We start from the raw sequence: 57,671 nt of genomic DNA on the forward strand, positions 1-57,671 counted from the left end.
GCGCGACGGCCAGCAGGATGCCCTGCTCGACGCCGACCGTCACGACGGCGGCGGCCGTGACCAGCGCGAGCGTGAATTCCCCGGGGCTCTCCCGACGGATCGCGGCGAGACTGCGCACGTTGATCAGCCCGAGCGCGATCGTGAACACGATGCCGGCCAGCACCGCATGCGGCAGATACTGCAGATACGGGCTGAAGAACAGCAGCACGATAGCGACGACCGCAGCGAACGCGAGATGCCCGATCTGGCTGCGCACGCCCGCGCCGTCGGCCATCGCCGTCTGCGTCGGGCTGCCGTTGACGACGAACGCGCCGCCGAGCGCCGCCGCCGCGTTCGCGGCCGCGAGGCCGAGGATGTCGGCATTGGTGTCGACGTCCTCGCCGTACTGCTGCGCGAACACCCGCGCGGCGGCCGCGCTCTGAGCGATGATCATCACGAAGCACGAAGCGGCGACCGGCACGAGATCGAGGAACTGCTGCCACGTGACGGACGGCCAGCGCAGCGGCGGCAGCCCGCCCGCCACGGGCCCGAGCACCGCGATGCCGTGCGCGGCGAAACCGAACGTTGCGCTCGCGGCGATGCTGCCCGCGACCGCGATCATCGGCATCGGCACGCGCGGCAGGAACCGCTTGCACGCGAGAATTGCGACGACGACGAGCGCCGCGAGCGCGAGCGTCGGCCGGTGCGCGTCAACCAGGTGCATGACGACGTAGTCGAGTTGCGCGAGGCTGCGCGACGCCGGGTACGGCACGGCCACGCCGAGCATGTCGCCGAGCATCGCGATCGACACCTGCACGCCGACGCCAGCGAGGAAACCGACCAGCACCGTGCGCGACAGGAAATCGGCGAGGAAACCCAGCTTGAAGATGCGCGCGAGCAGCAGCATCGCGGCGGTCAGCAACGCGACCATGCCGGCGAGCGCCGCATAGTCGGCGCTGCCGGCCGGCGCCATCGACGACAGCCGGCTCGCGAAAATCGTCGCGGTCGCGGAATCGGCGGCGACCACGAGATGGCGCGACGCGCCGAAGCATGCGAACGCAACGAGCGGCAGGAACACCGTGTAGAGCCCCGTGACGGCCGGCATGCCGGCGATGCGTGCGTAGCCGAGCACCTGCGGGATGTCCATCGACGCGAGCGACATGCCCGCGAAGATGTCGCGGATGGCACCCGCGCGACGGATCGGGAGGAGGCCTTTCAGCAGCCGCACGCGCGACGGACGGCTTTCATTGGAATCTTGCATGCGTGAAATGCGTGAAGTCGAAATGACGGGCCACGAACGGGTGCGCAACGGTGTCGCGTGTCGCTCACCGTTGCCGGAGGAGCCGCACGCCAACGCGCGCGGCACACCGACGACGCCTGCGACGTCCGCATGATTGCATGGATCGCCGACCGCGCGCATCGAAACGCGACGGCCTGCCGTCATGGCTTCGGGCCGATCGCGTTCCTGTAGACGCCGCATCCGGCAACCGGCTCGCACGCCGGCTTGCGGTGATGCGGGTTCACCGGCGACCTTCACCTCGATGCAGAGGATACCTTCACAAAGGTGAGCCGATTCGGGAGCCGATCGACCTGCGTTCACGGCACGCATTCCGCTCGAACTACCCTGCTTCACCGATACGACGACGTGAGTCGACTACGAGGCCATCCAGGCCGACCTGTTCGACCACCTGATCGCCGTGCTGCCGGCGTTCCCGCTGCGCATGTACCCGCATCCGCCGGCCGGCAGCGCTCACCGCGCCGCGCACTCCGACGCGAGCCGCCCCAGCACCTTCAGCGCATCCTCGATCTGCCGCGACCACGGGTAGCTGTAGTTGAGCCGGATGAAATGCCGGTAATCGGTGCCGGCCGAGAACATATGCCCGGGCCCGAGCGTGATCCGCTGCGCGAGCGCGAGCGTATACAGCTTCATCGCATCGACCCGCGGCGGCAGTTCGACCCACAGCACATACCCGCCCTGCGGCTGCGACAGCCGCGTGCCTTCCGGGAAGAAACGCCGCACCATTGCACTCATCAGGCTCGCCTGCTGCGCATACAGCTTGCGCATGCGCCGCAGATGAAAATCGTAGCCGTCGTGTTTCAGGTATTCGGCGATCGCGAGTTGTTCGATCGCGGGCGTCGCGAGCGTGTTCAGGAATTTCAGCTTCTCGACCTGGTCGCGGTAACGGCCCGGCATCGCCCAGCCGATCCGATAGCGCGGCGACAGGCTCTTCGTGAACGACGCGCAATGCAGCACCAGCCCGTCGCGATCGAACGACTTCAGCGCGCTCGGCGCCGTGTCGCCGAAGTGCAGCTCGTGATAAACGTCGCTCTCGATCGCCGGCACGCCGTGCTTCGAGAGCAGTTCGACCAGCGCGCGCTTGCGCGCATCGGGCATCTGGAAGCCGAGCGGATTCTGGAAATTCGGCATCACCATGCATGCGGCGATGCGCTCGCGCGCGAGGATCCGCTCGAGCGCGTCGAGATCGATGCCGTCGCCCGGGTGCGTCGCGACTTCCAGTGCACGCATGCCCATCCGCTCGATCGCGTGCAGCATCGCGTAAAACGTCGGCGACTCCACCGCGATCGTGTCGCCGGGTTTCGCGACGGCCTGCAGGCACAGGTTGATCGCCTCGGTCGCGCCGATCGTCATCACGATCTCGCCCGGCTCGACCGCGACCCCGCGCTCCGCATAGCGCCGCGCGATCTGGCGGATCAGCTCCTGGTTGCCGGGCGGCAGGTCGTCGATCACGCCCCAGCGCGTGCGCCGCCGCCCGATCGCCTGCGCATAGCGCGCAAGACGCTGCACCGGAAACTGCGACGCGTCGGGATACGGCGAGCCGAGCGGCACCGCGTCGTCGCGCGCGATCGAACGCAGCGTCGACAGCACGAGCCGGCTCACGTCCACGGCCGACGGCTCGGCGGCCGGCGCGGAAATATGCAGCTCGGCCTCGGCCGGCACTGCCGCACGCGCCCGCACGAAGTAGCCTGACTGCGGCCGGCTTTCGATCAGGCCGCGGCTTTCCAGCACGAGGTATGCGCGCAGCACGGTCGTGACGCTGAGCTGCTGTTGCCGGCTCGCGTGCCGCACCGACGGGATCCGCTCGCCGGGCCGGTACACGCCCCGCTCGATCTGCGCCTGGAGATCGTCGGCCAGTTGTTCGTAACGCTTCACGCGCTTCCCCTTTCAACTTCCCTTCAGCAACACAGTTGCGATCCGCATGGGATGAATGGCCGGAACTGTACTCTTTTTTGAAGTGAACAGGTGTACACACAGCCGCACGGGTGCCGCGCGTACTCTGCACGCATCGACCCCGACACCTGCATCATGAAAAAGAAATCCGCGACCGCGCGCATCGAACCGTACACCCACCCGGCCGCCGGCTGGGGCGCGCTGAAAGCCGTCACGATCAACCTGATCAAGGAAAAGGTCGCCGGCGGCAACTACCGTACGCTGCTGCGCCAGAACCAGCCGGACGGCTTCGACTGCCCGGGCTGTGCATGGCCGGACCGACAGCACGCGTCGACGTTCGAATTCTGCGAGAACGGCGTGAAGGCCGTGGCCGCGGAAGCGACGAGCAAGCGCGTGACGCCCGAATTCTTCGCCGCGCACACGGTGACCGAACTGCTCGAACAATCGGATTTCGAGCTCGAACAGCACGGCCGGCTCACCGACCCGATGGCGTACGACGCACAGACCGACCGCTACGTGCCGATCGCGTGGGACGATGCTTTCGCGCTGATCGCGCGCCACCTGCGCGCGCTGCCCGACCCGAACCAGGCCGCGTTCTACACGTCCGGCCGCGCGAGCAACGAAGCGGCGTTCCTCTATCAACTGTTCGTGCGCCTGTACGGCACCAACAACTTCCCCGATTGCTCGAACATGTGCCACGAGGCGACGAGCCGCGGGCTGCCGGCGTCGGTCGGCGTCGGCAAGGGCACGGTCACGCTCGACGATTTCGAGCATGCGGACATGCTGCTGATCTTCGGCCAGAACCCCGCGACCAATCACCCGCGGATGATGGGCGAGCTGCGCGAGTGCGCGAAGCGCGGCGCGACGATCGTGTCGATCAACCCGCTGAAGGAGCGCGGCCTCGAGCGCTTCGCCGATCCGCAAAGCCCGCTCGAGATGCTGACGATGTCGGGCACGAAGATCGCATCGACGTTCATCCAGCCGACCATCGGCGGCGATTTCGCGCTGATCAAGGGGATGGCCAAGCGCGTGCTCGAACTCGACGACGCCGCGCGCGCCGCCGGTGCGCCGCGTGTGCTCGACACTGCGTTCATCGACGAGCACACGGCCGGCTTCGATGCGTTCGCCGACGATCTGCGCGCCGAAAGCTGGTCCGCGCTGACGGCCGAAAGCGGCGTGCCGTACGAGCAGATCGACGCGCTTGCGCAGCGCTATGCGCGCAGCGAACGCGTGATCGCGACGTGGGGGATGGGCATCACGCAGCACAAGCATTCGGTCGCCACGGTGCAGATGCTGACCAACCTGATGCTGATGCGCGGCAACATCGGCCGCCCCGGCGCCGGCCTGTGCCCGGTGCGCGGCCATTCGAACGTGCAGGGCAACCGCACGGTCGGCATCGAGGAAAAACCGTCGCAGGCGTTCCTCGACCGGCTCGGCCACGTGTTCGATTTCGAACCGCCGCGCCACCACGGCTACGACGTCGTCGAAACGATCGAAGGGATGCTCGACGGCCGCGTGAAGGTGCTGATCGGTCTCGGCGGCAACTTCGCGATGGCGACGCCGGACACGCCGCGCACGTGGGAAGGGATGCGCCGCTGCGCGCTTTCCGTGCACATCACGACGAAGCTGAACCGCAGCCACCTGATCCACGGCCGCGACGCGCTGATCCTGCCGACGCTCGGCCGCACCGAGATCGACCTGCAGGACAACGTCGCGCAAGGCGTGACGGTCGAGGATTCAATGAGCATGGTCCACGTGTCGTACGGGATGAACAAGCCGGCGTCGCCGAACCTGATGTCGGAGCCCGCGATCGTCGCGCACATGGCGCACGCGCTGTTCGGCAGCGGCAAGATCGACTGGCTCGCGTACAAGGACGACTACGCGAAGATCCGCGATGCGATCGAGGCGACGCTCGACGGCTTCTACGACTACAACACGCGCATCGCGCGGCCCGGCGGCTTCCACCTGCGCGTCGCGTCGCGCGACCGCGAATGGCTGACGCCGACGGGCAAGGCGAACTTCATCGCGCACGCGCTGCCGACCGACACGCCGATCCAGCGCGCCCGCGCGCTGCACGGCGAACGGCTGATGACGCTGATGACGACGCGCTCGCACGACCAGTACAACACGACCGTGTACGGGCTCGACGACCGCTATCGCGGCGTGTTCGGCCAGCGCCGCGTGGTGTTCGTCAACCGCGACGATCTCGCGATGCTCGGCCTCGCGGCCGGCGAATGGGTCGACATGGAAACGGTGTGGCACGACGGCATCGAGCGGCGCGCGAACGGCTTCCTGCTCGTCGAATACGACATCCCGCGCGGCTGCATCGGCGCGTACTACCCGGAAACCAACCCGCTCGTGCCGCTCGACAGCGTCGGCGACGTGTGCAACACGCCGACGTCGAAGTCGGTGCCCGTGCTGCTGCATCGCGCGGCCGCGCCGGCGTCGATCGCTGCCTGACGGAGCACGACGATGATCGTTCGTCCGCGCGAGCACTGGCTGCGGATGCTCGATGCGCATCTCGACAAACTCGTCGCGATGGTGAGCGGCTGCGAGCGCATCGCGTCGACGCCGATTCCGTTTTCCTACGACGTGCTGCTGCCGTTCGGTCTCGTCGATTCGATCGGCGCGGCGACACTCTTCGTCACGGTGTTCGTCGCCTATACGCTGATCGCGCTCGATGCGATGACGCGACAGATCGAGCGCACGCTGCTCGAACTGAACCGCGAGCCGCTGCCGGCCGAAGTGACGCCCGGCCCGTCGTACCGACTCACCTGACCCGCTTCGCCTGACTCGCGCCGCTCAATCGCGGCGGCCGCGCAGGAAGCCGCCATGTTCGGCGGCCGCGTCCGCGATCCGTCGCAGCAGGACAATGCCGCTCAGCAATGCATGCGCGGCGTCGCCGTCGCGCGCGGCCACGCGACGGCGCAACAGGCGGGCCGCCGCGGCACACGTCTGCTCGAGCCGCGCGAAATCGGCCTGCGCGATGCGCCCACGCACCACCGCTGCCGCGCGGCGCGCGGCCGGCTCGCGCGTGGCCAGTTCGGCAAGCGACAGCAGGCTGTCGCCGAGCCCCCAGATCGCGAGCAGGTCACGCATGTCGCGCTCGATCAGCGTCTGCGGCAGGCTGCCCGCGAAACCGAGCTCGCGCCCGAGACGGTCGGCCGTGCGGCTCAGCCATGCGCTTGCGGACCATGCACGCGGATCGCGTGCGATGCCGGCCAGATCGCGACGCACCGCGCGGTGCAGACGCCGTCGGCTCGTGCCCGGATCGCCGGGAAACACCAGCGCGAATACCAGCGCGCCGAACGCGATGCCGAGCAGCGTCGCGAGCGCGCTGTTCAGAAACGCGGCGTCGCCGATGCGCGTCGTGTTGTCCGGCGACGTGAAATTCCAGAAGAAGATCGAGAACGCGCTGCCCATCGCGGCCGTGCGCGGATGACGCATCGCGACCCCGGTGCCGATCAGGAACATGCCGAGAATGTAGGCGAGCATCTCGAAGCCCGACACCGCCGGCAGCAGGATGAAGTTGCAGACGGCGCCCGCGACCGCCGCGCATGTCGTGCCTTTCATGAAACCGACGATCGCACGCACCGAATTGGGGCGTGTCGAGAACAGTGCGCTCACCACGGCCGTGATCGCAACGAAGCCGCCGCCTGACGGCCACGCGGTGAAGATCCAGATCGCCGACGCGGCCAGCACCGCGATGAACGCGCGAATGCCGTTGTGGCACGCGAGCACCGGATCGCGGTGGAACGCGTAACGCACGCGTGCAGAGGGAGGCACCGGCCGGTCGAACAATGCCAGGCTCGCGAATGCGCGGTCGAACCCGCCGAGCAGTGCCGACAGCCGGTCGAGCATGAGCAGGCGCGACGTGTCCGGGCCGGCCGGCACGGCGGCTTCGACACGCAGTGCATCGTCCACGCGTGCGCGCAGCGCCGCCATCTCGTGCGCCGCATCGCCCGACACGGCGACCCGGTCGAGCACGCTTGCCGCCTCGTCGACGAGCGGTTCCGGCGCATCGCCGCCGCGCGCCGCGTGTTCGCGAATCGCTTGCCCCGCGGCCTGCGCGGTGAGCACGCCGAGCGCCGCCGCGCGCACATGGCCGATCATGTTGCGCACCGGCGGTGCGCCGGCGGCCGCATATTCGGCCGCCGTGTCGAGTTCGAGTGCCTCCGCGAACAGCCGGTGCACGGCCGCGCCGTTCGGCTCGCGGCGCAGCGCGCCGGCGCCGAGCGCCACCGCGCGCTCGAGATAGCGCGCGAGCCGCGTCCGGACATCCTCCAGCGGTGTGCCCGGCGCGAACACCGTTTCGAACAGCGCACCGCACAGGATGCCGACCACCACGTACAGGAACCGCGCGACCGCGATATCGAACGCGTGCAGCGGCGCCGATACCGCGTCCATCGCGACGATCGCGGCCGTATAGCCTGCGAGGACCGCCGCATACGCGCGGAAATTCCGCTGGAACGTCGCGATACCCGCGCACAAGCCGATCCACGCGGCGAGCGCGGGCAGGAACAATTCGGGTGTCTGCGCGAACGCGCCGGTCAGCGCGAGCGCGACGGCCGCACCGATCGCGGTGCCGAGAATCCGGTACTGGCTCTTCGACAGCCCCATCCCGCGGCTGCCCTGCGCGACGATCCAGACGGTCGACGCGGCCCACATCGGATCGTCGAGATTCATCCGGAACGCGATATAGAGCGCGAGCAGCGACGCGGCCGTATTGCGGAGTGCGAAGGCAAGCGCGCCGGGCGGCAGCGTCGGCCGCGCATCGCGCAGCGCGGCCCGGACGGCCGCGAGCGGCGGCATGCTGGGGAAGGCGAATTTCATGCGGCGAGCATACGGTCGCGCGCCGGCCGCCACTACGGGGCAGCGGCGGGATGCGTTATTGCGCCGGGCGGGATAATCGGCTCGACCCGCGGCGATCCGGCCCGCGACGGTAAGATGCGCGCATGTCGAACACTGAAACGAATCGCATGGACCTCGAGAGCATCCGGATATTCCTGCGCGTGGTGGAGCGCGGCAGCTTCACGGCCGCCGCCACGCAACTCGACATGCCGCTCAGCCGCGTGAGCCGCAAGATCCGGCAGCTCGAGGACGACCTCGGCGTCCAGCTGCTGTACCGCACGACGCGTCGCGTGTCCGTCACCGAAGCCGGACGCGACTATTACGAACGCTGCCTGCGCGCCGAGGAGATCCTGCTCGATGCGGACCGTCAGGTGCGCGCGCTGCGCACGGAGCCCGAAGGCACGCTGCGCGTGCTGGTGCCCTACGCGATCGGCCTGTTCGAACTGGAACCGGCGCTCGCCGAATTTCGCCGGCGCTACCCGCTGGTCCAGCTCGTGCTGATCTACGACAACAGCGCGCTCGATCTCGTCGAACACGGCTTCGACGTCGCGCTGCGCACCGGCGTGCTGACGGATTCAGGCTATGTCGCGCGCTCGCTCGGCTGGTCGCACGCGAAGTTCGCGGCCAGCCCGCACTATCTCGACCGCGCCGGCCGGCCGCAGACGCCGCAGGATCTCGCCGATCACGACATCCTGTTCGTCGGCCGCGACACGCCCGGCCTGACGCTGCGCCTGACCAACGCGGCCGGCGACGTCGCCGACGTGCCGGTGCGGCCTGTGCTGATCTCGAACGAATCGGTCACGGTGCTGCGCCAGGCCGCGAGCGGCGGCGGCATCGCGCTGATTTCGACCCACTTCACCACACGGCGGCTCGCGAGCAACGAACTCGAAATCGTGCTGCCCGACTGGCACCGCACCGACGACGTCGAGCTGCACGCGCTGTACCCGAAGCGCGCGACACTCGACAGCAAGGTGCGTGCGTTCGTCGAATTCCTGACGGAAGTCTTTACTGCGTGGCGGGCCGCGTCGTAGTCGACTCGGCACGACCGGCAATCGATGCACGTCCGCTGCATTATTGCAGCGCAGGAAAGGAATTAATGAGCGCGCAAGCGTTGATCGCCGTTCGCCGCATCGTTAGCCTGTGCCGATGAAAAATGACCACACACGCGACGGCAGCCACCTGAGCGCTGCCCGCCGACGCGTCACGCGCGTCGCGCCGTCCTGACCGGCCTGCCTGCTTGCCGAAGCCGTCACGGCTTCGCCGATCCGATCGAACGCCTGAACCGCACGCCGCGCGCGAGCGGCCCTCCGCTTGGCCGGCCGCGCGCACGTCGCGCGTGTCCGCACGCGCGGCCGCCGCACGCCCGTGCGCGGTCGCCATCGGCGCATGCGCCCCGCGGGCCACTTTCCATCACGCAGGAACACCATGTCATCTCCGTCACCCCAGGCGCCGCTGTCGGGCGGCAAGCTCGCGATCGGCACGATCGCGGTATCGCTCGCGATGTTCATGAACGTGCTCGATTCGTCGATCGCGAACGTCGCGATCCCGACGATCTCGGGCGACCTCGGCGTGTCGGTCGACGAAGGCACGTGGGTGATCACGATCTTCGCGGCCGCGAACGCGGTGTCGATTCCGCTGACCGGCTGGCTCACGCAGCGCTTCGGCCAGGTGCGCCTGTTCGTCACGTCGATCCTGCTGTTCGTGTTCGCGTCGTGGCTGTGCGGGATCGCGCCGAACCTGCCGACGCTGCTCGCCGCGCGAATTCTGCAAGGGGCCGTGGCGGGACCGCTCGCGCCGCTGTCGCAGGCGCTGCTGCTCGGCGCGTGGCCGCGGCAGAAGTCGTCGACGGCGCTCGCGCTGTGGTCGATGACCGCGCTCGTCGGTCCGATCGCGGGGCCGTCGCTCGGCGGCTGGATCACGTACGACTACAACTGGTCGTGGATCTTCTACATCAACATTCCGGTCGGCTTCTTCGCGGCGGCCGTCACGTGGTTCGTGTTCCGCGATCGCGAATCGGCCACGCGCCGCCTGCCGATCGATACGGTCGGACTGCTGCTGCTCGTGCTGTGGGTCGCCTCGCTACAGATCATGCTCGACAAGGGCAAGGATCTCGACTGGTTCAATTCGCCCGTGATCGTCGCGCTGGGCATCGTCGCGCTGATCGGCTTCGCATTCTTCCTCATCTGGGAGCTGAACGAGGCCAACCCGATCGTCGACCTGCGGCTCTTCACGCAACGCAACTTCGCGGGCGGCACGATCGCGATCTCCGTCGCGTACGGGATGTTCTTCGGCACGCTCGTGCTGCTGCCGCAATGGATGCAGGGCTATCTCGGCTACCGCGCGGTCGATTCGGGGCTCGCCACGGCGCCGCTCGGCGTGTTCGCGATCCTGCTCACGCCGGTCATGGGGCGCCTGCTGCCGCGCACCGATCCGCGTTATATCGCGACGCTCGCGTTCGTCGGCTTCGCGGTCGTGTTCATGATGCGCACGACGTTCTACACCGACGTGTCGCGCTGGGATCTCGTGCTGCCGACGCTGCTGCAAGGCATTCCGATGGCGATGTTCTTCGTGCCGCTGACGTCGATCATCCTGTCCGGGCTGCCGCCCGACAAGATTCCGGCCGCGGCCGGCCTGTCGAATTTCGGTCGCACGTTCTGCGGCGCGGTGGGGACGTCGCTGATCAGCAATGCGTGGAACGACCGCACGATCCTGCATCACGTGCGGCTCACCGAACAGGCGAGCGTCACCAATCCGGTCTTCACGCAACAGCTCGACACGTCCCGTTCGCTGCTGCACCTGAGCCCCGATTCGGCGCTCGCGTTCTTCAATGCGTCGGTCGATTCGCAAGCGGCCGTGATGGGATTGAACGACATCTTCTACGTGTCGGCGATCATCTTCGTCGCGATCATCCCGCTCATCTGGATCACGAAACCGGTGCGCTCGGGCGGCGGCGATGCCGATGCGGCGGCGGCCGGCGCGCATTGATCCGCATGCGCGGCAGCGGCGCGCCTCGCGCCGACAGCGCGACGACCGGGCGATCCGCCGGTCGCGACGACAACCGAAGCGAGCGCCCGTCCGACAGCGGGCGCCGGTTGTATCGAATCGTTTCAACGCGCCAACGGCGTCAAATGCTGCGGGTATACTCCGTCGTCAGCCGCCTGCCGTGTCGTCGTCCGTCAAAAAGGCCCGATTCCAGGCGGTTTCGTCGCGAAGCTTCGCGTTTCGCTCCCCCGCGCCCCAGCCTCGATACGAGACACCCGACGACCGATCATGAAACGATTCCTGCTGCTTCTTCCCGCCGCCCTGCTCGCCGCCTGCGGCTCCGCACCCTCGTCCGATTCGGCCGGCTCGGGCGCCGCGCCGATGATCTACGTGTCGTCGCAACGTCCAGCCTACGCGGTCGCGAACTGCCTCGACAGCCGCCTGTCGGGCACCGAACAATCGCAGCACAACGGCGTCACCGACATCGCGGTCGGCTCGAATTCGTACTTCGTCACGCTGACGCCGTCGGGCAACGGCTCGGTGATCAAGGTCGTGCGCGGCTCGGGCAACGAACCGGCCGAGGAAGCGATGCGCTTCGCGGTCGCGCGCTGCGCGATCTGACGCCCTCCGGCGCCGGGCGCCCGCCCGGCCCTCCCGCCTGCCTGCCGCTGCGCGCCACCCGGCGCGCCTGCCGAATATTTTCATCCAGGTGCCCGTCGATGAGAGAATCGCACCACGATTCCCTTTCGAAGGAGCCCGCATGAAGCACCTGCTGTCCCGGCTGTTCGTCAGCGCCGCGCTCGTCGCGCTTGTTCCGGCGCTGCCGGCACAGGCTGCCACGCCGCCCGGCATCTTCGTCGTCGCCACGCAGCTCGGCGAATTCACGACCCTCGACCCGAGCGGGATCTACGAGCTGGTGCCGTCCGAATACGTCGCGAACACCTACGAACGGCTGGTGCGCGTCGACCTGAAGGACCCGACGCGCTTCGACGGACAAATCGCGCAATCGTGGACGGTCGGCGCCGACGGCGTGACCTACACGTTCAAGCTGCGCCCGGGCCTCACGTTCCATTCCGGCAACCCGGTCACCGCCGACGACGTCGCGTGGTCGTTGCAGCGGACCATCCTGCTCGACAAGGGGCCGGCCGGCGTGCTCGCCGATCTCGGCCTCACGAAGGCGAACGTGACGCAGAAGGTGCGCGTGGTCGATCCGCAAACCGTCGTGCTCGAAACCGACCGCAAGTACGCGCCGAGCTTCGTGCTCAACGTGCTGAGCGCGTGCCCGGCCTCGGTCTTCGACAAGAAGCTGCTGCTGTCGCACCAGCAAGGCAACGATTTCGGCAGCGGCTGGCTGCGCACCAACGACGCGGGCTCGGGCCCGTACCAGCTCGTCAAGTGGACGCCGAACGAGAGCATCGTGCTGCAGCGCTTCGACAAATACCGCACGCCGTACCCGATGAAGCGCGTGGTGCTGCGCCACGTGCCCGAAGCATCCGCGCAACGGCTGCTGCTGGAGAACGGCGACGCCGACGCCGCGCGCAACCTGAGCCCCGACAGCCTCGCCGCGCTGTCGAAGGCCGGCAAGATCAAGATCGCGTCGTGGCCGGTGTCGGCGCTGCTGTACCTGAGCCTGAACACGAAGAACCCGAACCTCGCGAAGCCCGAGGTGCAGCAGGCGATGAAGTGGCTCGTCGATTACGACGGCATCCAGCGCAACATCGTCAGCACGACCTACAAGGTGCATCAGACCTTCCTGCCCGAAGGCTTCCTCGGCGCGTCGAACGCGCGGCCGTACAAGCAGGACGTCGCGAAGGCGAAGGCGCTGCTCGCGAAGGCCGGCTTGCCGAACGGTTTCGACGTGACGATGGACATGCCGAACGACTATCCGTACCTCGAGATCGCGCAGGCGCTGCAGGCGAACTTCGCGCAGGGCGGCATCCGCGTGAAGCTGATTCCGGGCGACGCGAAGCAGGCGATCGGCAAGTACCGTGCGCGCCAGCACGACATCTTCGTCGGCGAATGGTCGCCCGACTACATGGACCCGAACAGCAACGCGCGCGGTTTCGCGTGGAATCCGGACAACTCGGACCAGTCGCCGACCAAGATGCTCGCGTGGCGCAACAGCTGGGACATTCCGCAACTGACGAAGGACACCGAGGCCGCGCTCGTCGAGCCGTCGCCCGCGAAGCGCGCGCAGCGTTACGAAGCGCTGCAGAAGGCCGTGCTCGCGAACTCGCCGTTCATCATCATGTTCGAGAAGGTCGTGCAGGTCGCCACGCGCCCCGGCGCGACCGGACCGGAAATCGGGCCGATCAACGACCTCGTGTCATACCGCACGCTCGCGAAGTAATCGCGGCTGCCCGCGCGTGCGGCCACGCCGCCGTGCGGGTAATCGCCGCGCGCCGCGGCGCTGGCGCCGGGCCGTGCGCGATCGACAATGACCGCCATCGGTCGGATACCGTGCCGCGCACACGTCACGGGACGAGAACGCGCATACCCGTTCAATTGAATGCCGCCCATACCAGGTACGCATTCAGCCCGACGATCACGACCGTCGCCGCGCCGGCGACGATCCGCAGCGGCATCCGCATCGCGTAAGCGCCCATCACGTCCTTGCGCGCCGACAGCATCAGCAGCGCGATCATCGGCATCGGCAGCACGAAGCTCAGCACGACCTGGCTGGCCACCATCGCCCGCGTGACGTCGCAGCCGAGCGCGACCACCACGAACGCGGGCGCGATCGTCACCGCGCGCCGCACCCAGATCGACATGCGGCGGCGGATGAAGCCCTGCATCACGACCTGCCCCGCCATCGTGCCGACCACCGAACTCGACACGCCGGAGGTCAGCAGCGCGACGAGAAACAGCGCGCCGGCCGCCGGCCCGAGCACCGGGATCAGCGTGTGATAGGCGTCGCCGATGTCGGTCATGCCGGGCGCGGCCGCGTGAAACGCCGACGACGCCATCATCACCATCGCGAGATTCACGAATCCGGCGAGCCCCAGCGCGATCACGACCTCGCGGTTCGAGAAACGCACGAGCCGCCGCCGCTCTCCGTCGTCGCGCGGCGCGGTGCGATCCTGCGTGAGGCCCGAATGCAGATACAGCGTATGCGGCATGATCGTCGCGCCGATGATGCCGACTGCGATCGTCAGCGCCGCATGATCCGGAATCTGCGGAACCACCAGATGGAACGCGGCCGCATGCCAGTCCTGCGGCGCGATCAGCAGTTCGCCGAGATAGCACGCGCCGATCACGCCGACCAGCGCCGCGATCGCCGCTTCCAGCGGCCGGAAGCCGCGTTTTTCGAGCGCGAGGATCGCGCAGGTCGCGAACGCGGTCGCGATCATCCCCGCGAGCAGCGACAGGTGGCACAACAACCCGAACGCAAGCGCGCCGCCGAGGAATTCGGCGAGATCGGTGGCCATCGCGGCGATCTCCGACGCGATCCACATGCCCCACACGACCGGCGCGGGGAAACGGTCGCGGCACAGCTCGGCGAGATTGCGGCCGGTCACGATGCCGAGCTTCGCCGACATCGCCTGGAACAGCATCGCGATCGCGTTCGCGGCCAGCACGACCCATAGCAGCCGGTACCCGTACGCGGCGCCGGCCTGGATGTTGGTCGCGAAGTTGCCGGGATCCATGTAGCCGATCGACGCGATCACGGCCGGGCCGACGAACGGCAGCAGCGCGGCGACGCCGGTGCGGCGCCCTTCCAGCGCGGCGCGCGCCGCGCCGTCGATAGGCTCGATGGACCGGCCCGGCAGCGCGAAGCCACCGGCAGGTTTGCTCGGGACGGGGATCATGTGAGTATTCCGTTCGAATAAGGACGGCTGATTGCGGATCGCGCCCGCCGTGGCCGGCATGCCGCGTGCCGGCCACGGCAAGACGCCGGCGACATTACAGCGGCACGACGTCGGGACGATTGCGCGGAAACTGCGCGATCACGTCCGGCGCGATGTTCAGGTGCGCTTCGACGAGCTTCGGCGGCGTGTGCGCGAGCCAGTCGGACAACGACACCTCCGCATAGCGGTCGGTCTTGAAGATCTCGAGGAACACGAGGTCGGTCTGCCCGGTGTTCTGCACGTAGTGGCCGAGGCTCTTCTTCACATAGCCGACGTCGCCCGCGCGGAAGTCGGCCGTCTGCGCCTTCGGCCCCGTGTCGAACACGGTCATCCGCGCCTCGCCCTGCAGGTAGTACTGCCATTCGTCGGCGTTCGGATGCCAGTGCAGCTCGCGCATGCCGCCCGGGTGCACGGTGACGAGCGCCGCCGCGACGGTCGTCGACACGTTGAAGTTGGTGCTGTCGGCGATCCGCACCTCGCCGCCGCGCGTCTTCCTGACCGGCTTCATGTCGCCGAGCGAAAACACGAACGGATGCGGCGGCGCACCGGCCGACGCGGCCGACGCGCGCTGCGCGTCCGCGAGCGGGCCCGGTTCGTCGCCCTGGAAGATCCACAGGTTGTCGAGCGGCACGTTCCTGAACGCGTCGGCCGGCACGCCGAAGTTGAGCGCGAGCACGTCGGGCGGCGTATGCGCGATCCAGTCGGTCAGCAACAGCGTGTTGAATTCCGATGCGCGGCCGTTATCGAATGCGAGCAGGAATTCGGCGCCGTCGCTGCCGAGGCCCTGCAGCGAATGCGGCAGGCCGGGCGGGAAATACCAGAGATCGCCGGTCTTGACGTCCTGCACCGACGGCCGCCCGAGTTCGTCGAGCACCGTGATCCGGCAGCGGCCGTCGAGCATGATCGCCCACTCGGCCTGCTGGTGCCAGTGCATCTCGCGAATGCCGCCGCGCGTCAGCCGCATATTGACGCCGGAGATGGTTTCGGAAATCGCGAAATCATCCTGCGTGACTTCGCGCGCCCATCCGCCATTCTGAATGCGCTTATGCGCATTATTGAAAGACGCCCAGAATAACGGCATCCCGTTGATATCGGTAGCCGGCGGATCCTGAAAGGACGGGAATTGATTGGCGATGGCCGGATTTTTAGGCCCCGGGTCGGTCAGGCTCTGACGGTTGCGCGCATTCACCGCGCCTTCCGGCGGGCTGTCCGGGTTACCGAACGAAGCGGCCTTCGCCGTTACCGCAATACCCGCCGCGGCAATGGCGCCGGCCGTACTCGTCAACATCCTGCGTCGAGAAAGATTCGTCATGATTTCCTCTTCATTTCTGCAATCGAGAGAATTTCCACTACGGAACACTTGCCGTTTTTCGAATTACCGAAAATCGAACATCCCGTGACGCAAGTTAAATCCATATTCATCTAAAAATTAAATGAATTATTAACCTGAATTAATGACTAAAACTGATCGATTTTAATTTTTTGTAATTATTGCGATGCAGCAATGGATGAATGGCGACGAGAAGAGATCGATAGGCGCGCCGCACGATGGCGACTCAATGCGATCGACGGGAACAGGAAAATGCGGATGCGCGTGCTTTCACCTGCCCGGCCCGGACCTGGACCGGGTCACTCCCGCGGCATGTCGGCAAGCCGTTGCGCAGCGAAGCGCAATCCGCCGAGAATGCGTTCGGCGATCCTTGCCGGAAACCCGGCCGGCAGCGCCGCGCCGACCGATTCGATCACGTGCGGCGTCATCGCAATCAGTCGTTCGACAATCGGCGTAGCGATATCGCCAAGCAGGCAATACTCCGCCATCGCAGTGAAGTGCCGGCGCGTGATGTCGCGCATCGCGTAGTGCTTGCGCTTGCCGTGCACGGCCATCGCGAGCTTCGCCTTGTGCCACGACCACTGGTTCGCGCCATCTCCCTCGACCGGCCAGATCGACATCACGTCGTAGAGCGGCGTCAGGTGGAAGCGGCCGCCGGGCAGCAGGCGCAGGCTGAAGTTCTTCGCATGCCCGTCCGGTGCGGCGAGCATCCAGAACACCACCAATGCGGCGAACAGCGTGTCGAGGTCGGCCTGCGCCGTTTCCGACCGGCGCAGGATGCCGGCCAGATCGGGCACGCCGGGGCCGCCCTGCGATTCGTATTTCAGATGCGGCGGCACGCCGAGCGCCTGGCAAAAATCCTCTTGCGGCAAGCGCAACAGCCATCCGCCATCACGATGCAGCGCGCGATCGAAGCGCGCGACCGACAGCACCTTGTGTTCGCCGAAACGCAGGATGTCGGCATCCGCCGTCGGCAAGCCGAACGCGCGCAGGACCGCGAGGCACAGCCACTCGTTTTCGACGGATGTCGTCAGATCCGCACGCTTGTTGCCGACCAGCCCGAGCGGCAACTTGAGGATATGCGTGGTCGGCGTCGCGCCATGCGGACGCATCCATCGCCCGTCGTGAAACAGCAACGCGGTCTTTTCCTGCGCGCCGGCCAGCGACAGGCGGAAGTCGTCGTCGTCCTGCGCACTGCCCGCCGCCCCGCTCGCCTGATCGAGTACGCGCGCCACGTCGTCGTCGGACAACGGCGTACCGTCGATCCGGTCATGGCCGGTCGGGGCTTCATCCTCGCCGAGCAACTGCACCGCACCGACGCAGTCCCGGCCGAGCGCGGCGAGCAGATCGAACGGCTCGGTCGTCGCCGTGCCGAATCGCGACGCAAGCCGGCGCCGAATCGCGTCGCTGTCGGGCAGCAGATTGTCGAAGTAGTGGTTCACGCGCTCGCCGCGCAACGGCGCAGGGCCGATGCCGAACGGCAGCGACAGCGACAGCGGGCGGCCGGCATCCGACTGTTTCCAGCCGATGTCGTACAGCAACTCCATGTCGCCGCGCGCGGGAATCCGCCAGATGCCGACCCGCACGCCGTTGGCCCAGATCGATAGCGCGCGGCTGTGCGATTTGCGTCCCATCGATTACCACTCGACGTTGGCAGCGTCGCGCCCGTCCTTCGTGCGAATGCTGAGCTCGAGACCGTACAGCGCGGTCAGTTCGAGCAACTGCTTGAGCGACAGGCTTTCGGTGCGGATCGTTTCCAGCGACGACAGCCGCGATTGGCCGACGCCGATGCGTGCCGCCGCCTCGGCTTGCGTCAGCCCCTTGGCCTGACGCGCGGACGACAGGATTTCGCCCAGTTGAGCAGGGGTATTGACGATGAGATTCACGGCGCGGGTCCTCTATGCAATCCATGCAGTATATCTCTGACAGGCATAAACGCAAATTATCTCTGATACAAATAAACGCGAAATATCCCTGTCAGGAATATTTTCACACTACAGGGCGTGGCGGCCCAGTCGTTGCGCGCACGCACCGCCCTATCGACTCCTACCACCCCATAGTTTTTATTCGCTGGCGCCGATGATTTTGACTTTGTCAGATAGATGACATCGAATCATCAAATGACAACGATCTAACAGCCCGATGACCTGCGCATTCGCCCACACCGTCGAATCCCGCTTTGCCGAGCTGACGCCGACCGCGAAACGCATCGCCAGCTACATGCTCGCGAATCTCGATCGGCTCGGCCTCGAAACCGCCGACCAGATCGCGCAGCAGACCGGCACCAGCGGCATTTCGGTCGGGCGTTTCCTGCGCAGCGTCGGTTACCGGAATCTCGACGACCTGAAACGCGAACTGCGCGGCGGCGGCGACCGCCCGTGGATGATCACCGACCGCCTCGACGAGTACCGCCGCGCCGCCGCCATGCCAACGACCGCCGACGCGCGCGACAGCGAGCGCAGCGCCGGCACGCTCGCCGCATCGCTCGACCGCGAACTCGACGCGATCCGCCACGTGTACCGGCTCGCCGAGGAACCGGTGTTCGCGCAGGTCGCGGACCGGATCGCGCATGCCGATGCCGTCTTCATCCTCGGCATCCAGTCGACGCGCGGCATCAGCAATGCGTTCAGCAGCTACCTCGAATACCTGCGCCCGCGCGTGTTCTATTCCGACGGCCAGTCGGGCTCGTACGTCGATTCGCTGAATTCCGAGTTCGAACGGCCGTACTGCATCGTCACCGATACGCGCGCCTATTCGCGCAGCGCGCGCCGCTATTGCCAGGCCGCCGCCGAGCGCGGCCAGCCGTTCGCGCTGGTCACCGATCTGTATTGCCCATGGGCGCGCGAATGGCCAGCGGATCTGCTGCAGGTGAAGACCGACGTCGGCCAGTTCTGGGATTCGCTCGCGCCGCTCACCTGCCTGTTCAACCTGCTGATCACCGCCGTGGTCGACCGCCTCGGTCCCGCGATCGACCGGCGCGTCGCGCGCAACCGCGAACTGCAGCGCACGTTCGACCAATTCGAATCCTGAGCGAACCGGACCGCCGATGAACCCGCACCGCCTCGTCGAAATCACGCCCGCCACGCATCGCGTCGAGATCGATCTCGTCTACGCGACCGAGCGCAACCTGACCGGCAAGCCGATCTACCGCCACGCGCACTGTCTGCTGCTCGAGCCGGCCGAAGCCGCGCTGCGCCGCGCGGTCGACGTCGCCGCGCAAGCCGGCTTCACGCTGCGCCTCTACGACGCATACCGGCCGCCGCAGGCGCAGCAGGTGCTGTGGGATTTCCTGCCCGACCCGAACTTCGTCGCCGATCTCGGCCGCGGGTCGAACCACAGCCGCGGCACCGCCATCGACCTGACGCTCGTCGACCCGAGCGGCGCGCCGCTCGACATGGGCACCGGCTTCGACGAGATGGTGGCCGCATCGGGCCACTTTCACGCGGGGTTGCCCGAGCCCGTGCAACGCAACCGTCTGCTGCTGCTCGGCGTGATGCACGCGGCCGGCTTCGCGCACATCGACAGCGAATGGTGGCACTACGAGCTGCCGGGTTCGCACGCGCTGCCGCCGATCGACAATGCGGCGAGCGGCCCGTGGCGCCTGATGTGACGACGCCGCACGCCCCCTTTTTCATGCACGTTCACGTTCAACGACTCAAACGACAGATGGAGAAGCGCCCATGAAATTCCCGACCTCCCCGCTCGTCGCGGCGCTGGCCGCCGCGTCCCTGCTCGCCGCCGTTCCGTTTTCCGCCGCCCGCGCGGAAACGCCGAAAGACATGTTCGTGATGGCCACGCTGCTCGACGAATTCACGACGCTCGACCCCGGCGAGATCTACGAGCTGGTGCCGGAGGAATACGTCGCGAACACGTACGACCGGCTCGTGCGCGTCGACCTGCGCGATCCGTCGAAATTCAACGGCGACGTCGCGCAGTCGTGGACGGTGAGCCCGGACGGGCTGACCTATACGTTCAAGCTGCGCGCGGGCCTCAAGTTCCACTCGGGCAACCCGCTGACGGCCGACGACGTCGCGTGGTCGATCCAGCGCACGGTGCTGCTCGACAAGGGCCCGGCCGCGGTGCTGACCGGCATCGGGCTCACGAAGGCCAACGTCGCGGCGAACGTGAAGAAGCTGGACGACCAGACGGTGTCGATCACGACCGACCACAAATACGCGCCGACCTTCGTGCTCAACGTGCTCGGCTCGTGGCCCGCGTCGGTGCTCGACAAGAAGCTGCTGCTGTCGCACCAGCAGGGCAACGATTTCGGCAACGCGTGGCTGAAGACAAATGAGGCCGGCTCCGGCGGCTACAAGCTCGTCAAGTGGGCGGCCGGCGACAGCATCGTGCTGCAGCGCTTCGACGGCTACCGGCTGCCGCTCGCGATGAAGCGCATCGTGCTGCGTCACGTGCCCGAAGCCGCGAGCCAGCGCCTGCTGCTCGAAAACGGCGACGTCGACGCGGCGCGCGACCTGAGCCCCGACGATCTCGCGTCGGTCGTGAAATCCGGCAAGGCGAAAGTATCGGCCTCGCCGCAGGCGACGCTGCTGTATCTCGGCCTGAACACGAAGAACCCGACGCTCGCGAAGCCCGACGTGCAGGAAGCGCTGAAGTGGCTGGTCGACTATGCGGGCATCCAGTCCAACGTCGTGAAGACGACCTACAAGGTGCACCAGACCTTCCTGCCCGAAGGCTTCCTCGGCACGCTGAATTCGAACCCGTACAAGCTCGACGTCGCGAAGGCGAAGGCGCTGCTCGCGAAGGCCGGCGTGCCGAACGGTTTCTCGGTGACGATGGACGTGCGCAACGACTATCCGTACACCGAGATCGCGCAGGCCGTGCAGGCGAACTTCGCGCAGGCGGGCGTCAAGGTGCAGTTGATCCCCGGCGACAACAAGCAGACGCTCGCGAAATACCGCGCACGCCAGCACGACATCTACATCGGCGAATGGTCGGCCGACTACATCGATCCGCACAGCAACGCACAGGGTTTTGCATGGAATCCGGACAACGGCGACAAATCGAGCTATAAGATGCTGGCCTGGCGCAACAGCTGGGACATTCCGCAACTGACGAAGGAGACCGACGCCGCGCTCGCCGAGCCGACCGCCGCGCAACGCGCGCAGCGGTACCAGGCGATGCAGAAGGCGATGCTCGCGCGCTCGCCGTTCGTGATCATGTTCGAGAAAGTCGCGCAGGTCGCCACGCGGCCCGGCGTGAGCGGGCTCGAAGTCGGGCCGATCAACGATCTCGTGTCGTACCGCAACCTGAAGAAGCAATAAGAATCGCCGCATGTCGACTCCCGCCTCCTCCCTCGAAGCACTGCGCACGCTGCCCGCGCGGCGCCCGGCCGTACGCTGGGCGCTGCGCGTGGTGCGCTGGGCGCTCACGCTCGCCGTCACGTTCGCGGGGTTGCTCGCGCTGACGTTCGTGATCGGCCGCAAGGTGCCGATCGATCCCGTGCTCGCGATTCTCGGCGATCGCGCGTCCGCCGAAGCGTACGCGGCCGAGCGCATCGCACTCGGCCTCGACAAGCCGCTCGTCACGCAGTTCCTGATCTACGCGCGCGACGTGCTGCACGGCAATCTCGGCATGTCGCTGCTGACCGCGAACCCGGTGCTCGACGACATCAGGCGCGTGTTTCCGGCCACGCTCGAACTCGCGACGATCGCGACGTTGATCGGCATCGCGATCGGCGTGCCGCTCGGCGTCGCGGCCGCGGTGAAGCACAACCGCCCGATCGATCACATCGCGCGCTTCGTCGGGCTGATCGGCAATTCGGTGCCGGTGTTCTGGCTCGGGCTGATGGGGCTGCTGCTGTTCTATGCGCGGCTGCACTGGGTCGGCGGGCCCGGCCGGCTCGATCCCGTGTACGACGGAATGGTCGACCCGCGCACGGGCAGCCTGTTGCTCGACGCGGCGCTCGCCGGCGAGTGGGACGTGTTCCGCAACGCGGTGTCGCACATCGCGCTGCCGGCCGCGATCCTCGGCTACTACTCGGTCGCATACCTGAGCCGGATGACGCGCTCGTTCATGCTCGACCAGTTGAGCCAGGAATACATCGTCACCGCGCGCGCGAAGGGCCTCTCGGAGCGGCGCGTGATCTGGCGGCATGCGTTCGGCAACATCGCGGTGCCGCTGCTGACCGTGATCGCGCTCACGTACAGCAACCTGCTCGAAGGCTCGGTGCTGACCGAGATCGTGTTTGCGTGGCCGGGGCTCGGCTCATACCTGACCAGCGCGCTGCTGAACGCCGACATGAACGCGGTGCTCGGCGCGACGCTCGTGATCGGCGCGATGTTCATCACCGTCAACCTGCTGACCGATGCGCTGTACCGCGTGTTCGATCCGCGTGCACGCTAAAGGACCGCCCCGACATGACCGCTTTCACCCCGCTTTTTTCATCGCCGATGCCGAAGGTCGTCCAATCATGAATGCCGAGCGTCTCACATTGCGCGCGTGGCTGCTGTCCGATGCGCCCGCGTCGCGCTCGCAAGCCGCGTTCGGCCTCGCGTACCGCCGCTGGCGCCGGTTCGCCACGAATCCGCTCAACCTGTTCGGGCTCGCGATCCTGGTCGCGCTGATCGTCGTCGCTATCGTCGGCCCGCTGATCATGCCGCACGATCCGCTGCGCCAGGTGCTGTCCGACCGGCTGCTGCCGCCCGGCTCCGCATCGCACTGGCTCGGCACCGACCAGCTCGGCCGGGACATCCTGTCGCGGCTGATCGCCGGGTCGCGCCTGACGCTCGGCATCGCGCTGCTCGTCGTCGTGATCGTCGTGCCGATCGGCCTGTTGATCGGCACGACGGCCGGCTATTGCGGCGGCTTCGTCGACAGCGTGCTGATGCGCATCACCGACATCGCGCTCGCGTTCCCGAAGATCGTGCTCGCGCTCGCGTTCGCGGCCGCCCTCGGGCCCGGCGTGATCAACGCGGTCGTCGCGATCTCGATCACCGCGTGGCCGGCCTACGCGCGGCTCGCGCGCGCGGAGACGATCCGCATCGCGCAGGCCGACTACATCCACGCGGCGCGACTGCAAGGCGCGTCGGGCCCGCGCATCCTGCTGCGCTACATCATGCCGCTGTGCATGTCGTCGGTGATCGTGCGCGCGACGCTCGACATGGCCGGCATCATCCTGACCGTCGCGGGCCTCGGCTTTCTCGGCCTCGGCGCGCAGCCGCCGAGCCCCGAGTGGGGCTTCATGGTCGCGTCGGGCCGCAACGTGCTGCTCGACGCATGGTGGGTCGCGACGCTGCCCGGCATCGCGATCCTGCTCGTGAGCCTCGCGTTCAACCTGCTCGGCGACGGGCTGCGCGACGTCTTCGATCCGCGTCATGGAGCGTGACATGCCAATGAATTCCACCGCCGCGCCGGCCGCACCGCTCTGCGAGATCGACGGCCTGAAGATCGGCTTTCGCGGCCACGACGGCGTCGTCACCGACGCGGTGCGCGACCTGTCGCTGACGCTTGCGCCCGGCGAACGGCTCGGCATCGTCGGTGAATCGGGCTCCGGCAAGTCGCTGACCGGCCGCGCGCTGCTCGGCCTGCTGCCCGACGCCGCACGCTGCTCGGCCCGCACGATGCGCTTCGCGGGCCACGACCTGCTCGCGATGTCGCCGCGCGAACGCCGGCGCCTGTGCGGCAGCCAGATGGGGATGATCCTGCAGGATCCGAAGTATTCGCTGAACCCGGTGATGACGGTCGCGAAGCAGATGGGCGAAGCGTTCCGGCGGCACGAGCCGAACCTGCGCGGCCGCGCGCTGCGCGAGCGGATCGTCGACGCGCTCGCGGCCGTGCAGATCCGCGACCCGGCGCGCGTCGCCGATGCGTATCCGCACGAGCTGTCCGGCGGCATGGGCCAGCGCGTGATGATCGCGATGATGGTGTCGACCGGCCCGCGCCTGCTGATCGCCGACGAGCCGACCTCCGCACTCGACGTCGCGGTGTCGATGCAGGTGCTCGCGGTGCTCGACGCGATGATCGCGCGGCACGGCACGGGCCTGATGTTCATCAGCCACGACCTGCCGCTCGTGATGTCGTTCTGCGATCGCGTCGCGGTGATGTATGCCGGCCGCGTGGTCGAGACCTGCGCCGCGCGCGACCTGCGCGACGCATCTCATCCCTATACGCGCGGGCTGCTCGCGGCGAACCCGCCGCTCGCGAACCCGCCCGATGAATTGCCGGTGTTGCAGCGCGATCCGGCGTGGCTCGACGCCGCTGCACCCGCGCCGACCGCTCATGTACCGCAAGAGGCCGCACGATGATCGACGTCGATCACGCATCGATCCGTTTTCCGACCCGCACGGGCCATGTCGACGCCGTGCGCGACGCGAGCTTCGCGGTGCGCGACGGCGAAGTGTTCGGGCTCGTCGGCGAATCGGGTTCCGGCAAGTCGACGCTGCTGCGCGCGCTGACGGGTCTCGTGCCGCTCGCGTCCGGCAGCCTGTCGATCGACGGACGGCCGGTGGGCGGCACGCCCGATCGTGCGTTTCGCCGTTACGTGCAGATGGTGTTCCAGGATCCGTACGCGTCGCTGCATCCGCGCTTCACGGTCGACCAGACGCTGCGCGAGCCGCTGTCGATCCACGGCATCGACGAACCCGACGCACGCATCGCCCGCGCATTGTCCGAAGTCGGGCTCGGCCCGGCGTTCCGCTTCCGCTATCCGCACCAGTTGTCGGGCGGCCAGCGCCAGCGTGTCGCGATCGCGCGCGCGCTGATCGTCGAGCCGCGCGTGCTGCTGCTCGACGAACCGACCTCCGCGCTCGACGTGTCGGTACAGGCCGAGATCCTGAACCTGCTGCGCCGCCTGCATCGCGAGCGCAACCTGACGATGATCCTCGTGAGCCACAACCTCGCGGTGATCGGCTTCCTGTGCCAGCGGGTCGCGGTGATGCAGCATGGCGAGATCGTCGAGCAGCTCCGGATCGAGGACGTGCGCGCCGGGCAGGTGGCGCGCGACTACACGCGCACGCTGCTGAACGCGACCGAAGGCTACCGCCGTCTGGACCCGGCGATCGACGCGCCGGCGGCCTGACGCGCGGCGCTCGGCGAAAGTACGACCCTGCGCGCGTCGCATGACATGACCCGAACGCGACGCGACAGGCCGGCCGCCGTCATGCTCCGTCGGCCGGTCATTCCAGTTCCAGCCCGCTTCGAATAGCGCGACCACCGAAATCGGCCCCTCGACCGATTTCCGGCATCGGCATGCCCGCCCACGCGAGCCCCTCCTGCCGGCTTCGTCAAAAATTAGTACGTGTACTAGAAGAAATCCTAATCCATTCGTACCAGTCAAATTACAAAATCCTTACGCAAATCGCATAATTTCATCCGAAACGCGCCATTCTGAGATTTAAATTCAACCCGCGCTTTCGAAAACCGAAGTTTATTTGGAGATTAAAATATGCGAATCATCAAGCGCAGCGCAATCCCGTTCCTGCTCGCCGTCGCGAGCGCAGCCGGTTCGTCCGCGGCCTACGCGGCGGACGGCACCGTCAACTTCTACGGCAACGTCATCGCGTCGACATGCAGCGTCGAGGGCGGTTCGGATCTCTCCGTCCCGCTGCCGCCGGTCAGCACCACCGCGCTCGCCGATGTCGGCTCCGTCGCCGGTCGCAGCGCGTTCTCGCTGGCGCTCAAGGGCTGCGCGGTCGGCGATGGCAACCCGGTGAAGGTCGGCGTCATGTTCGAAAACGGCACGAACGTCGATCAGTCGAGCGGCCGACTGACGATCGACACGGGCGCCAAGGCCGCCGAAGGCGTCCAGATCAACGTGCTGGATTCGCAGCAGAAGCTGATTCCGGTCGGCGCGCAAACCGGCGCGAGCACCGAGATGGCCACCATCGATGCCGACGGCAAGGCGAAGCTGAACTACTTCGCCGAATACTACGCCTCGGGCGCCGTGAAGGCCGGCGACGTCAAGTCGCGTGTCGAGTACTCGCTGATCTACCAGTAAGGACGAGACCTGGAGGTCGCCGCCCCGGCGATCTCCAAGCGTCACGCCGTGCGGCGCGGAAACCGCCGCATCCGTCTGCTCCCTGCCCCAACGATCCGAGTCCGCACGCCCATGAAACTGTCGAAGCTCCTCCGTACGCTGGCCCTCGCCGTCACCGCATTCGCGTCGCAAGCCGATGCGAGCGTCGTGATCGCCGGCACGCGCGTCATCTTCCCGTCCAGCGAGCGCGAAGTCACGATCCAGCTCACGAACGACAGCAAGCGTCCGGCGCTGGTGCAGGCGTGGCTCGACGACGGCGACAGCCGCGCGCTGCCCGAGAACATCGACGTGCCGTTCACGCTGACGCCGTCGATCTTCCGGATGGAAGCCGGCAACGGCCAGGCGCTGCGTCTCGTGCATACCGGCGAACCGCTTCCTGCCGATCGGGAATCGCTGTTCTGGCTGAACGTGCTCGAAGTGCCGCCGAAGGCGTCCGCGGCAGAGGATCGCAACCGCATCCAACTGGCGTTCCGCTCACGCATCAAGATCATGTATCGCCCCGCCGGGCTGGCCGGCAATGTGGACGACGCACCGATGCAGCTCGACTGGCGCGTGGTTCGCATCGACGGAGGCTATGCGCTCGAGGCAAGCAATCCGACACCGTTCGTCGTCAATTTCGGCAACGTGCTGCTGAAGTCGGCCGGACGCAAACACGACGCCGGCATGGGTTACGTGCTGCCGCGCAGCACGCAACGGTTCCCGATCAAGGAACTCGCCGGCGCGCCCGCCGCGGGCGCAACGGTCGAATTCGGCAGCATCAACGACTGGGGCCGGGCAACCGACATCGAACGTCCGGTCGGCATCGCACCGTAACTCGACCGAGGCCCTCGACACGCACCAACGGCACGTGCCGGCCGCTTCACCACTTTTCTTCCACCGTCGTTTCGGCCGTCCCGACGACCGGCACGCCCCCCCCGAACTTGCCATGCGCCGCCGCAGCGCTGTGTCGCGCAACGCGCACGCCTGTGCGCCTGCACCCGCCGAACGCGCCCGCTCGATCCGAAACTTTGTGGAGTACTACGCATGACCCCGACTCGACCGCCGTGCCACGGCGCGGCCGACATGCCACGCGTCAAGCCGATCCATCTGCTGGTGGCGGCCTGCGTCGCCGCGTGGTCCGCCGATGGCCGCGCGACGACACCGGCTGCCGCGGAAGGCACGCTCGCGCAAGTCGAGTTCGACGGCGCGTTCATGCAGAATCGCCTGGGCAGGGATTTCGACGTGTCGCGCTTCGCCCGGCGCAACGTGACGGCCCCCGGGGTGTATACCGCCGACGTGCATGTCGGTCCCGACTGGATCGGCCGCTACGACGTGCGCTTCGTGGCCGCGCCGGATTCGGGCGACGCGCGTCCGTGCTTCGACCGCACGCTGCTCGAGCGCGTCGGCGTCGATTTCGGCAAGCTCGCGCCGGACGTCGTCGCGCGACTGGACGGCGACGACGCCTGCCTGCGACTCGACGAAGTCGTGCCGGGCGCCAGTACGGCATTCGACTTCACGCGACAGACGCTGCGGCTGTCGATCCCGCAGGCATCGCTCGCGCGCAAGGCACGCGGCTACGTGAGCCCCGATCAATGGACCTCCGGCGAAACCGTCGGCCTGCTCGGCTACAACTTCAACCTCTACACGTCGAAGGCCAGCGGCCACACCGCGCAAACGCAAGGCTATCTCGGCCTGAACGGCGGCGTGAACATCGGCACCTGGCGCTTTCGCCACGAAGGGTCCTATTCCTGGTCGTCGCGCGGCGAGAGCCGGTACCAGGGCCTCGCGACCTATCTGCAACGCGACTTGCCGTCGCTGTCGTCGCAGCTCGTCATCGGCGAAAGCTACACGTCGGGCGAGCTGTTCGACTCGACGCAATTCCGCGGCGTGCGCCTGTCGACCGACGACCGGATGCTGCCCGACTCGCTGCGCGGCTACGCGCCGGTGGTGCGCGGCATCGCGAACAGCAACGCGAAGGTGACGATCCGCCAGAACGACGTGACGATCTACGAGACGACGGTCGCGCCCGGCAATTTCGAAATCGACGACCTGTACCCGACCGGATATGGCGGCGACCTGCAGGTATCGGTCGAGGAGGCCGACGGCTCCGTGCACTCGTTCTCGGTGCCTTATGCCGCCGTGCCGATGTCGCTGCGGCCGGGCATCGGCCGCTACAGCTTCGTCGCCGGCACGCTGCGCAATCCTCATGGCTCGAGCCAGCCGCTGTTCACGCAGGTCACGTACCAGCGCGGCCTGACCAACCTGCTGACCGCCTATGGCGGCGTCACACTCGCCGGCGGCTACGTGTCGGCGATGCTGGGCGGTGCGTTCAACACGACGTTCGGCGCGTTCGGCGCGGACGTCACGCATGCGCTCACCACGATCCCCGGCGCGAAGCGCTACAGCGGTTCGAGCGTGCGCGTCAGCTATGCGAAGTCGGTCGACTCGACCGGCACCGACATCGCGCTCGCCGCGTATCGCTATTCGACGGACGGCTATTTCGGCCTCAATGACGCGATGCAGGCGCGCGATGCCGCGCGCGACGGCCGTTCGGCCCAGTCGGTCTGGCGCCAGCGCCATCGCGCGTCGCTGGCGCTCACGCAGCGTCTCGGCACGACCGGTGGACGCATCAATGCGACGGCATCGGCCGTCAACTACTGGAACCGCCCCGGCTCGGACGTCAATTATTCGGTCGGCTATACGAACCAGTTCCGCAACGTGTCCTACAGCCTGACGGCCACGCGGCAGCGCAATGCCGGCGGCGACATGAGCACGCTCTATTACGCCAGCGTCACGATCCCGTTCGGTCGCGAGCGCCCGATGACCGTCTCGGGCAACGTGTCGCGCGACACGCTCGGCCGCACCCGGCTGCAGTCGACGCTGTCCGGATCGGTCGGCGAAGATCATGCGCTGTCGTACAGCGTCAGCGCGAACCACGCGTCCGGAACGAATTCGACCACGGACGGCAGCGCCAACGTCACGTACCGCACGCGCCTGGCGGAAGTCAGCGCCAGCGCGGGCGCGAGCACGGAGTTCCAGCAAGGCTCGCTCGGCGTACGCGGCGCGCTCGTCGCGCACCGCGGCGGCATCACGTTCTCGCAGCCGGTATCCGAGACGTTCGCGATCGTCGAGGCGCCGGGTGCGGCCGGCGCGCGCATCACGAACGCGGCGGGCGTCAAGGTCGACGGCAACGGCTACGCGGTCGTGCCGTACCTGACGCCATACAGCCTCAATACGGTCGCGCTCGATCCGAAGGGCATCTCGATGGATGTCGAGTTGAAGGAAACCAGCCGGCAGATCGCACCGCGCGCCGGCGCGGTGCCGCTCATCCGGTTTGCAACCGACACCGGCCGCGCCGCGCTCGTTCAGGCGCGCCAGGCCGACGGCACGCCGCTGCCGTTCGGCGCCGCCGTGCACGACGAGACCGGCAAGGAAGTCGGCGTCGTCGGCCAGGCGAGCAAGATCTTCGCGCGCGGACTCAACGACAGCGGCTCGCTGACCGTGCGGTGGGGCGCCGATTCCGGCTCGATCTGCCGGATCGCGTACGACCTGCCGGTCGCAAAACACCACCGGCAAGCGCCGGGCATCCAGACCGTGACGAGCATGTGCCGCCCCGATTCGACGACCGCCGACACTCAGTAAGGAATCCCTATGTCCCACTTTCGCCAATCGCCCGCGTTGACCCGAGTCACGATCCCGGCAGGCATGGCGCGCACGCGCGACGCGCGCGCCGACATTACCCGACGCGCATCCCGCATGGTCGCGGCCGCCGCGACGCTTCTCCTTGCATGCGCGGCATTCGCGACCGACGCGGCCGCCCTCAATGCGTTCGGGCAGGCAACCCTTTCCAGCCCCGGGAACGCCACGCCCGGCACCGTCGTCGCCCGTCATTACTTCACGCCGCAGGACGTTTGCGGCAAGAGCACCTGCCAGATCACGAGCATCGCGATGTATCCCAAAGGAAGCGTGTGGGCGTCCGACGGCCCCGACCTGGAAACCAACGTGTCAGGCCTGTCGACACGCATGATCGTCGATGGTAACGTCGCCGTCGCGTCGACGAAGACGACACTGCGCAACACGCTCGAAATCACGCTGTTTCGCGACAGCCGGCCGCCGCAGGACGGGTCGCTCAATTCGGGCTTGGCCAGCGCCTATTACACGATCTACTACAAGTCCGGCCTCCTCGGCGGGTCGAACCCGGTCAACCTGGCCGCCAAGGTCAGCTTCATCAACGGAACGTGCTCGATTCCCGACCAGACCGTCACGCTACCGCCCGTGCAGCATCGCGAATTCAACGGCGTCGGTTCGACCGCCGGCGCGACGGATTTTCAGGTGCAGTTGAACAACTGCCCGGCCGGTTACAACCGGATCGGCTACCAGTTGGCCCCGCTGGACGACGTGGTCGCCGACACACCCGGCGGGATGCAGTTGCGCCCGGATGCCACGGCCATCGGCATCGGGATCCAGATCGCCGACGCCACGACGGGCCAGCCGCTGGTGCTGCGAAAATCGCACACCGTGACGAACTACAACCAGGCCACCGGCGGATCGCCTTCGATTCGGCTCCGCGCGTCCTACCTGCAAACGGGTGCGAAAGTCGGCGGCGGTTCGGTTCATGCCGCGGCGCAGGTTCTGCTCGACTATCAATGAATGACGCGCAATGAACGACGCGCGGCCGCGGCGGCCCTGACATCCGCGCGACGCGGCGACGTGCGATACTCGGCACGCCGCGCGCCGGTTCGCCGCCGCAGGGAACCCCGGCGCGCCGCGCGAGTCCATTTCCTTTCGTCAACAGCTCAACAGCAATAGGGAGGCGTTCATGCTGCAATTCATCGAAACCCTGGTCGTCGGGCTCATCGTCGGCCTCCTCGCCCGCGCACTGAAGCCCGGCGACGACAAGATGGGCATCCTGATGACGGTCGTGCTCGGCGTCGTCGGCTCGCTCGTCGCCGGCTACATCGGCCGCGCCGCGGGCTGGTATGCGCCGGGCCAGGGCGCAGGCTGGATCGCATCGATCATCGGCGCGATCGTGCTGCTCGTCGTCGTGGGTGCGGTGCGCAAACGCGCAAGCTGACCTCAGCGTCGTTCACTCCGACGCAAACGGCCGCTCGTCACACACGAGCGGCCGTTTTCCTTTGGCGAATCGTCATCCTGGGGATTGGACGAATCGTTGAGCCCTCAACGATTTATCTGCAAATCCCGCATCCATTGGCACGCTTCCCCCGAGCCTACGTCATCGGCAATACCCCGACTTGCGGCCGCTCAATTTTGAGATAAATTGATTGAAGGAACACGGCGTCGTTTGCTCGTCGTCGTTATTTCCGGTTTCTCACTCAAGAGGTTCGATGAAATTGCCGTTTACGCATACAGCACCGCAGCGTTGACGGACTGCCATTCGAGCGGCCTCGCTGCGACGCGCTTCCTCTCTGGAGCCTGTCATGAAGCATCGTTCGTTTGCCGCCTCGTTTGCCCTGGCTGCCTCGCTTCTGGCCTCGTCCTCGTCATTTGCCGCCGGCACGGGCGGCATCATCCACTTCACCGGCATGATCGTCGAGCCGCCCTGCTCGTTCGCGCTCGACACGGCCAACGCCGCGCATGCGCAGGTGCGGCCCGACTGCCCGCGCCCGGCGAGCGGACATGTCGCGTTCGTCGACGCGGCCAGCCTGCGCACGATCAAGACCACGACCTTTACGCAGGCCTCCCGCGCAATCGTTTTACCTGACCGTCCGGGCAACGCGCGCGCGCCGATGATCGCCGTCGTGACTTACCAGTAGAAGCCACCGCTGGAACCGCCGCGCGTCAGTCGCGGTGGCGCGCGATCCAGTCGCTGAACGCGCGGATCTTCTGCTGGCTGCCGAGGTTTTCGGGATAGACGAAGAAGTAGCGTGCGCCCGTTTCGAGCACGATGTCGAACGGCCGTTCGAGCCGGCGCGCGCTGACGTCGTCGTCGACGAGCGTCACGTCGCCGATCGCGACGCCGAAGCCCTGCATCGCCGCGTTCGTCGCGAGATCGAGCGTGTCGAACGTCGGCCCGCGCGCGGGATCGACGCCACGCTCGCCCGCATGGTCGAGCCAGGCTCGCCAGTCGCGGTGGTCGCGCGTCGGATGCAGCAGCGTATGGCGCGCGAGATCGCCGACCGCGGCGAGCGGCGACGCCTGCCGCAACTCGGGCGCGCAAACGGGCGTGAGCCGCTCGTCGAACAGCGGCAGCGCGACGACGCCCGGGCCCGGCGACGTCCCGTAGACGATCGCCGCATCGAACGGCTCGCTCGAGAAATCGACGACGTGCTGCCACGCGGTCGTGATCTGCACGTGGAGATCGGGATGTTCGCCCTGGAAGCGCATGATGCGCGGCAGCATCCAGCGCATCACGCAGGTCGGCACCTTCAGCGCGAGATCGGTGCGCTGCCGCGTGAGCTTCATCGAGATGTCCTCGATCCGCGCGAAGCTCTCGTCGACCACCGGCAACAACTGCTCGCCCTCGGCCGTCAGCGTGAGGCCCTTAGCATGCCGCCTGAACAGCGGAAAACCGTAATGCGCCTCGAGCGTCTGGATCTGCCGGCTCACCGCGCCCTGCGTGATGCACAGCTGCTCGGCCGCGCGCGTGAAGCTGCGGTGGCGAGCCACCGTCGAGAAGATCTGCAGCGCGTGCAGAGGCGGAAGTCGGCGCATGGCGAACGGGAAACGGGAACGGAAAACGACGCGGAAGGACCGCGCGCCGACGCCGGCGCGCGCTGACCGACACGATAAGCCAAACGCCGGCTTCGCGCGAGACGCCGGGGACTCAGGCCGTCGCGGCGAGCGCGCCCGCCGCGATGCGCGCCGCCGATGCAACGACGTCCGCGCGCGCCGCGGCATCGGCCTGCGGCTGCGTGAACGATACGGCCATCACGATCGGCGCGCGCGACGGCGGCCACAGCACCGCGATGTCGGTCGTCGTGCCGAAGCCGCCGGTACCGGCCTTGTCGGCGACACGCCAGCCGGGCGGCACGCCCGCCGCGATGCCGGTCGCGCCGCGTGCGCCGCCGACCATCCATTCGGTCAGTTGCGCGCGCTGCGGTTCGCGCAGCGTGTCGCCGAGCAACAGCCGCTGCAGCGTGTCGACCATCGCGACCGGCGTCGACGTGTCGCGCTCGTCGCCGGGCGCCGCCTTGTTGAGTTCGGGTTCCCAATGATCGAGACGGAAGGTGGTGTCGCCGCTTTCGCGCGCGAACGCCGTGACGGCCTGCGGGCCGCCGAGTACGCCCATCAGCAGGTTGCCCGCGCCCTTGTCGCCCGACTGCAGCATCGCCGCGCACAGCTGCGCGATCGTCATGCCGGTGTCGACGTGGCTCTCCGTAATCGGCGAGCCGGACACGATTTCGTAGCGGCGATACAGGATGCGGCGCGGCAGCAGCGATGCGTCGAGCGAGCCGCGCGCGAGCATCGCGGCAGCGGCCATGACCGCATACGTGCCGCACAGCGGGAAGCGCTCGCGCGCATGGTGCGCGATGCGCACGCCGTTCGATGTATCGAGCGCGGCGACGCCGAGCCGCCCGTTCGAGGCTTTTTCGAGCGCGGCGAGTTCGGCGTGCGCGGTATGGGCGCGCCCCTGGTCGGCGACCGGCGCGGACGTGCACGCGGCAACGAACGGCGCGGCAACGGCGGCAAGCAACAGCGAGCGGCGTGTCGGAGAGTGTTCCATGAATGCGGTCTGTTCTGTCGGAAACGGTGGCGCGAAGCGACACTGTCGCGCGTCGGCGACGCGCGACCGTCCACGCCGACGGCCGGCCCGCGACGGCATTCGCCGCGCATCCCCGAAAGACGCCCGTCGGCCCCGCGCGCTGGCGGGATTCGCATGAACACCTAGCGTAGCAGCGACCGCCGCCGCGTTCCAGCGAAACGGCCCGACTTCACCCTTGCGACGAAGGCAGGTACGGCATCGGATTCACCGGCTTGCCGTCGCGTCGCACCTCGAACAGCAGCGCGACGCGCGAGTTGTCGAGGTCGCCCATCTCGGCGATCGCATCGCCCTGATGCACGATGTCGCCCGTCTTCACGAGCAGCTTGCGGTTGTGCGCATAGGCGGTCAGGAAATCCGCGTTGTGCTGGACGATAATCAGGCTGCCGTAATCGTTCAGGCCGGTGCCCGCGTACATCACGCGCCCATCTGCCGCGGCGCGGACCGGGTCGCCCGGCCGGCCGGCAATCTGGATGCCGCGGTTCTGCCCGGGCCGGAACCCTTCGACGATCTTGCCGGTCGCCGGCCACTTGAGCGCGACGCCGCCCGCATGACGCTTCGTTTCCTTGACGACCTGACGGTCGTTCGCGGTCGACGCGCTGGCCGGCGACGTGGCCGGCGCAGTTCCCTGATTACCCGCCGCGCCATTGCTCGCGACGACCTGCGTGCCGGCCGCGCCCGCGGGCGGCAGCGGCTGCTGCTTGACGATCCGCAGCACCTGCCCCATGCGCAGCCTGCCGTTCGTGGCCAGCTTGTTCCAGGTGCGCAAGTCGGCCACGCTGCAATCGTTCGCGGTGGCGATGCCCGTCAGCGTGTCGCCGCGTTTCACGATATATTTCCGCGCGACGAGAATCGGCGCGGCCGGCATCGGCGCGGCCGGCGGCGCCGCGGCGGACGAGCTCGAATCAGAGGGCTGCGCCGCCAGCGTGTCGCTCGGCGGAACGGACTGCGTATTTGCACAACCGGCCATGACGAGCACGGCGGCCAGGCCCGACAGCCACGCCGCCTTGCGGTGAATCTCGCGCGTTTTCATGGACGATCCGACTCCGGTTTGACAATCTTTCAAGCATCTCAAAAACGGAACGGCCGACGTGTAACCGGATGCAAACAATGATGACAAACGATCACGGACCGGATGCCGGCCGGCATTCGCTACCGGTAATACGGTCCGATCCGGAAAAACTTGATGGTCTGGGCGCAGAAAAACGGAAGAATTTTCGTCGCAAAAAACTATGGTTCATTTGTTTCGATAGTCGCACGACGACATTCATCGCAACCATGCGACGAATTCGGCACCGGCCCACGCGACGCCGATACACAGGAACAGCAGATGCAGCGCGATCTTGAACGACACGCCCCACGACGAATCGATCTGCATGACAGGCTCCGCGGTTGATGTGCGTCCATGATCGGGCGTCGATCGCGCCCCGAAAATGCGGAAGCGGCGAACCGGGTCTCAGGCTGGCCCTGAGACCGCCGCCGCGGTTCCTGCTAACTTATCGGCCATTCCCCGAGCCATCCCTCCGCCCATCATGCGCTTCGACCTGACCGACCTGCGGCTCTTCCTGAACATCTGCGAAGCCGGCACGATCACGGGCGGCGCCGAGCGAACGCACATCACGCTACAGGCCGCGAGCGAGCGCATTCGCGGGATGGAGGACGAGCTGGGCGTGCCGCTGCTGCACCGGACCAAGTCCGGCGCGCAGGCCACCGACGCGGGCCGCGCGCTCGAACACCACGCGCGCACCGTGCTGCAGCAGATCGATCACATGCGGGGCGAACTGCAGCAATACGGCCAGGGGCTGCGCGGCCATATCCGGTTGCTGTGCAACACCGCGTCGCTGAGCGAATACCTGCCCGATGCGCTGGCCGATTACCTGCCGCACCATCCGAAGCTGTCGATCAGCGTCGAGGAACGCTCGAGCCAGGAGATCGTGCATGCGATCCGCAACAAGACGGCCGAGGTCGGCATCGTCGCCGATTCGGTCGGGCTCGGCGGCCTCGAACAGAAGCCGTTCCGCGAAGACTGGCTGATCGTCGTCGTGCCGGCCACCCATCCGCTCGCGTCGTACGGCGCGGTCGCGTTCGACGACATCGCCGGCGAAGACTTCATCGGCCTCACCGACGGCAGCGCGCTGCAGGTGCATCTCGCGGACCAGGCGCGCGCGCTCGGCAAGCGGATCCGCTATCGCGTGCAGTTGAAGAGCTTCGACGCGATCTGCCGCATGATCGCGAGCGGCGTGGGCATCGGCATCGTGTCGCGGCATGCGGCCGAGCGCGCGATGCAGACGATGGACGTGCGGCTCGTCGAGTTGTCCGATCCGTGGAGCCATCGGAAACTGACGCTCTGCGCGCGGTCGTTCGACGCACTGCCGAAGTACACGCGCGAGTTCGTCGCGTTCCTGTCGGGCGACGCGCCGCCGCCGTAACGCGCGCCGCATTCGATTCGTCCCATCGACCTACGGAGACATCGCCATGACCGATACCGATCTCGCCACCCGCTATCGCGCGTATATCGACTGCCTGAACCGGCAGGACTGGACGGCGCTCGGCGAATACGTGTCCGACGACGTGATCCACAACGACCGGCCGCTCGGCCTCGCCGGTTACCGCGCGATGCTGGAGCAGGACTTCCGCGACATTCCCGATCTGCGCTTCGACATCCGGCTGCTCGTGTGCGAGCCGCCGCGCGTCGCGTGCCGCCTTCGCTTCGCGTGTTCGCCGAAAGGAACGTTCATGGGGCTCGCCGTCGACGGCCGCAAGGTCACGTTCGCCGAAAACGTGTTCTACGAGTTTCACGACGGCAAGATCCGCCAGGTGTGGTCGGTGATCGACAAGGCGGCGATCGAGAAGCAGCTTTGAACGTCGTCGAAACGGCGGGTCGGCGCATGCGGCGGCGGGCGGCCGGGAGCGGCTTACTGCATTCCGATTCTTATAGATAACGTTTTCTCTCTTCATGCACCGAGAACCCGTTTCCCGCCCATGCTCGCCCTCACCGCTTCAAAGCTTTTCTTTCGCACGATGACCACGCGATCATCAAGATAAACATCCCGACGATTTACGCGTAATTCCGATTCCCCTCTCGCACGCCCCGGCTTCCTCCATTCGGGTTTCTACCGGCGCATCCGACGTGAAAGTTCATTGACATCGCGCCGATCGATGCCTAAATTTGGAAAACGTTTTCCAATGCTCGAGCGCGACGCCGGTCACGGCCCGTGCAGGGGGAACGCTTGCCTGCTCGATTTGCGATTCAGGCCGTCCGTCTTCAAGGATCAGGGTTTGCAAGGCGGACGCCCGGTATGGGTACCGAGCGCGGCATCGGCGACACGTGCCCGTGCTTCATCACTATTCAAAATTGGAGACACCATGCATCCGCGCAGCAGATTCACGCTCGGCGCCCTTTCCGTCGTGCTCGTCAGCGCGTGCGGCGGCAACGACGTGACCGACACGCCGTCGTCGCCCCCTACGTCCACCCCGCCCGCGCTCGCAGCGAACTCGCTCCAGGCGCTCGTCTACGGCGCGCCCGACACCCGCGTGCCGGCCGGCACGAACATCCCGCTCACGATGATGGGCCAGATGCGCGCGCTGTTCGACCTGATCCGGAAATCGCCCGATTTCACGCAGGTGGTGATGGATCTCGGCGACGGCACGCCCGTCCACGTGCTCGACACGAACACCGGCGACAAATTCCTGCCCGGCAAGCTCGCGCTCGGCCTGTCCTACATCCTGATCGACATGAAGGCGAAGAACGACCCGCAATACGCGAGCTACCTCGCGACGTACCGGACGATCACGACCGCGATGATGGCGCAGTCGGGCGGCAACTACGCGTATGCGAATACCTCGTGGGGCGAGTACTACTACCTCGTCGCGCTGAACAACCTGAAGGCGCACGGCATGCTCAACGAAGTCTTCAGCGATGCGCTGCTGGCGACGCTGCAGCAGCGGCTCACGTTCTGCGACATGTTCGGCCCCGATGCGAGCGGCAAGACCACGACCTGCCCGGCCGCCGGCACGCCGATCGACATCGCGTCGCTCAACACCGCGCAGAACTACTATGCGGTGTCCTACGGCATTGCCGGGCTGCGCCAGAAGCTCGGCTGGAGCAGCCCGTCGTTCGCATCGAAGACCGATCCGGCGGTCGCGACGATGAGCGCACGCGACGCGCTGCTGTACACGCTGACGAACCACATCCGCAACGACTCGTCGGGCGGGTTCTCCGACGAAGCATCGAACACGCACACGACCTACTACGACCAGGCGCGCTTCGACCGCTACAGCACGCTGCTGATCGGCGAAGTGGTCGAGCGCACGTTCGAGATGGGCAACGAAGCGAATCTGACGCCGGAGCTGAAGGGCTATCTGCGCAAGTCGGTCGACCTGATCCTGCCGCAGCTGAACGCCGACGGCCAGGGCTTCAACTACGGCCGCTCGATCGGCCCGTACGGCGATTCCGCGTTCATGGAGGTGCTGACGGCCGCGGCCAATGCCGGCGTGCTGACCGATCGCGAGAAACAGGTTGCGTATGCATTCATCTATCAGGCCGCGCGTCGTTTCGACACGTACTGGTACGACCCGTCGCTGCCGACGCCGTCGGTGAACATGTGGGTCAAGGGCCGCGGCACCGACACGTATCGCGGCAAGCCGCGCGTGATGGGCGAGAACTTCAGCCTGCTGCACCAGTACCTGTACGTGAACGCATGGTGGAACAAGCTCGGCTTCGGCGGCCAGGCGCCGATGGCCGATGCGGACTACCGCGCGTGGCTCGACGCGCTGCCGCGCTACACGCTCACCTGGTACAACCAGCCGGGCGATGCCGCGCATCCGTACAGCGCCGCGCTGCTCACCGTGCGCGACGGCCGGCGCGTGATCAACCTGAACCTCAGCCAGGCGCCCGACTACGACGCGTACACGCCGTATTACCCGGTGCCGTTCTCGGACAAGCTGATCTACGGCACGACCGACCTCGGCTATGCGCTGCTGGTGCCGCAGGTGACGTACAACGCGAAGACCTACATTCCCGTCACGTACTACAAGAACCTGAACGTGCAGCAAAGCAACGGCCAGGTGATCGTGTCGTTCGATACGACGAAGTTCCGCGTCGCGTCGAAGAACACCGCGTACACGACGGATCTCGACCTGCAGGTGCACACGGTGCTGACGTTCGCGCACGGCACGATTTCGCGCAGCGATACGCTGAGTTCGGGCACGCTCGCGGGCAACCTCGCGGTCGAGACGGACTTCACGTCGTTCGCGGATTTCGCGTCGACGCAGGCCAACGGCGACGGCGTGTCGGTAACGTACGCAAACAGCGCGGCGACGCGCTATGCGGCATCCGGGTTCGACAACTGCGCGCTGTCCGCCTTCGACACCGCGAACGGCACGACGAATCCGCTGTCGACGACGCCGATCGGGCAGCTGCATTCGAACTTCGCATGCACGACGAAACCGTTCGCGCTCGGCGCAGGCGCGACCCGCACGGTCGGGTGGACGCTGAGGTACGCCGATCCGGCGTAAGCGACAAGACCGCGCTCCCGCGCCCCTTCCCGAAGCCGGTTGCCGAAGCCGGCTTCGGGATCATGCAGTGCCCGGGCCCGCGTTCACCACCAACGCGATCCCGCCATAGACGCGCCCAGCGCGATCAGCCCGACGAAGAAGCAACGCTTGAACATCTTCTCGCTCATCACGCGCCGCGCGTATTGGCCGCCGGCCATTCCCGCCAGCGCGGGCACGAGCGCGAGCGCCGACACGCCGAGATCGACCGTCTGCAGCGCGCCCGTCACGCGCAATTGCAAGCCGAGCACGATCGTCGATGCGGTAAACGACAGCCCGAGCGCCTGGATCAGATCGTCCTTGGACAACCGCAGCGCCTGCAGGTACGGCACGGCCGGTACGACGAACACGCCGGTCGCGGCCGTCACGACGCCCGTCAGGTAGCCGACCACGGCCGACAGCCATGTTTCATGGCGGCCCGGCGCGGGCAATCGCGCCGCCGCCAGCCCCCATACCCCGTAAAGCACGAGCACGACGCCGAGCGCCGCGTGCGTCCACGTGCTGCCGGCCGCGAGCGCCGGCAGCCCGCCCGTCAGCGTGCCGACCGTCAGGCCGGCGAGCAGCGGCCACAGCCGGCGCAGCAGCGCGCCGAACGACGGGCCGAGCCACAACTGCCACACGTTGGTGATGAACGACGGCACGAGCAGCAGGCTCGCCGCGGCCGACGGCGGCATCGCGAGCGTCAGCAGCCCCATCGCGATCGTCGGCAGCCCGAGCCCGATCATCCCCTTCACCGCGCCGGCCAGCAGGAAAACCAGCACGATGATCGTCAGCGTATGAATTGACATGGCGGCATTCCGTCCGTTGAGTACGGCGCCGATGGTGCCTGCCCGCCATGCCGCCCGCCATCTGGCTTTGCCTGAGGCTGGCTCGGGCCCGCCGGACGGGGCTTCGGGGCCCCGACCCGGCCCCATGCATCACCCCCGGCCCTGCTCGCTGTCGAGGTGCGCCATCTGCGCGGCCGGATAGCGCTCACCGGCAGCCGCCCCGGCGGGAACCGCCGCTTCGATGCGTGCACGCGCTTCGACCGTTAGTTGCAATTCTGTCGCCAGCAAACCGTCCTGCAGTTGCGTGCGCTTGCGCGCGCCGACCAGCGGCACGATGTCGGCGCCACGCGACAGCGCCCACGCAATCGCGACCTGCGCCGGATTGCTGCCCTTCTCGTCGGCGATCGCGCGCAGCGCGTCGACCAGCGCGAGGTTGTGCGCGAGGTTCTCGCCCTGGAAGCGCGGGCTCGCCGCGCGGAAATCGCGCTCGCCCTGCCGCGCCGCCGTCCAGCGCCCGCCCAGCAGCCCGCGCGACAGCACGCCGTAGGCCGTCACGCCAATGCCGAGCTCGCGGCAGACGGGCAGGATCTCGGCCTCGATCCCGCGCGACAGCAGCGAATATTCGATCTGCAGATCGGCGATCGGCGCGACGGCGGCCGCGCGGCGGATCGTGTCCGCGCCGACTTCCGACAGCCCGATATGGCGCACGTAGCCGGCCTTCACGAGATCGGCGATCGCGCCGACCGTCTCCTCGATCGGCACCGCCGGATCGACCCGCGCCGGCCGGTAGATGTCGAGGTAGTCGGTGCCGAGCCGCTTCAGCGAATAGGCGACGAAGTTCCGGATCGCCGCGGGCCGCGCGTCGTAGCCGGCAAACCCGCCGGCCGGATCGCGCAGCGCGCCGAACTTCACGCTGATCACCACCTGGTCGCGCGCCCGGCCGCGCAGCGCGTCGCGGATCAGCATCTCGTTGTCGCCCATCCCGTAGAAGTCGCCGGTATCGAGCAGCGTGATGCCGTGGTCGAGCGCCGCGTGCAGCGTCGCGATGCTTTCGTCGCGATCGGCCGGCCCGTAGAGATCCGACATCCCCATGCAGCCGAGCCCGATCGCCGAAACCTGCGGGCCCGTGCGGCCCAGTTGACGCCTGTCCATGTCCGTTTCCTTCGAATGGTGAGTGGATGAAACGGATTCTGGCCGCACGACGCCGCGCGATAAACGCGAAACGCTCCACCAAACCATTCGACGGTGATTAACAATGGAGCCTTGTTCCCGTTCCCGCCAAGGTTCTCGCCCGCATGGACCATCTGCAAGCAATGCGCGTCTTCGCGCGCGTCGCCCATCTCGGCAGCTTCACGAAAGCGGCCGAGCAGCTCCAGCTGCCGCGCCCGACGGTCAGCAATGCCGTCCAGTATCTGGAAAAGCACCTGAAGATCCGCCTGCTGCAACGCACGACGCGGCGCGTCGCGCTGACGGCCGAGGGCGCGACCTACTACGAGCGCTGCGTGCAGTTGCTCGCCGACCTCGACGATGCGGAGACGCTGTTCGAGGATGCCGGCGCGTCGCCGCGTGGCGTGATCCGCGTCGATCTGCCCGAGCGGTTCGCGCTGAACCAGGTGATTCCGGCGCTGCCCGATTTCCACGCGCGCTATCCCGACCTGCGCATCGCGATCAGCACGACCGACCGCTTCGTCGATCTCGTCGCGGACGGCATCGACTGCGCGGTGCGGGTCGGCGTGCTGTCCGACACGTCGCTCGTCGCGCGGCGCGTCGGCGAAATGGCGCAGATCAACTGCGCGTCGCCCGCGTATCTCGCGCGACACGGCCTGCCCCGCTCGCCGGACGATCTGCCGGACCACGTCGCGGTCGGCTATTTCTCGAGCCGCACGGGCCGCGAGCTGGACTGGGAATATACGGACATGGATTCGGGCGAGATGCACACGGTGAAGATGCACAGCGTCGTGTCGGTCAACAGCTCGCAGGCGTATCTCGCGTGCTGCCTCGCGGGCCTCGGGCTGATCCAGGCGCCGCGCGACGGGCTCGCGCCGCTGCTCGCCGACGGCTCGCTGGTCGAGGTGCTGCCGGAATGGAATGCGGGGCCGCTGCCCGTGTCGGTAGTGTTTCCGACCGGCCGGCATCTCGCGCCGCGCGTGCGGATCTTCGTCGACTGGCTCGCGGAAACGCTCGACGGCCCGCACCGCGCACGATGACGGCAGCAACCGGCGCCGGGCCACCCACTGCGCGGCGCCGGCCGGTCAGGACCTCAGAACTTGTGGCGGATCGCGGCGCGCACCGCGAACTGGTTCGACGACGCCGACGGGCCGTCGGTCCCGACGACATAGCCGCCGTCGGCTGCCGTGCCCGTCTTGTCGCCGCCCACCTTCTGCCACGCGCCCTGCAGGTACACGTCGGTGCGCTTCGACAGGCTGTAGTCGGCCATCAGGCCGACCGTGTGGTACTTCGGCTTGAACGAACCGGCCGCGGCGTCGTACTTGCCGTCCGTATACACGTACTGCGCGCCGAGGTAGAACTCGGGCGTGAGCTGGTACTTGCCGTTGATCTCGAAGTTCTGGAACTTCGTCGCGGTCAGCCCGAGGCCGGCGAACGTCGACGCCGGCAGGTAGACCGTCGATACCGGGTTCTTCACGTCGGTCTTCGTATAGACGACGCCGACCGTCGCCGGGCCGAACGTGTAGTTGACGCCGCCGCCGAAGATGCGCAGCCGATCGGCGACGAAGTTCGCGTCGTCGGCCGCGATCGCGCCCGCGTTGCCGATGCCCGGGTTGTTCGCCTGCAGGTACGCGGCCGCGACCTGCAGCCCGGCCAGCGAATACTGCGCGCCGATGCTGTACTGGCGGTTGTTCGAGAAGCCCGTGCTGTTGCTGAAGCTGTACGTGCCGCCGAACGTCAGGCCGTTCCAGTCGGCGCTCGCGTACTTGACCGTGTTGTTGACGCGGAACGAGTTGTCCGTGTTGTCGTTGTCGAACGGGTGCGAGAACAGCGTGCCGCCCCAGTTGCCGTTCGCGGTCAGCGGCGCGAGATAGTCGACGACGGCATCGTACTGACGGCCGAAGGTCAGCGTGCCGAAGCGCGACTCGGACAACCCGACGAACGCCTGACGGCCGAACATGCGGCCGCCCTGGCCGAGCCGGCCGTTGTTCACGTCGAAACCGTTTTCCAGCGTGAAGACCGCCTTCAGCCCGCCGCCGAGATCCTCGCTGCCCTTCAGGCCCCACCGGCTGCCCTGAGCATAGCCGCTTGCGAGCTGGTAATTGGTCTTTCCGACCCCATTGACGTTGACGTTGTTCGTGTAATTGAAGCCTTCGTCGATCACGCCGTACAGCGTCACGCTGGTCTCGGCAAAGGCCGGCGCGGCGAAGGCGGCGAGCGCGGCGACAAAAATGACGTGCTTCCTCATGACGAATCTCCGGAGCCGGGGGCCGGGCAGGCCATGCGCCCGGCGAATTGTTCGATCTGTTGTATGTGTGGCCCGCAGGGCGGACGACGCGGTGTGCGGCCGCGTGAGGACAAAATGGTGTCACGACGCAAACCGCCCGTCCATCGGGTGCGGGTCGTCGCGCGCAAAGCGTTGCGCTCGTCCAACTGCCCCTTGCGCGGACGGCCTGACCGGGCTTGTCGGTAGCGGCCGGCCGGCCCGCCATTCGCGTAAACCCGGAAGGCTTCGCATCGATGGCACAATGCGCATCCGTTCGCCATTTCTTCACGAAGTCATGCTTGACCCCGATTCATGCGCGGCGCGTGCCGGCCGTGCCCGCGGCCCGTGCCGAAAGGCGCCCCGATGACCGCGCCGGCCCGAGCCGGCCGCTACGCCGAGCTCGATTTCTTCCGCGGCCTCGTGCTGCTCGTCATCGTCGTCGACCACATCGGCGGCAGCATCCTGTCGCGCGTGACGCTGCACGCGTACGCGCTGTGCGACGCGGCCGAGGTGTTCGTGTTCCTCGGCGGCTTCGCGACCGCCATTGCGTACAACTCGCTCGCCGAGCGGCATGACGAGGCCGCCGCACGCCAGCGTTTCATCCGGCGCGCGTTCGAGATCTACCGCGCGTTCCTGGTGACGGCCGGCCTGATGCTGCTGATCACCGCCGTGCTGAACGCGTTCGCGATCGACGGCCCGAACATGCCGACCAACGATCTCGACGGGCTGCTGCACAAGCCGCTCGCCGCGCTGCGCGACATCCTGCTGTTCCGCCGCCAGCCCTACCTCGCGTCGGTGCTGCCGATGTACGCGTTCTTCGCGCTGCTCGTCCCGCTCGCGCTGCCGCTCGCGCGCACGCAGCCCTGGCTGATGCTCGCGTTCAGCGGATCGCTGTGGTACGCGGCGCCGCACGTCGCACGCTTCTTGCCGACCGTCGAAGGCGCGCCGTGGGATTTCAACCCGTTCGCGTGGCAATTCCTGTTCGTGCTCGGCGTGATCGCGCGCTGCCAGCCCGTCTACCAGACCCTCGCGCCGAAGCCGCAGGGCTGGCTGCTGACGGCCGCGGCGCTCGCGATCGTCGCGGCCGGCGCGTACTACCGGCTGCGCATCGAGCCGTTCCCGACCGATCCGTCGATCAAGCAGAACCTCGGCGCGCTACGGCTCGTGAACTTCCTCGCGATCGCGTGGCTCGCCGCCAAGCTCGTGCACCTCGGCTGGATGAAGAAGGTCGCGCACGCGATGCCGTGGATCGGCACGATCGGCCGGCAGGGATTGCTGTGCTTCGTCGCGGGCACCGGCATCTCGCTCGCGGTCGATTCGCTGCTCTACCAGGCGACCGAAGGCTATCTCGACGTGCCGCTCGGCCTGACCGCCGACGTGGTCGCGATCGGACTGCTGTATCTCGTCGCCAAACTCTACGGGCCGCTCGTCGCGCGGCTGCCGTTCGGTTCGCGGCCATGACGCGCCGCGCCGTCATGCGCCGCTGCTACGATAGCCGGCGCCACTCCTGAAACGATTCGCCATGCGCCGACTCGCCCTTCCATTCGCCCTCGCCCTGATCGCCGGCGCGATCGCCACCGCCCACGCCACGCCACCGTCGGCCGCGCCTGCCGCCGCGCCGGCCATATCGCCCGCGCCGCCGGCCGTCCAGACCGCGACGACGCCATCGACCGCGCAGGAGCCGCCCGTCAATCCGGGCAGCAGCGTCGTGCTGCGCACGTTCCGGTCGGCGTCGCTGAAGCGCGACTGGTCGTACACGGTCTACCTGCCGCCCGGCTACAACCCGGAAGGCGCGCGCTACCCGGTGATGTACCTGCTGCACGGCAACGCGGGCAACGCGAACGACTGGGTCACGCAAGGCCGGCTGCAGGCCACCGCCGACACGCTGATCGAGCGCCACGACATTCCGCCGGTCGTGATCGTGATGCCGCAGGGCGGCACCGACTGGTACGTCGACCGCAAGGAGAAGATGCAGAGCGCGTTCCTCAACGACCTGCTGCCCGAAGTCGAAGCGCACTTCGCGGTGTCGAACCAGCGCGCGGGCCGCGCGATCGGCGGTGTGTCGATGGGCGGCTTCGGCGCGCTGCGCTTCTCGCTGCTCGAACCGGGGCTGTTCTGCGGCGCGATGCTGCTGAGCCCCGCGATCTATGCGAACGAGCCGCCGCTCAATTCCGCCGCGCGCTACGTCGGCGTGTTCGGCGACCGGCAGTTCGATTCGCGCGTGTGGCACGAGCTGAACTACCCGGCACTGCTGCGCGGCTATTTCGCGCGCAATTGGCGCGTGCCGATGTTCATCGCGGCCGGCGACGACGACCTGACGATCCAGGCGGAATCGAGCGTGCTGTACACGCATCTGCGCCGCGCGCAGAACCCGGCCGAGCTGCGCATCGTCGACGGCGGGCATACGTGGGACGTCTGGCGCGGGTTGCTCGGGCAGGGGTTGAAGTATGCGCTGGAGTGCGTGAAGTGACGGCCGGCGGGCATTGTCCCGCCGTGCCGCTCGCTCGGCTCCGCGTTCAGCGAAAACCATGGCATCCGATGCGCTTGACGGCGTCGCCTGAATCCGTACCCGCCGCATTTCGTCTACATTGCCGAAGTGGCGATGACATCGTTCGTCGCCTGCCTCCCCTACTCGACCCGCAGGAAATCACGCCATGTCCGTCTCGAAGAAATTCGCCGCCGTCACGGGCGCCGGCTCCGGCATCGGTCGCGCCGCGGCCCTCGCACTCGCCCAGGCCGGCTTCATCGTCGCGCTGCTCGGGCGCACGGAGGCGTCGCTGCGCGACACGCAGGACGCGATCCGCGCCGCCGGCAGCGACGCCGAAGTGTTTCCCGTCGACGTCACCGACGAAGCGTCGGTCGACCACGCGTTCGCGCAGATCGCGCAACGGTTCGGCCGGCTCGACGTCCTGTTCAACAATGCCGGGCGCAACGCCCCGGTCGTGTCCCTCGACGAATACGAACTCGACGTGTGGAACAGCGTCGTCGCGACGAACCTGACCGGCGTCTTCCTGTGCGCGCGCGCCGCGTGGCGGCTGATGAAAACGCAAACGCCGCAGGGCGGCCGGATCATCAACAACGGCTCGATCTCGGCGCACGCACCGCGCCCCGATACGATCGCGTACACGGCCACCAAGCACGCGGTAACCGGAATCACGAAGTCGCTGGCGCTGGACGGCCGCCGGTACAACATCGCGTGCGGCCAGATCGACATCGGCAACGCCGCGACGTCGCTCACGGAACGGATGACGCAAGGCGTCCCGCAAGCGGACGGCAGCCTGGCGCCCGAGGCGCGGATGGACGTCGCGCATGTCGCTAACGCGGTCGTCCAGATGGCGAATCTGCCGCTCGATACCAACATCCTCAACATGACGATCATGGCGACCGCGATGCCGTTCGTCGGGCGCGGATAGCGCGCGCCGCGGCCCGTGCCGGGAGGCGGCGTTCACGCACTGGCGGCTACCGAATCACTCCGTCGCAACGACGCCGCATGCAAGCACGTTCGCGACGCAGATTCAGTGCGGCAGGCTGATCGCTCGCCGCTCGTCCTCGAGCAGTTGCGTCAGCGAAGCGTGCAACCGTTCGAGGCTGCACGGCGGTAGTGCGAAGCTTGCCCAACCGAGCCCGCCATGACTCAGTAACAGCACCGCGCCGCCCTGCACCGGATGGCGCTCGGCATACCAGCAGGGATCCATTTCCGTCACGAATTGCTGCCCGTGTGGCGGACGCTCCGGCACCGCCGGCTGCATCGACGCGCGCAGCAGACTCAAGTACTGGATGACTGCGTCCACGTCTTCCGGATCGAGCACGGCTGCGCCCCGTTCGATCGACATCAGCACCACGAGCTTGCCGCGCTCCTCGATCATCTTGATGCTCAACGGTTGTGTCATTTTTGTCGTCCTTGCCGGAATTACGCGATCCAATTATCGACCTCGGTACACGTGAACCGGCTGAAGATTCGTGAACTGCGCATGAATCTTTTTTTAGAAAGCGCTGGAAAAGTGCGCAGCTTCATCGGCTATGTGATCGACCCCTATCGCACACCCGACCGCGCCGCCACGCAGCTTGCCGCCGCCTGATTCCCCCGGCATCGCGCACGCCGTGGCACACATCCCGACGTCGAAGACGATCCGCGGCTCGCGGCCACCTCCCCGGTTAAGCCCACCCGCTCCTTAAAACTTGTTTCATCTTTTTTGCGACCGGCTGTTAGTGGCCGCTCCGCAGAATGCGCTCATCGGTTGCGCCTCGGGTTTTTCCCGACGACGCGCACATCCGGCTCTTCTTCACGACGATATTGAACGGAGCAGCACCTCATGCTGAAAATTGTCCGGCTCGCGCTCGCCCGGCCCTATACGTTCGTCGTACTGGCGCTGCTGATCCTGATCGCGGGCCCGCTCGCGGCGGTCCGAACGCCGATCGACATCTTCCCGGACATCCGCATCCCGGTGATCAGCGTCGTCTGGAACTACGCGGGTCTGCAGCCGGACGACATGTCCGGACGCGTGATCACGTACTACGAGCGCACGCTCGGCACGACGGTCAACGATGTCCAGCATATCGAGTCGCAATCGTTCCGCGGCTACGGCATCGTGAAGATCTTCTTCCAGCCGACGGTCGATATCCGCACGGCGACCGCGCAGGTCACGTCGATCTCGCAGACCGTGCTCAAGCAGATGCCGCCCGGCACCACGCCGCCGCAGATCCTCAACTACAACGCGTCGACCGTGCCCGTGCTGCAGATCGCGCTGACCAGCAACACGCTCGACGAACAGAAGCTCGGCGATTACGCGGTCAACTTCATTCGACCGCAGTTGCTGTCGGTGCCGGGCGTTGCGATTCCGACGCCGTACGGCGGCAAGACACGTGAAGTGCAGATCGATCTCGACCCGCAGGCGCTGCAGTCGAAAGGGCTGTCGGCGCAGGACGTCGCGCACGCGCTCGCGCAGCAGAACCAGATCATCCCGGCCGGTACGCAGAAGATCGGCCGCTTCGAATACAACATCAAGCTCAACAACAGCCCGCTCTCGCTCGACGCGCTGAACGACCTGCCGATCAAGTCGGTCGACGGCACGACGATTTATGTCCGTGACGTCGCGCACGTGCGCGACGGCTTCCCGCCGCAGGGCAACATCGTGCGCGTGGACGGCCACCGCGCGGTGCTGATGAGCATCCTGAAGAACGGCTCGGCCTCGACGCTCGACATCATCGCCGGCGTGAAGGCGAAGCTGCCGCTGGTCGAACAGACGCTGCCGCCGGGCCTGAAGCTCGTCACGATGGGCGACCAGTCGACCTTCGTGAACGGCGCCGTCAGCGGCGTCGCGCGCGAAGGCATCATCGCCGCCGCGCTGACCTCGCTGATGATCCTGCTGTTCCTCGGCTCGTGGCGCTCGACGCTGATCATCGCCGCGTCGATCCCGCTGGCCGTGCTGTCGGCGATCGCGCTGCTCGCGGCCACCGGCGAAACGCTCAACGTGATGACGCTCGGCGGCCTCGCGCTCGCGGTCGGGATCCTGGTCGACGATGCGACCGTGACGATCGAGAACGTGAACTGGCACCTCGAACAGGGCAAGGACACGCGCACCGCGATCGTCGACGGCGCGAAACAGATCGTGATGCCGGCGCTCGTCTCGCTGCTGTGCATCTGCATCGTGTTCGTGCCGATGCTGATGCTCGACGGCATCTCGCGCTTCCTGTTCGTGCCGATGGCCAAGGCGGTGATCTTCTCGATGGCGTCGTCGTTCGTGCTGTCGCGCACCTTCGTGCCGATGCTCGCGCAATACCTGCTCAAGCCGCACGCATCGGCCGGTCACGCGTCGGGCGAACTGGCCGCGGTCATGGATCCGCACGCGGGCCATGCCGGCGCGCACGACGTCCCGCCGTCGCGCAATCCGCTGGTGCGCTTCCAGCGTGCGTTCGAGCGCCGCTTCGAAGCCGTGCGCGCGTCGTACCGAATCCTGCTCGGCCTCGCGCTCACGCGCCGCAAGCCGTTCGTCGTCGCCTTCCTCGGCATCGTGGCCGCGTCCTTCCTGCTCGCCCCGTCGCTCGGCCGCAATTTCTTCCCGACCATCGATTCCGGCGAGATCGCGCTACACGTGCGTGCGCCGGTCGGCACACGTGTCGAGGAAACCGCCGCCGAGCTCGACCGCATCGAGAACACGATTCGCGGCGTGATCCCGCCCGCGCAGTTGCGTGCAGTGATCGACAACATCGGCTTGCCGAACAGCGGGATCAACCTGACCTACAACAACAGCGGCACGCTCGGGCCGCAGGACGGCGACATCCTGATCTCGCTGTCGCACGATCACGCGCCGACCGCCGACTACGTGCACACGCTGCGCGAACGCCTGCCGAGCGCCTATCCGGGCACCACGTTCTCGTTCCTGCCCGCCGACATCGTCAGCCAGATCCTCAACTTCGGCGCGCCGGCGCCGGTCGACCTGCAGGTGGCCGGCCCGAACCAGCAGGCCAATCTCGCTTATGCGCGCGAGCTGTACCGCAAGCTGCGGCTGGTCGCCGGCGTCGCCGATCCGCGCATCCAGCAGGCCAGCACCTATCCGCAGTTCACGGTGACGGTCGATCGCACGCGCGCCGACCAGCTCGGCATCACCGAGCAGGACGTGACGAACTCGGTGGTCGCGACGCTGGCCGGCACCAGCCAGGTCGACCCGACCTACTGGCTCAACCCGCACAACGGCGTGTCCTATCCGATCGTCGCGCAAACGCCGCAGTACAGGATGACCACGCTGTCGGCGCTGCGGAACCTGCCGGTCACCGGCGCGAACGGCCAGTCCCAGTTGCTGGGCGGCCTGGCCACGATCACGCGCGGCGTCGGCAACGCAGTGGTGTCGCACTACAACATCGAACCGCTGTTCGACATCTACGCGACCACCCAGGGGCGCGACCTCGGTGCGGTCGCGGCCGACATCGACGACATCGTCAAAGCCACCGCGAAGGATCTGCCGAAGGGCTCGACCGTCACGCTGCGCGGCCAGGTGCAGACCATGAACGGCGCGTTCGCCGGCCTGCTGCTCGGCCTCGTGGGCGCGATCGTGCTGATCTACCTGCTGATCGTCGTGAACTTCCATTCGTGGGCCGACGCTTTCGTGATCGTCTCGGCGCTGCCGGCGGCGCTGGCCGGCATCGTCTGGATGCTGTTCACCACGCATACGCCGCTGTCGGTGCCGGCGCTGACCGGCGCGATCCTGTGCATGGGCGTGGCCACCGCCAACGCGATCCTCGTCGTCAGTTTCGCGCGCGAACGCCTGGCCGACACCGGCAACGCGCTGGCCGCCGCGCTCGAAGCCGGTTTCACGCGGTTCCGCCCGGTGCTGATGACCGCGCTCGCGATGATCATCGGCATGGCGCCGATGGCGCTCGGCCTCGGCGACGGCGGCGAGCAGAACGCACCGCTCGGCCGCGCGGTGATCGGCGGCCTTGCGTGCGCGACGATCGCGACGCTGTTCTTCGTTCCCGTCGTGTTCAGCCTCGTGCATCGGCGCGACGCGCTGAAGCACGACGCGTCCCGCGCTTCCTCCCTTTCCGCGTCCGGAGCCTCCCATGTCCACTGAGATCGATATCAAGTCGCCGAAACGGCTGCCCAACCTCAAGCTCGTCGCCACGCTCACCGCGCTGATCGCGGTCGGCATCGTGGCGACCGGCATCGTCGGCCGCGCGCACGCGAAACGGGAAATGACGACCTGGTCCGCCGAACAGGCGGTGCCGACCGTGGTCGCGTACACGCCGTCGGCCGGCGGCGACGGCGCGACGCTCGTGCTGCCCGGCCATCTGTCCGCATTCGAGAGCGCGCCGATCCACGCGCAGGTGTCGGGCTACCTGCATGCGTGGTACACCGATATCGGCGCGCACGTGAAGTCGGGGCAATTGCTCGGGCTGATCGATACGCCCGAACTCGACCAGCAATTGCAGCAGGCGCGTGCCGACCTGCAGAGCTCGCTCGCCAACGAGAAGCTGGCCGCGTCCACGGCCGCGCGCTGGACCAGAATGCTCGCGCAGGATTCGGTGTCGCAGCAGGAAACCGACGAGAAGACCAGCGACCTCGCGGCCAAGCAGGCGATCGTCGCCGCCAACGAAGCAAACGTGCGGCGCCTCGACGCGCTGGAGGCGTTCAAGCGCATCGTCGCGCCGTTCGACGGCGTCGTCACCGCGCGCAAGACCGACATCGGCCAGTTGATCTCGGCCGGCGGCGGCGCCGGCCCTGAGCTATTTGCGGTGTCCGACGTCCACCGGATGCGCGTCTACGTGAGCGTGCCGCAGAACGAGGCCGCCGCGATCCGGCCCGGCATGACGGCCACGCTGACCGTGCCCGAGCATCCGGGCGAGACCTTCCGGGCGACGCTCGCCGATACCGACGACGCGATCGCCGATTCGACCGGCACGCTGCTCGTCCAGTTGATGGTCGACAACCGCGACGGCAAGCTGATCCCCGGCGAATACACCGAAGTGCATTTCGCGCTATCGGCCGGCAGCACCCACGTGCTGACGATTCCGGCCAGCTCGTTGATCTTCCGGCAGGCCGGCCTGCAGGTCGCCGTGGTCGGCAAGGACGATCGCGCGGTACTCAAGCCCGTGACGATCGCGACCGATCTCGGCACGCACGTGCAGATCGCGACCGGCCTCGCGCCGGACGATCGCGTGATCGACAATCCGCCCGATTCGCTGGCCGACGGCGACCCGGTCAGGCTCGCGGCGCCGGCCCCCACCGTTGCGTCTGCCAAGCGCAACACGGAGCGTGCGCATGGCTAACCGGCTTCGGCTCTGCGCGATGCTCGCCGGCGTCGCGTTCCTCTGCGCGTGCTCGTTCGCGCCCGCCTATCACGCGCCGCAAACGGCGCTGCCGGCCAGCTTCAAGGAAGCGGGCGGCTGGCAGGCCGCGAAGCCGGCCGACCGCATCGCGCGCGACGGCTGGTGGACGGCGTTTCGCGACCCCGTGCTCGACCGGCTCGAGGCACGGGTGGCCGCGGCCAACCCCGACGTGGCCGCGGCCGTGGCGCGCCACGACGAAGCGGCCGCGCTGTTCGATCAGGCGCGCTCGGGGCTGTTCCCGACCATCGGCCTCGGCGCGCAGGTCTCGAGCAACCGCCAATCGGCCACGCGGCCGCTGCGCGGCTCGAACCAGCCGAACGTCTATGGCGACAACACCCTCGACGCCGGCTTCGACTACGACCTCGACTTGTGGGGGAAAGTCCGCAACGAAGTCGCGGCCGGGCGCGCCGACGCACGGGCCAGCGCCGACGATCTCGCGTCGGTCCAACTGAGCCTGCAGGCCAGCCTCGCCAGCGCGTACTTCAGCCTGCGCGGGCTCGATCAGCAGCAACGGTTGCTGGCCGACACGATCGACACCTACCGGCGCGCGCTGCGCCTGACGATGAGCCGGCACGCGGGCGGCATCGCGTCCGATCTCGACGTGTCGCGCGCGCAGACGCAGCTCGATTCGGCCCGGGCGTCGGCCGAGGACATACGGGCGCGGCGCGCGCTCGACGAGCACGCGATCGCGACGCTCACGGGCGTACCGGCGTCGTCGTTCTCGCTGACGCCGAACCTGAACGCGGCGTACCTGCCGACGATCCCGGCCGGCATTCCCGCGACGCTGCTGCAGCGGCGACCCGACGTCGCGGCCGCCGAGCGGCGCATGGCCGCCGCCAACGCGAAGATCGGCGTGGTGCGCGCGGCGTTCTTCCCCGACGTCACGCTCGGGCTGGTCGGCGGCTACCAAAGCTCGGGCCTCGGCCACTGGCTCCGCGCGCCGAACGAGATCTGGTCGATCGGGCCCAGCCTCGCGCTGACGCTGTTCGACGGCGGCCGGCGCCAGGCGCTCACCGACCAGGCGCGCGCGCAGTTGGCCGAGAACGGCGCGAAATACCGCGCGGTGGTGCTCGACGCGTGCCAGCAGGTGGAAGACAACCTCGCACTCACGCATCACCTCGGCGACGAAGCCGATCGCGAGCAGGAAGCACTCGAGGCGGCCGAACGCACGTTGCAGTTGTCGATGTCGCGCTATCGGGACGGCGTCGTCAGCTATCTCGATGTGGTAACCGCGCAGACCACCGAACTCAATACGAAGGTTGCGATGCTGGCGCTGGACACGCGCCGGCAACTGGCGGCGGTGGGGTTGATCGCCGCGCTGGGCGGCGGGTGGTCGACCGATGAAGCCGCATCCGGTACGCAAGCACCGGCTGCGACGCCGGCCCGTGCAGCGAACTGATTCCCTTGCGACACGGACGAGGCGTGTCGTATTTCAAGGCACCCGTCGCGATGACGGGTGCCGTTTTTTACGTCTGCCCGACCGCGCGGAACGCTTCACGGCATGCCGGTTTGATGTCGCCGCGACTGCGCGCCGATGCATGAATTTCTTTTCACGTTGCGTATGCCGATCCGCTAATGTCCGCCGCCTATGCTTGTCCTCAACCCGTGCGCGACACCGACACGCCGCGCCGGTGGATGAACCCGTTCAATCATCATGAGGACTCCCGACATGAAAACCGCCAACATCGTCGCCACTGCCCTGCTCGCCGCAATCGGCACGCTGTCCGTTCCCGCGTTTGCACTGACCGGCAGCCGGCCGGTGCAGATCTCCCCGGCCGCCACCAAGGACGGCGTGCCAGGCACTCAGGCTGCCGGCCAATGGGTGCCGCCTTACGGCCAGCCGATTCATGAAAAGACGCGCGCCGAGGTCCATGCCGAGCTCGTGCACGCCGAACAGGACGGACAACTCAAGTACCTGAACTCCACGCTCTATTCGCATTGATGCGCGCGACCGTGCGGCCGGGCGCGGTGCCCGGCTCACGCCGGCAGCGCCGCCAGCCGTCCACCGAATTGCTCAAACTTCATGAAACTTCGTCCGTTGCTCGCTCGTTGCGCCCGTATCGCACTCGTCGCGATGGCTGTCAGCGTCATGTTGTCCGGGTGCGCCTCCGCGCCGCCCGACGGCCCGGACGATTGTGTCGGCCCGCCCGACTTCTGCGTGCCGTTCTTCGGCTCGTAAACGAACATGACGGGCGCGCTGCCATCGGCAAGGCGCCCGTCATGTTCGTTGCTCGGCCGGAATCGCGCGTTCATGCGTCCGGCGGCGTCACCGGATAGCCGTAGCGGCTTGCGCTATCGATTCGAACGTCGCGCATCTCAGCCCTGGTGCGATTGCGTGCTCGATCTGTCCGCGCGATGCGACGCGAGATTGCGCTCGGCATCGATCGCACGATCTCCATGTTCGGCATTTGCGTGCGCGAGCGTCACATCGGCAATCGCGAGCCCGGTTCCCTGCACCTTCGCGAACGCCGGCAGCGACGAACACGCCAGCGCGATCAGTCCAGCCGTCATGACGGTCGATTTCATTGCATTACCCCCAGTGCGCACCGCGCGGTGCGCGGCATCGAATGATCCATCGCTCGACGATACGCCGCTGTGCCTGACCATCCGGGAACACAGGCATGAAGGATTCTTTAACTTTCAGTGCATGCGGCAGCCAATGCATGACCCGATGCGGATTTTCCTAAAACATGTTTCATCATCGCGCTGCTGTTTGGATAGTCCGCTGTCCCTAATCTTCGTCTTGCGGCCGACGCAGGCATCCTGCCGTGCGGCCTCTATTCAACGCTATCCAGGAGCCGAAGATGAATCATCCCATCCGTTACCTCGTCTGCGCCGCCATGCTCGCATCGAGCGTCTCCGCGCATGCCGAGACGAAGCTCACGTCGGCGCAATGCCACGACTATCCGTTCGTGCACGCGAACGGCCCGATCTCCCACCGACAGCTCGTCAACGAACTGAACGAGTTGGAATCCGTCGGCTACGACCCGTCGTCCGGAGACGAGAGCAGCTATCCCGACGATATCGATTCGGCGCAGGCGCGCCTGATGCAGAAGTACCGGCGCGATTGTGCCGGGGTAGCCAATACCGTCGCGTCGAGCGGTAACTGAATTGTCCGCATGGGAACCATTCTCCGAGTTTGCGCGCGAGCCTTGTGACCGCGCGCGTTTTCTTGTGAAGTTGATAACCGATACGCCCCATCGATGCTTCACGACCGGCTCGCCAGTATCGCCTTTCGTCCGTCGACGGACTCGTACGTCATGGCGTCGTCGATCAGATCGAAGCTGAATTCCTGACCGACGCGCGTCCTGAACACGGGATCGCCGATCACGCTCTCGAGCGCATGCAGCGCAGCCACCAGCCTTTCATGCTCTCGCACCGTGCGGCTCTCGAAATTGCTGAAACGCTGCATCGACAGATCTTTCATCATGAAGAGCGGCGCCGACACGGGAAACGGAACGGGGCCAGCCATCGTGCCGTAGAAATATACGGACGAGCGCATCGGCAGACAGGTTGCCAGCTGGCCGGTCAGCGCACCGCCCACGCCATCGAATACGGCCGTCGTTCCAAGCTCCGATGACAGCTTTCCAAGTGTGTCGGTAAAGTCTTCATCGGCGCGCACGATATGCTCGACACCATCGCGTTGCAGAGCCTCTTGCGCAGCCTGGCTCCTCACCATGGAGATGACCGGCATATTTCTCTGACGAGCGAGGGCCGCGAGCGCCAGCCCGGTTGCCGAGTTCCCCGCCGTGGCAATCACGCCGCGATGCCCGGCCTCGGTAATCGTTTCGAGAAACGCATAGGCTGCGATCACGTTGACCAGCGACCCGCAATAGTCCCGTGCGCTGACGTGTTCGGGCAAGATCAGGCAACTCGTGTAAGGCACCTGCGCTTTTTCGCACCAAAACCCGAGGTTGTACGCGCTACGGTTCAGCGAGCGGTAGACAGCGACACGTCTCCCCATATAACGCTCTGGTACACCGGCACCCGTCGCCACTACCGTCCCGGCACCGGATGCGCCCCACACACCGTGCTGGCTCGCCGGCAGCGCTTTGCCATCGTCAGCACGCGCACGCAAAAATATCTTGTCGCCATGGTTGATTGCAGATGCCTCCATGTCGATCAGCACATGGCCTGCTTCCGGCCGGCTCGGCGGCCGGATATCACGAACTTCCAACGAGCGTTCAGCGGTAACGCAGATAGCTTTCATGACGCGTTTCTCCAGCGATAAACAGCGATGGCGGTAACTGCACAGGCCGTAACTTAAACAAGTAAGCCCGTTGCCGAAACGCAGCCTCCCGGCATACCATCGATTCCAATACAGAATGGATCGATACGAATACCCATGGATCGTCTGGATGCAATTCGCCTGTTTGTCCGACTAGTCGAATGCGGCAGTTTTTCCGCCGTAGGGCGAGAGGAAGGCATTGGACAACCAACCGTAAGCAAGCAGATTGCCGCGCTGGAGCAGTATCTCGGTGCTCAACTGGTGTTGCGAACGTCGCGTCAGGTGGTGATCACCGCGGCGGGCCAGGCGTTCTATGAATCGGCCAAGCCCTTGATGGAGGGCTTCGATTCGCTGGAGTCGTCGGTCGGGACGCGACAGCAATCGCCGCAAGGCTTGGTGAGATTGACGACCGCGCCTGCCTACGGCCGCCTGTGCGTGACGCCGCTCCTTCCCGGGTTCTTTCGGCAATATCCGCACGTTGCGCTCGAATTATCCGTATCCGAACGACAGGTCGACCTGGTCGGGGAAGGCGTGGATCTGGCAATCCGCCACGGGCCGCTGGTGGATTCCTCGCTGACAGCGAGAAAACTATCGGAAACGGAATCGCTGCTCGTGGCCAGTCCGGGCTATATCGCCGCTAAAGGCCGGCCTGCCCGGCTGGCCGATCTGGACGGACATACAGGCGTCGTCTTCGCTCGAAACCATGAGCGCCGCCCTTGGCGCTTCAAGGTCGGGCGGGAAACCGTTCATCGCGTTCCTCAGGGGTCTTTCTTTACGGGTGACGCAGAGCAGGTGCGCGCCGCGGTACTGCACGGGCTCGGCATTGCCCAGGCGCCACGATGGCTCTTCGGAGCGGAAATCGATACCGGGCAAATCGAAGTCCTCCTGCCCGAGTTTCAGCCGGAACGCATGGCGACCCATCTCGTCTATCCCGCCGGTCGACGCGTACCGACGCGAGTCCGGGTAGTGATCGATTACTTGATGTCGGCACTCG

The 57,671-nt window shown here is 67.1% G+C and carries 49 protein-coding genes and 2 pseudogenes (2 of these 51 cut by a window edge); 34 read left to right on the top strand and 17 right to left on the bottom strand.

Features of this window, described 5'->3' with window-relative positions; all coding sequences use genetic code 11:
- On the bottom strand, window positions 1–1,240 hold the 5' portion of the coding sequence (locus tag HWX76_RS10300) for a SulP family inorganic anion transporter (RefSeq protein WP_089489442.1). Its footprint begins 479 nt before the window's first position; only the first 1,240 of its 1,719 coding nucleotides appear in the window; the start codon lies at window positions 1,238–1,240; its stop codon lies off the left edge, out of view.
- 346 nt (window positions 1,241–1,586) lie between these two features.
- Here HWX76_RS10300 and HWX76_RS36655 point away from each other — a divergent pair.
- Window positions 1,587–1,715, top strand: a pseudogene (locus HWX76_RS36655) (mechanosensitive ion channel family protein); the annotation flags it as partial.
- A 14-nt stretch (window positions 1,716–1,729) separates the two neighbouring features.
- Here HWX76_RS36655 and HWX76_RS10305 read toward each other — a convergent pair.
- Window positions 1,730–3,151 (bottom strand): PLP-dependent aminotransferase family protein, encoded by a 1,422-nt coding sequence (locus tag HWX76_RS10305; protein WP_089489443.1) that lies wholly within the window; start codon window positions 3,149–3,151, stop codon window positions 1,730–1,732.
- A gap of 153 nt (window positions 3,152–3,304) precedes the next feature.
- Between HWX76_RS10305 and HWX76_RS10310 the strand changes: the two genes are divergently transcribed.
- Window positions 3,305–5,629: an FdhF/YdeP family oxidoreductase gene (locus tag HWX76_RS10310; protein WP_176015775.1), complete on the top strand. Its 2,325-nt coding sequence runs from the start codon at window positions 3,305–3,307 to the stop codon at window positions 5,627–5,629.
- A gap of 45 nt (window positions 5,630–5,674) precedes the next feature.
- Window positions 5,675–5,947 (top strand): annotated as a pseudogene (locus tag HWX76_RS10315) (bestrophin family ion channel); the annotation flags it as partial.
- A 24-nt stretch (window positions 5,948–5,971) separates the two neighbouring features.
- Here HWX76_RS10315 and HWX76_RS10320 read toward each other — a convergent pair.
- Window positions 5,972–8,002, bottom strand: coding sequence for an FUSC family protein (locus HWX76_RS10320; RefSeq protein WP_176015776.1), 2,031 nt, complete (start codon window positions 8,000–8,002; stop codon window positions 5,972–5,974).
- A gap of 146 nt (window positions 8,003–8,148) precedes the next feature.
- On the opposite strand from HWX76_RS10320, the gene HWX76_RS10325 reads away from it, so the two are divergent.
- The 4 genes from HWX76_RS10325 to HWX76_RS10340 all read left to right on the top strand — a co-directional run bounded on the left by HWX76_RS10325 (window position 8,149) and on the right by HWX76_RS10340 (window position 13,352).
- Window positions 8,149–9,051 (top strand): LysR family transcriptional regulator, encoded by a 903-nt coding sequence (locus tag HWX76_RS10325; protein WP_050012814.1) that lies wholly within the window; start codon window positions 8,149–8,151, stop codon window positions 9,049–9,051.
- A 394-nt stretch (window positions 9,052–9,445) separates the two neighbouring features.
- Window positions 9,446–11,005 (top strand): DHA2 family efflux MFS transporter permease subunit, encoded by a 1,560-nt coding sequence (locus tag HWX76_RS10330; protein WP_124592862.1) that lies wholly within the window; start codon window positions 9,446–9,448, stop codon window positions 11,003–11,005.
- Window positions 11,006–11,290: 285 nt separating this feature from the next.
- Complete coding sequence (locus HWX76_RS10335) at window positions 11,291–11,623, top strand: sugar ABC transporter ATPase (protein ID WP_050012816.1); 333 nt, start codon at window positions 11,291–11,293, stop codon at window positions 11,621–11,623.
- Between the two features lie 139 nt (window positions 11,624–11,762).
- A complete protein-coding gene (locus HWX76_RS10340) occupies window positions 11,763–13,352 on the top strand; it encodes an ABC transporter substrate-binding protein (RefSeq protein ID WP_089489446.1) in 1,590 nt (529 codons plus the stop codon).
- A gap of 151 nt (window positions 13,353–13,503) precedes the next feature.
- On the opposite strand, the gene HWX76_RS10345 is transcribed toward HWX76_RS10340, so the two are convergent.
- The 4 genes from HWX76_RS10345 to HWX76_RS10360 all read right to left on the bottom strand — a co-directional run bounded on the left by HWX76_RS10345 (window position 13,504) and on the right by HWX76_RS10360 (window position 18,066).
- Window positions 13,504–14,811 carry an Nramp family divalent metal transporter gene (locus tag HWX76_RS10345; RefSeq protein ID WP_050012818.1) on the bottom strand — a complete coding sequence of 436 codons (1,308 nt, stop codon included), beginning with the start codon at window positions 14,809–14,811 and terminating at the stop codon, window positions 13,504–13,506.
- A 94-nt stretch (window positions 14,812–14,905) separates the two neighbouring features.
- Entirely contained in the window at window positions 14,906–16,162 is a 1,257-nt protein-coding gene (locus HWX76_RS10350; RefSeq protein WP_050012819.1) for an oxalate decarboxylase family bicupin, read from the bottom strand.
- Between the two features lie 317 nt (window positions 16,163–16,479).
- Window positions 16,480–17,814: a type II toxin-antitoxin system HipA family toxin gene (locus HWX76_RS10355; RefSeq protein WP_089489447.1), complete on the bottom strand. Its 1,335-nt coding sequence runs from the start codon at window positions 17,812–17,814 to the stop codon at window positions 16,480–16,482.
- A 3-nt stretch (window positions 17,815–17,817) separates the two neighbouring features.
- On the bottom strand, window positions 17,818–18,066 hold the full coding sequence (locus HWX76_RS10360) for a helix-turn-helix transcriptional regulator (protein ID WP_050012821.1): 249 nt from the start codon (window positions 18,064–18,066) through the stop codon (window positions 17,818–17,820).
- Between the two features lie 256 nt (window positions 18,067–18,322).
- Between HWX76_RS10360 and HWX76_RS10365 the strand changes: the two genes are divergently transcribed.
- The 13 genes from HWX76_RS10365 to HWX76_RS10425 all read left to right on the top strand — a co-directional run bounded on the left by HWX76_RS10365 (window position 18,323) and on the right by HWX76_RS10425 (window position 31,927).
- On the top strand, window positions 18,323–19,210 hold the full coding sequence (locus tag HWX76_RS10365; protein ID WP_050012822.1) for a MurR/RpiR family transcriptional regulator: 888 nt from the start codon (window positions 18,323–18,325) through the stop codon (window positions 19,208–19,210).
- 16 nt (window positions 19,211–19,226) lie between these two features.
- Entirely contained in the window at window positions 19,227–19,790 is a 564-nt protein-coding gene (gene ddpX / locus HWX76_RS10370) for a D-alanyl-D-alanine dipeptidase (RefSeq protein ID WP_050012823.1), read from the top strand.
- Window positions 19,791–19,860: 70 nt separating this feature from the next.
- Window positions 19,861–21,462, top strand: coding sequence for an ABC transporter substrate-binding protein (locus tag HWX76_RS10375; protein WP_050012824.1), 1,602 nt, complete (start codon window positions 19,861–19,863; stop codon window positions 21,460–21,462).
- Window positions 21,463–21,472: 10 nt separating this feature from the next.
- Entirely contained in the window at window positions 21,473–22,543 is a 1,071-nt protein-coding gene (locus HWX76_RS10380; protein WP_176015777.1) for an ABC transporter permease, read from the top strand.
- Window positions 22,544–22,610: 67 nt separating this feature from the next.
- Window positions 22,611–23,525, top strand: a complete 915-nt coding sequence (gene nikC / locus HWX76_RS10385) for a nickel transporter permease (protein ID WP_050012826.1) — start codon at window positions 22,611–22,613, stop codon at window positions 23,523–23,525.
- 1 nt (window position 23,526) lies between these two features.
- The gene (locus tag HWX76_RS10390; protein ID WP_089489449.1) at window positions 23,527–24,444 is read left to right on the top strand and encodes an ABC transporter ATP-binding protein; all 918 of its coding nucleotides are present in this window, start codon (window positions 23,527–23,529) and stop codon (window positions 24,442–24,444) included.
- Window positions 24,441–25,217, top strand: a complete 777-nt coding sequence (locus HWX76_RS10395) for an ABC transporter ATP-binding protein (RefSeq protein ID WP_089489450.1) — start codon at window positions 24,441–24,443, stop codon at window positions 25,215–25,217. Before HWX76_RS10390 ends, HWX76_RS10395 begins: the two co-directional genes overlap by 4 nt.
- 366 nt (window positions 25,218–25,583) lie before the next feature.
- The gene (locus HWX76_RS10400; RefSeq protein ID WP_089489451.1) at window positions 25,584–26,135 is read left to right on the top strand and encodes a fimbrial protein; all 552 of its coding nucleotides are present in this window, start codon (window positions 25,584–25,586) and stop codon (window positions 26,133–26,135) included.
- A 111-nt stretch (window positions 26,136–26,246) separates the two neighbouring features.
- Window positions 26,247–26,987, top strand: a complete 741-nt coding sequence (locus tag HWX76_RS10405; protein WP_124639126.1) for a fimbria/pilus periplasmic chaperone — start codon at window positions 26,247–26,249, stop codon at window positions 26,985–26,987.
- 210 nt (window positions 26,988–27,197) lie between these two features.
- Window positions 27,198–29,795, top strand: a complete 2,598-nt coding sequence (locus HWX76_RS10410; RefSeq protein WP_124631062.1) for a fimbria/pilus outer membrane usher protein — start codon at window positions 27,198–27,200, stop codon at window positions 29,793–29,795.
- A gap of 63 nt (window positions 29,796–29,858) precedes the next feature.
- Window positions 29,859–30,803 (top strand): fimbrial protein, encoded by a 945-nt coding sequence (locus tag HWX76_RS10415; protein ID WP_244137960.1) that lies wholly within the window; start codon window positions 29,859–29,861, stop codon window positions 30,801–30,803.
- Window positions 30,804–30,972: 169 nt separating this feature from the next.
- Window positions 30,973–31,227 carry a GlsB/YeaQ/YmgE family stress response membrane protein gene (locus tag HWX76_RS10420; RefSeq protein ID WP_050012833.1) on the top strand — a complete coding sequence of 85 codons (255 nt, stop codon included), beginning with the start codon at window positions 30,973–30,975 and terminating at the stop codon, window positions 31,225–31,227.
- Between the two features lie 364 nt (window positions 31,228–31,591).
- Window positions 31,592–31,927: a hypothetical protein gene (locus HWX76_RS10425; protein ID WP_050012834.1), complete on the top strand. Its 336-nt coding sequence runs from the start codon at window positions 31,592–31,594 to the stop codon at window positions 31,925–31,927.
- 25 nt (window positions 31,928–31,952) lie between these two features.
- Here the strand turns inward: HWX76_RS10425 and HWX76_RS10430 are convergent, their stop codons facing one another.
- From HWX76_RS10430 to HWX76_RS10440, 3 genes are all read right to left on the bottom strand, one after another.
- Window positions 31,953–32,825, bottom strand: a complete 873-nt coding sequence (locus HWX76_RS10430) for a LysR substrate-binding domain-containing protein (RefSeq protein ID WP_050012835.1) — start codon at window positions 32,823–32,825, stop codon at window positions 31,953–31,955.
- Between the two features lie 112 nt (window positions 32,826–32,937).
- The gene (bla, locus tag HWX76_RS10435) at window positions 32,938–33,837 is read right to left on the bottom strand and encodes a class A beta-lactamase (protein WP_124653227.1); all 900 of its coding nucleotides are present in this window, start codon (window positions 33,835–33,837) and stop codon (window positions 32,938–32,940) included.
- Between the two features lie 208 nt (window positions 33,838–34,045).
- Window positions 34,046–34,906: a peptidoglycan DD-metalloendopeptidase family protein gene (locus HWX76_RS10440; RefSeq protein WP_124631059.1), complete on the bottom strand. Its 861-nt coding sequence runs from the start codon at window positions 34,904–34,906 to the stop codon at window positions 34,046–34,048.
- Window positions 34,907–35,405: 499 nt separating this feature from the next.
- Here HWX76_RS10440 and HWX76_RS10445 point away from each other — a divergent pair, with 499 nt between their 5' ends.
- The 3 genes from HWX76_RS10445 (at window position 35,406) to HWX76_RS10455 (ending at window position 39,390) form a co-directional block, all read left to right on the top strand.
- Window positions 35,406–36,302 carry a LysR substrate-binding domain-containing protein gene (locus tag HWX76_RS10445; protein ID WP_050012838.1) on the top strand — a complete coding sequence of 299 codons (897 nt, stop codon included), beginning with the start codon at window positions 35,406–35,408 and terminating at the stop codon, window positions 36,300–36,302.
- Between the two features lie 46 nt (window positions 36,303–36,348).
- Window positions 36,349–36,735 (top strand): ester cyclase, encoded by a 387-nt coding sequence (locus tag HWX76_RS10450; protein WP_050012839.1) that lies wholly within the window; start codon window positions 36,349–36,351, stop codon window positions 36,733–36,735.
- A 504-nt stretch (window positions 36,736–37,239) separates the two neighbouring features.
- Complete coding sequence (locus tag HWX76_RS10455; RefSeq protein ID WP_176015779.1) at window positions 37,240–39,390, top strand: hypothetical protein; 2,151 nt, start codon at window positions 37,240–37,242, stop codon at window positions 39,388–39,390.
- A gap of 83 nt (window positions 39,391–39,473) precedes the next feature.
- Here HWX76_RS10455 and HWX76_RS10460 read toward each other — a convergent pair whose 3' ends face one another.
- Window positions 39,474–40,214, bottom strand: a complete 741-nt coding sequence (locus HWX76_RS10460; protein WP_050012841.1) for a sulfite exporter TauE/SafE family protein — start codon at window positions 40,212–40,214, stop codon at window positions 39,474–39,476.
- Window positions 40,215–40,343: 129 nt separating this feature from the next.
- Window positions 40,344–41,345, bottom strand: coding sequence for an aldo/keto reductase (locus HWX76_RS10465; protein WP_124631056.1), 1,002 nt, complete (start codon window positions 41,343–41,345; stop codon window positions 40,344–40,346).
- 143 nt (window positions 41,346–41,488) lie between these two features.
- Here HWX76_RS10465 and HWX76_RS10470 point away from each other — a divergent pair, with 143 nt between their 5' ends.
- On the top strand, window positions 41,489–42,400 hold the full coding sequence (locus HWX76_RS10470; RefSeq protein ID WP_176015780.1) for a LysR family transcriptional regulator: 912 nt from the start codon (window positions 41,489–41,491) through the stop codon (window positions 42,398–42,400).
- A 53-nt stretch (window positions 42,401–42,453) separates the two neighbouring features.
- Here the strand turns inward: HWX76_RS10470 and HWX76_RS10475 are convergent, their stop codons facing one another.
- On the bottom strand, window positions 42,454–43,608 hold the full coding sequence (locus HWX76_RS10475) for a porin (protein ID WP_050012844.1): 1,155 nt from the start codon (window positions 43,606–43,608) through the stop codon (window positions 42,454–42,456).
- 381 nt (window positions 43,609–43,989) lie between these two features.
- On the opposite strand from HWX76_RS10475, the gene HWX76_RS10480 reads away from it, so the two are divergent.
- The 3 genes from HWX76_RS10480 (at window position 43,990) to HWX76_RS10490 (ending at window position 47,039) form a co-directional block, all read left to right on the top strand.
- Complete coding sequence (locus HWX76_RS10480; protein WP_050012876.1) at window positions 43,990–45,087, top strand: OpgC domain-containing protein; 1,098 nt, start codon at window positions 43,990–43,992, stop codon at window positions 45,085–45,087.
- Window positions 45,088–45,148: 61 nt separating this feature from the next.
- Window positions 45,149–46,096: an alpha/beta hydrolase-fold protein gene (locus HWX76_RS10485; RefSeq protein WP_050012845.1), complete on the top strand. Its 948-nt coding sequence runs from the start codon at window positions 45,149–45,151 to the stop codon at window positions 46,094–46,096.
- A gap of 184 nt (window positions 46,097–46,280) precedes the next feature.
- Entirely contained in the window at window positions 46,281–47,039 is a 759-nt protein-coding gene (locus tag HWX76_RS10490) for an SDR family oxidoreductase (RefSeq protein WP_089489461.1), read from the top strand.
- A 102-nt stretch (window positions 47,040–47,141) separates the two neighbouring features.
- On the opposite strand, the gene HWX76_RS10495 is transcribed toward HWX76_RS10490, so the two are convergent.
- A complete protein-coding gene (locus HWX76_RS10495) occupies window positions 47,142–47,516 on the bottom strand; it encodes a hypothetical protein (RefSeq protein ID WP_176015781.1) in 375 nt (124 codons plus the stop codon).
- A 51-nt stretch (window positions 47,517–47,567) separates the two neighbouring features.
- On the opposite strand from HWX76_RS10495, the gene HWX76_RS10500 reads away from it, so the two are divergent.
- The 5 genes from HWX76_RS10500 to HWX76_RS10520 all read left to right on the top strand — a co-directional run bounded on the left by HWX76_RS10500 (window position 47,568) and on the right by HWX76_RS10520 (window position 54,391).
- On the top strand, window positions 47,568–47,705 hold the full coding sequence (locus HWX76_RS10500) for a hypothetical protein (protein WP_176015724.1): 138 nt from the start codon (window positions 47,568–47,570) through the stop codon (window positions 47,703–47,705).
- Window positions 47,706–47,939: 234 nt separating this feature from the next.
- Entirely contained in the window at window positions 47,940–51,194 is a 3,255-nt protein-coding gene (locus HWX76_RS10505) for an efflux RND transporter permease subunit (protein ID WP_176015782.1), read from the top strand.
- Window positions 51,184–52,389, top strand: a complete 1,206-nt coding sequence (locus HWX76_RS10510) for an efflux RND transporter periplasmic adaptor subunit (RefSeq protein ID WP_050012849.1) — start codon at window positions 51,184–51,186, stop codon at window positions 52,387–52,389. Before HWX76_RS10505 ends, HWX76_RS10510 begins: the two co-directional genes overlap by 11 nt.
- The gene (locus HWX76_RS10515) at window positions 52,382–53,848 is read left to right on the top strand and encodes an efflux transporter outer membrane subunit (RefSeq protein WP_050012850.1); all 1,467 of its coding nucleotides are present in this window, start codon (window positions 52,382–52,384) and stop codon (window positions 53,846–53,848) included. Before HWX76_RS10510 ends, HWX76_RS10515 begins: the two co-directional genes overlap by 8 nt.
- 270 nt (window positions 53,849–54,118) lie before the next feature.
- Window positions 54,119–54,391: a DUF4148 domain-containing protein gene (locus HWX76_RS10520; RefSeq protein WP_050012851.1), complete on the top strand. Its 273-nt coding sequence runs from the start codon at window positions 54,119–54,121 to the stop codon at window positions 54,389–54,391.
- Between the two features lie 35 nt (window positions 54,392–54,426).
- Here HWX76_RS10520 and HWX76_RS10525 read toward each other — a convergent pair whose 3' ends face one another.
- Together HWX76_RS10525 and HWX76_RS10530 are read right to left on the bottom strand one after the other, a co-directional pair.
- Window positions 54,427–54,702 carry a hypothetical protein gene (locus HWX76_RS10525; protein ID WP_176015783.1) on the bottom strand — a complete coding sequence of 92 codons (276 nt, stop codon included), beginning with the start codon at window positions 54,700–54,702 and terminating at the stop codon, window positions 54,427–54,429.
- 63 nt (window positions 54,703–54,765) lie between these two features.
- Window positions 54,766–54,975 (bottom strand): hypothetical protein, encoded by a 210-nt coding sequence (locus HWX76_RS10530; RefSeq protein ID WP_089489464.1) that lies wholly within the window; start codon window positions 54,973–54,975, stop codon window positions 54,766–54,768.
- A 278-nt stretch (window positions 54,976–55,253) separates the two neighbouring features.
- Between HWX76_RS10530 and HWX76_RS10535 the strand changes: the two genes are divergently transcribed.
- Complete coding sequence (locus HWX76_RS10535) at window positions 55,254–55,559, top strand: DUF4148 domain-containing protein (protein ID WP_089489465.1); 306 nt, start codon at window positions 55,254–55,256, stop codon at window positions 55,557–55,559.
- Window positions 55,560–55,657: 98 nt separating this feature from the next.
- Here the strand turns inward: HWX76_RS10535 and HWX76_RS10540 are convergent, their stop codons facing one another.
- Window positions 55,658–56,659: a zinc-binding dehydrogenase gene (locus HWX76_RS10540; RefSeq protein WP_124554989.1), complete on the bottom strand. Its 1,002-nt coding sequence runs from the start codon at window positions 56,657–56,659 to the stop codon at window positions 55,658–55,660.
- Between the two features lie 135 nt (window positions 56,660–56,794).
- Here HWX76_RS10540 and HWX76_RS10545 point away from each other — a divergent pair, with 135 nt between their 5' ends.
- Window positions 56,795–57,671, top strand: the 5' portion of a protein-coding gene (locus HWX76_RS10545) for a LysR family transcriptional regulator (protein WP_124554990.1). It continues 17 nt past the right edge of the window; 877 of the gene's 894 nt are visible here — the first part of the coding sequence; the start codon lies at window positions 56,795–56,797; its stop codon lies off the right edge, out of view.

The organism is Burkholderia sp. BCC0398 (assembly GCF_902833245.1).
Classification (GTDB): domain Bacteria; phylum Pseudomonadota; class Gammaproteobacteria; order Burkholderiales; family Burkholderiaceae; genus Burkholderia; species Burkholderia sola.

Coding starts and splice junctions, on each gene's coding strand:
- HWX76_RS10455 (WP_176015779.1), top strand. CDS start 37,240: ATGCATCCGCGCAGCAGATTCACGCTCGGCGCCCTTTCCGTCGTGCTC.
- HWX76_RS10460 (WP_050012841.1), bottom strand. CDS start 40,214: ATGTCAATTCATACGCTGACGATCATCGTGCTGGTTTTCCTGCTGGCC.
- HWX76_RS10525 (WP_176015783.1), bottom strand. CDS start 54,702: ATGAACGCGCGATTCCGGCCGAGCAACGAACATGACGGGCGCCTTGCC.
- ddpX (WP_050012823.1), top strand. CDS start 19,227: ATGAACCCGCACCGCCTCGTCGAAATCACGCCCGCCACGCATCGCGTC.
- HWX76_RS10320 (WP_176015776.1), bottom strand. CDS start 8,002: ATGAAATTCGCCTTCCCCAGCATGCCGCCGCTCGCGGCCGTCCGGGCC.
- HWX76_RS10350 (WP_050012819.1), bottom strand. CDS start 16,162: ATGACGAATCTTTCTCGACGCAGGATGTTGACGAGTACGGCCGGCGCC.
- HWX76_RS10445 (WP_050012838.1), top strand. CDS start 35,406: ATGCGCTTCGACCTGACCGACCTGCGGCTCTTCCTGAACATCTGCGAA.
- HWX76_RS10345 (WP_050012818.1), bottom strand. CDS start 14,811: ATGATCCCCGTCCCGAGCAAACCTGCCGGTGGCTTCGCGCTGCCGGGC.
- HWX76_RS10515 (WP_050012850.1), top strand. CDS start 52,382: ATGGCTAACCGGCTTCGGCTCTGCGCGATGCTCGCCGGCGTCGCGTTC.
- HWX76_RS10395 (WP_089489450.1), top strand. CDS start 24,441: ATGATCGACGTCGATCACGCATCGATCCGTTTTCCGACCCGCACGGGC.
- HWX76_RS10400 (WP_089489451.1), top strand. CDS start 25,584: ATGCGAATCATCAAGCGCAGCGCAATCCCGTTCCTGCTCGCCGTCGCG.
- HWX76_RS10450 (WP_050012839.1), top strand. CDS start 36,349: ATGACCGATACCGATCTCGCCACCCGCTATCGCGCGTATATCGACTGC.
- HWX76_RS10440 (WP_124631059.1), bottom strand. CDS start 34,906: ATGAAAACGCGCGAGATTCACCGCAAGGCGGCGTGGCTGTCGGGCCTG.
- HWX76_RS10310 (WP_176015775.1), top strand. CDS start 3,305: ATGAAAAAGAAATCCGCGACCGCGCGCATCGAACCGTACACCCACCCG.
- HWX76_RS10485 (WP_050012845.1), top strand. CDS start 45,149: ATGCGCCGACTCGCCCTTCCATTCGCCCTCGCCCTGATCGCCGGCGCG.
- HWX76_RS10410 (WP_124631062.1), top strand. CDS start 27,198: ATGACCCCGACTCGACCGCCGTGCCACGGCGCGGCCGACATGCCACGC.
- HWX76_RS10405 (WP_124639126.1), top strand. CDS start 26,247: ATGAAACTGTCGAAGCTCCTCCGTACGCTGGCCCTCGCCGTCACCGCA.
- HWX76_RS10475 (WP_050012844.1), bottom strand. CDS start 43,608: ATGAGGAAGCACGTCATTTTTGTCGCCGCGCTCGCCGCCTTCGCCGCG.
- HWX76_RS10495 (WP_176015781.1), bottom strand. CDS start 47,516: ATGACACAACCGTTGAGCATCAAGATGATCGAGGAGCGCGGCAAGCTC.
- HWX76_RS10420 (WP_050012833.1), top strand. CDS start 30,973: ATGCTGCAATTCATCGAAACCCTGGTCGTCGGGCTCATCGTCGGCCTC.
- HWX76_RS10325 (WP_050012814.1), top strand. CDS start 8,149: ATGGACCTCGAGAGCATCCGGATATTCCTGCGCGTGGTGGAGCGCGGC.
- HWX76_RS10510 (WP_050012849.1), top strand. CDS start 51,184: ATGTCCACTGAGATCGATATCAAGTCGCCGAAACGGCTGCCCAACCTC.
- HWX76_RS10505 (WP_176015782.1), top strand. CDS start 47,940: ATGCTGAAAATTGTCCGGCTCGCGCTCGCCCGGCCCTATACGTTCGTC.
- HWX76_RS10375 (WP_050012824.1), top strand. CDS start 19,861: ATGAAATTCCCGACCTCCCCGCTCGTCGCGGCGCTGGCCGCCGCGTCC.
- bla (WP_124653227.1), bottom strand. CDS start 33,837: ATGGAACACTCTCCGACACGCCGCTCGCTGTTGCTTGCCGCCGTTGCC.
- HWX76_RS10470 (WP_176015780.1), top strand. CDS start 41,489: ATGGACCATCTGCAAGCAATGCGCGTCTTCGCGCGCGTCGCCCATCTC.
- HWX76_RS10425 (WP_050012834.1), top strand. CDS start 31,592: ATGAAGCATCGTTCGTTTGCCGCCTCGTTTGCCCTGGCTGCCTCGCTT.
- nikC (WP_050012826.1), top strand. CDS start 22,611: ATGAATGCCGAGCGTCTCACATTGCGCGCGTGGCTGCTGTCCGATGCG.
- HWX76_RS10390 (WP_089489449.1), top strand. CDS start 23,527: ATGCCAATGAATTCCACCGCCGCGCCGGCCGCACCGCTCTGCGAGATC.
- HWX76_RS10465 (WP_124631056.1), bottom strand. CDS start 41,345: ATGGACAGGCGTCAACTGGGCCGCACGGGCCCGCAGGTTTCGGCGATC.
- HWX76_RS10365 (WP_050012822.1), top strand. CDS start 18,323: ATGACCTGCGCATTCGCCCACACCGTCGAATCCCGCTTTGCCGAGCTG.
- HWX76_RS10415 (WP_244137960.1), top strand. CDS start 29,859: ATGGCGCGCACGCGCGACGCGCGCGCCGACATTACCCGACGCGCATCC.
- HWX76_RS10480 (WP_050012876.1), top strand. CDS start 43,990: ATGACCGCGCCGGCCCGAGCCGGCCGCTACGCCGAGCTCGATTTCTTC.
- HWX76_RS10540 (WP_124554989.1), bottom strand. CDS start 56,659: ATGAAAGCTATCTGCGTTACCGCTGAACGCTCGTTGGAAGTTCGTGAT.
- HWX76_RS10335 (WP_050012816.1), top strand. CDS start 11,291: ATGAAACGATTCCTGCTGCTTCTTCCCGCCGCCCTGCTCGCCGCCTGC.
- HWX76_RS10535 (WP_089489465.1), top strand. CDS start 55,254: ATGAATCATCCCATCCGTTACCTCGTCTGCGCCGCCATGCTCGCATCG.
- HWX76_RS10490 (WP_089489461.1), top strand. CDS start 46,281: ATGTCCGTCTCGAAGAAATTCGCCGCCGTCACGGGCGCCGGCTCCGGC.
- HWX76_RS10430 (WP_050012835.1), bottom strand. CDS start 32,825: ATGCGCCGACTTCCGCCTCTGCACGCGCTGCAGATCTTCTCGACGGTG.
- HWX76_RS10355 (WP_089489447.1), bottom strand. CDS start 17,814: ATGGGACGCAAATCGCACAGCCGCGCGCTATCGATCTGGGCCAACGGC.
- HWX76_RS10530 (WP_089489464.1), bottom strand. CDS start 54,975: ATGAAATCGACCGTCATGACGGCTGGACTGATCGCGCTGGCGTGTTCG.
- HWX76_RS10380 (WP_176015777.1), top strand. CDS start 21,473: ATGTCGACTCCCGCCTCCTCCCTCGAAGCACTGCGCACGCTGCCCGCG.
- HWX76_RS10330 (WP_124592862.1), top strand. CDS start 9,446: ATGTCATCTCCGTCACCCCAGGCGCCGCTGTCGGGCGGCAAGCTCGCG.
- HWX76_RS10520 (WP_050012851.1), top strand. CDS start 54,119: ATGAAAACCGCCAACATCGTCGCCACTGCCCTGCTCGCCGCAATCGGC.
- HWX76_RS10340 (WP_089489446.1), top strand. CDS start 11,763: ATGAAGCACCTGCTGTCCCGGCTGTTCGTCAGCGCCGCGCTCGTCGCG.